Source organism: Corynebacterium comes (assembly GCF_009734405.1).
Lineage (GTDB): Bacteria > Actinomycetota > Actinomycetes > Mycobacteriales > Mycobacteriaceae > Corynebacterium > Corynebacterium comes.
In genome coordinates this window covers 2746133-2803275 of sequence record NZ_CP046453.1, presented here as the reverse complement: position 1 = coordinate 2803275, position 57143 = coordinate 2746133, and the positions used below count along the sequence as shown (strand labels likewise).

Below are 57143 nucleotides of genomic sequence, written 5' to 3'. Positions count from 1 at the left end.
GGTGGCGACCCACCGTGGTACCGGGACCGCGCAGGAGGAAACGGCAAACCCGCCGGTGGACGGGAAGAAAATCTCATCCGTGTCATTTCAGGGGCACCCGTTGGGCCATCATCGTCACGGTCGCGCGTCAATTTGTTCGAGGGTGGGATATTCGCGTAGTCTGTGATGGTCTGTCACACCGCCGGATGCATCCTGTCCAAGGATCCGCGCCGGCGGATGTGTTGTGAGAGCAGTGTCGGCACCGGATTTTCGGGCCGCGGCATTCAGCCGCGCGTCTGTGCGGAGCTGCACGCCACCACAGGCAGGGCCACGAGAGTGTGTCCCGTCCGTAGAGGCATCTCAAACCGTCAAGAAACTTAGCAGCGGCCGACCGGTCCCGTCCGGCCCGCCGCCTCACACAGAGGAGAACACCGTGACCAAGGGCAAGCGGACGTTCCAGCCGAACACCCGTCGTCGTGCACGCGTGCACGGCTTTCGTACCCGGATGCGCACCCGTGCGGGTCGCGCCATCGTCTCGGCCCGTCGTCGCAAGGGCCGCGACAAGCTGACCGCTTAAAGCGGTTGCATCGGTGCTACCGAAGCAGCACAAGTTCACGTCGCCGGCTGAATTCGGCCGGACGATCAAGCGTGGACGCCGTGCCGGCACACGCACCGTCGTGGTCCACCTTCTGGACCACAGCACCGGGCCCGACGCCGGGATCGCCCATCAGGGCGGTCCCCGCGTCGGGCTCATCGTCTCCAAGGCCGTCGGCAATGCGGTGATCCGTCACCGTACATCCCGGCGGCTTCGCCATGTCTGCGCGGGGCTCTTCGAGCTGATGCCCGACACCACCGATCTGGTGGTGCGGGCGCTGGCGTCGGCGGGCGCGGCGTCGACAAGCGATCTGGAACGCGACATCCGGAAGGCGCTGAGACGGCTGGGGGTCACAGATGCGTGAGCTCTCCCCCGTCGCCCGCGGCCTGGCGGCCGCGGTGACCTTCTACCAAAAGTACCTGTCGCCCCTTAAGATGGGGTCGACCTGCCGTTTCGAACCAACGTGCAGCGCCTACGCTCTCGACGCCGTCCGCGGCCACGGGGCGGCCAGAGGCGCTGTCATGGCGATGGCGCGGCTGAGCAAGTGCGGTCCATGGCATCCGGGCGGGTATGACCCTGTGCCGGGCGCGGACCTGACACCAACCGACACCAAGGAGTCCTGACACACAGTGCTCAACTTCATCTACTGGCCGATCTCGGCCGTCCTGTGGTTCTGGCACAAGGTATTCAGCTTTGTGCTCGATCCAGACCTCGGCATCACGTGGGTGCTGTCGATCATCTTCCTGACGTTCACGGTCAAGGCGATCATGTTCAAGCCGACCATGAATCAGCTGCGTTCCGGGCGGAAGATGCAGGACATGCAGCCGAAGATGGCTGAGATCCGCAACAAGTACAAGAACGACCAGACCAAGATGATGGAGGAGACGCGCAAGCTCCAGAAGGAGATGGGCGTCAACCCGGTCCTCGGCTGCCTGCCCATGCTGGTCCAGATCCCCGTCTTCATCGGTCTGTTCCACGTTCTGCGCTCCTTCAACCGCACCGGCGAGGGCGTCGGCCAGCTCGGCCTGTCGATCGAGGAGAACTACAACACTCCGAACTACATCTTCAGCGTCGACGATGTGCAGTCCTTCATGGACGCGACATTCTTCGGGGTTCCGCTGTCCGCATACATCTCCATGCCCTCGGACATGTACGCGGCCTTCCCCAACGTCGAGTTCTCCCGCATCGACACCATCCTGGTGGCCGTCCCGCTGGTCCTCATCATCGCGGTGGCCACGCACTTCAACGCCCGCATGTCCATCGACCGGCAGAAGGAGCGCATCGCCTCCGGCAAGCAGGCGGCCCCCACCGGAGACAATGCCGAGATGATGGCCATGCAGATGGGCATGATGAACAAGATGATGCTGTGGTTCATGCCCGCCACCATCCTGTTCACCGGCTTCCTGTGGCACATCGGCCTGCTGTTCTACATGGTGTCCAACAACATCTGGACCTTCTTCCAGCAGCGCTACCTCTTCCGCAAGATGGACCAGGAAGAGGCGGCCGAGGAGGAGGCCCGCAAGGCACTCAAGCGCACCACCGCCCCGGCACCGGGCGCACGTACCGTTCAGAAGAAGCGCAAGAAGAAGTAACCCCTTCCCTCGCGCAGTGCCCATCCAGCCACCGTGTTCCCGTCCCGGGAACCCGGTGGCTGTATCGTTGTGTGACATGAGCGAGACCCCTGAGCTGGCACCCGCCCCCGCTGCAGCATCCGCCGTCTTCGGCGAGCGTCTGTCCCTGGCCGAGGCCTACCACCGGTCGCTTGCCACCGACGGCTCCACCCGTGGCTTCATCGGCCCGCGGGAGGTTGAGCGCCTCTGGGACCGGCACATCCTCAACTGCGCCGTCATCGGTGAGGTCATGGATCCCGGAGCAGTCATCGCGGACGTCGGCTCCGGTGCGGGGCTGCCGGGCATCCCCCTGGCCATCGCTCGTCCCGATCTGGACATCACGCTCATCGAGCCGCTGCTCAAGCGCTCCGTCTACCTCGGCGAGGTCGTCGACCTGCTCGGGCTGGACAACGTCACCGTCATCCGTGGCCGAGCCGAGGACAAAGCCGTCCGACGGGCACTGGGCAAGGGCGTGGACATCGTCACCTCCCGTGCGGTGGCGCCGCTGGGTAAGCTCGCCGGCTGGTCTCTGCCACTGGTGAAGGTGGGAGGGGCCATGGTGGCGATGAAGGGATCCTCCGTCATCGAGGAGCTCGAGCGTGACGCCGCGGTCATCCGCCGCGCCGGTGGTGGCCGGGCGGAGATCCTCAGCGTGGGCACCACGCACCTCGCTGAGCCGACGACAGTTATCCGCATCCCGCGGGTGCACTAAGGTTGGACAAGCCAGTCAGTACAACATTTGAACGAGGAAGAGGTCAGGTCGCAGCAATGGTTGACCAACTGCCGAAGCCGGAAGTGCCGCGTCTGATCACGGTCGCCAACCAGAAGGGCGGCGTCGGCAAGACCACGAGTTCCGTCAACTTGGCCGCCGGTCTGGCGATGGCGGGGGCCAAGGTCCTCGTCATCGATCTTGACCCGCAGGGTAACGCCTCCACCGCGCTCGGTGCCGAACACCGCGCGGGGACCACCTCCAGCTACGAGCTGCTGATCGGTGAGGCCACGGCGGAGGAGGCGGTCCAGCCCTCCACCGCCAGCGAGAACCTGTTCTGTATCCCCGCCACCATCGATCTGGCCGGCGCGGAAATCGAACTGGTCAGCCTCGTGCGCCGCGAGTACCGCCTCTACGACGCGCTCCGCGGTTCCGGTTTCCTCGCCGACAACGACTTCGATTACGTGCTCATCGACTGCCCCCCGTCGCTGGGTCTGCTGACCATCAACGCTATGACGGCCGTCGACGAAGTGCTCATCCCCATCCAGTGTGAGTACTACGCCCTGGAGGGTGTCGGGCAGCTGCTGAACAACATCTCCATGATCCGCCAGCACCTGAACACCAACCTGCACATCTCGGCCATCCTGCTGACGATGTACGACGCGCGCACCAAGCTCTCCGAACAGGTGGCCACCGAGGTCCGCGCGCACTTCGGCGACGTCGTCCTGGGCTCGATCATCCCCCGCTCGGTGAAGGTCTCCGAGGCCCCCGGCTTCGGCCAGACCGTCCTGAGTTACGATCCCCTCTCCCGCGGCGCCGGCGCCTACCTCGAAGCGGTCACGGAGTTCGCCACCCGAGGAGACTTCCTGCCCGTCGAATCCACCGGTCCCATCGGCGTGAGTCCGGAGACCGCACAGCGGCTTGCCGCAGAATCGGAAAGGTAAGTGTCATGAACCAGGAAACGCGCAAGGGCGGCCTCGGACGCGGCCTGGCCGCACTGATCCCCGCCGGCCCCTCCACCAGCTCCCCCAAGCTCGGAGACGGTGCCGCAGACGTCATCCTGGGTGGTACCAAGGGGGCACGCGCCCGGGGTGCGCGTGGCGAGGAGAACAAGGCCGTCCCGGGAACCCCGGCACCCGGGCTGCCGCGCACGGACAAGACCCCGGTGGGCGTCGAGAAGCAGCCGCCTGAGGTGGGCGCAACGTACCGCGAGATCCCCATCGGGCAGATCGTCCCCAACCCGCAGCAGCCGAGGCAGGTCTTCGACGAGGAGGCGCTCGCCGAGCTCGTCCACTCCATCCGTGAATTCGGGCTCATGCAGCCGATCGTCGTGCGTCCCGCAGGCGAAGGCTACGAACTCATCATGGGTGAGCGCCGCTGGCGTGCCGCCGGACGGGCCGGACTGCAGAACATCCCCGCCATCGTCCGCGACACCGGCGACGGCGTCATGCTCCGCGACGCCCTCCTGGAGAACATCCACCGCGTCCAGCTCAACCCGTTGGAGGAGGCCGCCGCCTACCAGCAGCTCCTCGAGGAATTCGACGTCACCCAGGCTGAACTCGCCGAACGCATCGGCCGATCGCGTCCGGTGATCACCAACACCATCCGTCTGCTCGCGCTGCCGCTCCCCGTGCAGCGCCGTGTCGCCGCCGGAGTGCTGTCCGCAGGTCACGCACGGGCACTGCTGGGACTCAAGCTCGGAACAGAGGCGCAGGAGGAGCTGGCGGACCGCATCATCGCCGAGGGGCTGTCCGTCCGTGCGACCGAGGAAGCCGTCACCCTCCTCAACCGCGGGGATGGCGAACCCGAGCGCAAGCAGCCTGAGCCCACCCCGCAGCCCGAGGTGTTCACCCGCGCAGCCGACCGTCTCGGTGACGCCTGGGAAACCAAGGTCACCGTCACCATGGGCAAACGCAAGGGCCGCATGGTCGTCGAATTCGGCGATCCGGAGGACTTCCAGCGCATCCTCGCGCTCATCGAAGGCCGCGACTAGGACGCCGCGGCCGTGTTCGCAAGAGTCAGTCCCCTGAGACCGGAGACGATCGGTCGTATCCACCCGCAGGCCGGTCGCAGCATCTTCTGGGAACTCGATCCCGAAGCCGCCGCCGTCGTGCAGGCCTCGGGCGACCCGGACTTCGAGAAGGAGGCCTGGCTGACCACCACGCTCCTCGAATACGGCTGCTGTGGCTTCTCCCTCGAACGCAGCAACCGGGAACGCGCCGTCGCCACCGTCCTGTACTGCTCGCGTGACGACGCCCCCGGCGCCTGCCAACTGCCCACCGCCCCCGTCTCCGAGGACGCGGAGGTGTTGACCTCGCTGTTCATTGACCCCGGTTTCGCCGGCATCGGGCTCGAGTCGCTGCTTCTCGACGCCGCCATCATGTCCCTCGTGGAACGCGACGCCCGGGCCGTGGAGGCCTTCGGCTGGCGCACCGATTTCTTCGCCCGCGCCGACGTCGACGAGCTGCTGGAGGGGCCGGTCGGCGCCGTCCTGCGCTCCGCATCCGATATCGGACTGATGTCGGTTCCGGTGCTGGAATCCGCCGGGTTCCAGGTCATCGCCGACCATCCGGTGCTTCCCCGTCTGCGCCTCGAACTACCGCCTCAGCACGCTCTCTTCAGCGTCGCGGCGATGGAGCAGCTGGTTGAGCGGATGGCGATGTCCTGAGGCCTCAGCCCAGTTCCGCCTGCAGGAGCTCCGAGAATTTGTAGGTTCCGGTGGGCTGGTCGTCGCGGTCGAGAAGATACAGACGTTTTACCGCCACCACGACGGCTTCCGCGATGGCGTCCCGGACAGCCGGGTCGGTGAGCCGGGAGACGTCCTCCGGATTGGAGAGGTAACCGGCGACGAGTTCAACGGCCGGTGCCTGGGTGAGACGCAGCAGCTCCCAGGTGCGGGCATGGGTGCCGCAGTTCTGAAAATCGGTCCGGGCGACGATCTCCCGCTGGATGTAACCGGACAGGGTCTCCCCGGTCAGGGAACTGTTACCCGTTTCGGAGCCGAAGTAGAACGTGGCGATGCCGCAGGCCTTCTCGTTGGGGTACTTGTCCGCCTGAAGAGAAACCACGAGGTCGGCGCCGAAAGCGTTGGCGATCTCGGCCCGCGCGGTGACCGAGGGGTCATCCATACGGGGGCGGGACTTTATGGTCTCCATGCCTGCGGCGATCATGCGGCCCTCGATGCGGGAGGCCAGATCCCAGAGGATCTCCTCCTCGGAGATTTCCCCGTACAGACCCCGGACGGAACGGCCCTTGTTGGTGCCGCCGAGAGCGGGGTCGATGACAACACGCTTGCCGGCCAGTTTGGGTCCGGCGTTGCGGACCTTCTCGCGCTCGCGGATGGCCAGGGGGCTGCCGCCCGTGATACGTCGGCCTAGGAGCTTGAGGGCGCGGATCGTGTCCGGGCCGCACACCCCGTCGTCCTGCAGGCCGGAGTTGAGCTGGAAAGCGGCGACGGCCTCGTGGGTGGACTCACCGAAGTGGCCGTCGATGCGGTGGGCGTAGAAGCCGAGCTCCTGGAGCTGGTCCTGGAGCTGGGAGACGTCGTCGCCGATGAGTTCATTGTTGGGCTGGTACGACAGCACGCGGGCACCGAGCTGGTAGGAGGCGTGGCGGAGTTCCCGCAGAGTCATCTCATCGATGTTGCCGGACGGGACGATGCCGCGTGACTGCTGGAAGGCCTTGAGGACGTCGGCGAGGGCGGCTTCGAAAAGCTTGTCCTCTTCACTGTATTTATCGGAGAGGGCGGACTGGTAGCCGGGCATCATCCCCAGCCGCGCCAGTGTTGAACGCGCTTCCGCCACCCTCGGGCTGCGGTCGCCGACACGAAAGCTCTTGGTCACGACGCTCCTTCCAGGGTCAGATATCCAGATCCTATCCGAGCCGTAGAAAGTCGGCCGGTGCTGCCTGTCGGGTCCCAACGGTACCACCTACATCAGTGGTTCCAGCTTCGCCATGATGTGGGAACGCGGGCGAACCCCGACAAATTCATCGACTTTCTCCCCGTCCTTGAAGAACAGGACAGAAGGAATGGACATGATCTGGAACATTGCGCCCAAGGTGCGCTGTTCGTCGACGTTCACCGTGGCGACGGTTACCTGGTCGCCCAATTCGTCCGCGACCTCCTTGATTATGGGGCTGAGCTTCTTGCACGGCCCGCACCATTCGGCCCAGAAATCGACGATGACCGGCTTGTCCGACTCCACGACGACTTCGCGGAAATTCTCCTGGGTGACCTCGATGATGTTGTTCATGTGATTCTCCTTACGGGTTGTCTAGAGAGCGGCGAGGTGGTGTTCGGCATCGGTCGCGGCGCGGCATCCGGAGCCGGCTGCGGTGATGGCCTGCTGGTAGTGGTCGTCGACGAGATCTCCGCAGGCGAAGACGCCCGGGACGGAGGTGGCGGTGGAAGGCTCGTCGACCTTGACGTAGCCGCCGTCCTTCAGTTCGACCTGGCCGTTGAGGAACTCGGAGCGCGGGTCGTGTCCGATGGCGACGAACATGGCGGCGACGGGCAGCTCGGACAGCTCGTCGGTGACGGTGTCGCGGATCATGATGCCCGCGACCTTGTTCTGCTTGTCGCCGGTGCCCTCGATGACGTGGTCGACGACCTTATTCAGGGCGAACTCGATCTTCTCGTTGGAACGGGCCCGCTCGAGCATGATGGCGGAGGCGCTGAAACCCTCGCGGCGGTGAATGAGGGTGACCTTGTCGGCGAACTTGGTCAGGAAGATGGCCTCCTCCATGGCGGAGTCGCCGCCACCGACGACAGCGATCTCGGCACCCTTGAAGAAGAAGCCGTCACAGGTCGCACAGGTGGAGACTCCGCGGCCCATGAGCTTGTCCTCACCCGGGACACCGAGCAGGCGAGCGGCTGCGCCGGTGGCCAGGATGACGGTGCGGGCGGAGTAGACGTCATCACCGACGTGGATCTTCTTCACGTCGCCCTCGAGCTCAACGGAGTCGACCATTTCCATGCGCAGGTCGGCGCCGAAACGCTCGGCCTGGGCGCGCATCTCCATCATCAGCTCCGGCCCCATGATGCCGTCCTTGAAGCCCGGGAAGTTCTCCACGTCGGTGGTGTTCATCAGGGCACCGCCGTACTCGTAACCCTCGAAGATGAGGGGCTTGAGTTCCGCGCGAGCGGCGTAGACGGCGGCGGTGTAGCCGGCCGGGCCGGAACCGATGATGACGACGTCGTGGATGGTGTCCTGGGCGGTCATGAATTCTCCTGCGTTGTTCGGGTGGGATTCCACCCAGTCTAGTTCCCCTCTCAGGGGGCTCACCTGAGGGTCAACGCCCGACCACCGGCGAATATTCCTCCAGCAGATGCTCACGCAGCGCCTCCCGCGCCCGGGAGCGGCGGGACTTGATGGTTCCGGGCTGCACGCCCTCCTGCTCAGCGACGTGGTTGATGCTGTAACCCTCGACGTCGATGAGCCACAGCGCGGTCCGCTGATCGGGGCGCAGGCGCGCGAGGGACTCCTCGAGCTGCAGCATCTTGTCCCGCTCCCCTATCGGGTCGATGGCCAGGTGCGGATTGATGTCGTGGGGCAGGGAGTCATCGTCGAGGGTGGGCACCTCGAACTGCCGGCGGTGATTGCGGAAGTCCCAGCCCGAGTTCATCACCAAACGGTGCAGCCAGGTGCTCAGCGATGACTCATGGCGCCATGTGTGGAGGTTGCAGCTGGCCTTGAACAGCGCCTCCTGGAGGATGTCCTGTGCGTCATCCTCGTTGTGCCCGTACTTCCGGGCCACCCACAGAAGACGGGCCCTGTGCCGTTCAACGATCTCGGTGAAGGCGCGGAGATCCCCGCCGATGAAATTCTCGACAAGCAGACCGTCGGTGTGTGCCAATTTTCCCCCCAGAAAATTTCGCTGACACACACATTGGACCCGATCCCCTCTGGAGCCGCCCGGTGGCTGGACGCCATGCACACCGTGATGGGCAGAGGTTGGTGCTGCTGCCGCACCAGGACCGCATCCGGACGTGCGACAGCCGCCCGGTGGGGTGCTCACTCCCCACCGGACGGATCTGTCACAGCTGCGTTACCGGGAAGACCGGCATCAGCCGACCGAGACGAGTTCCTCCTTGGTGGTGGGCAGCGGAACGTTGTCGCGACGCTTGATGGTTGCCACAGAGATGATGCCGATGATGGACACCAGGATCACCCAGCCGGCCGGAGCGATCGAGCTGCCGGTGGTCTGGACCAGGTAGGTGGCCACCAGCGGAGCGGTACCACCGGCGACGATGGTGCCGATGTTGTAGCCGAGGGCGATGCCGGTGAACCGGACCTTCACCGGGAAAAGCTCGGCGGCCAGGGCCCAGGTGGGCACCTGTGAGGCGCCGCTGAAGATCATGAAGGCGCAGTAGAAGACCGCCACTACCAGGAAGCTGGAGGTCGTCGACATCACGTAGAAGGTGGGGATGGCCAGTAGCGCGAAGCCGATGTATCCACCAAGAAGCACCGCTCGGCGTCCGAAACGGTCCGAGAGTGAACCGATGAAAGGGTAGAACAGCGTCGCCGCTGCGATGGACACTGCCGCAACCCAGGAGACACCGGTGGCGTTGAAGCCTTCCATCTGCAGGTAGATGACGAAGTAGGTCAAACCGATGTAGACGGTGCCGTTCAGGGCGATGGACAGTCCCACCAGACGGAGGATCTGCCCCGGGTGGGCCTTGATCACCGCGATGATCGGGCTCTTCTCCACTTCCATGGACTTCTCCCCGAGCTTCTTGAAGTCCGAGGATTCCTCGATGTGCATGCGGCCCCAGAGTGCGATCGCGGCGAGCACCACCGAGAGCAGGAAGGGGATGCGCCATCCGAAGGCCACCATCTGCTCATCGGTCAGTGCCAGCTGCGTGAGTCCCACCGTGGCGGAGGCAACTGCGAAGCCGAGGGTGGCACCGATTGCGGTCGCTGAACCGTACTTGCCACGCTTGCCGGGAGGGGCGGTTTCAGCGATGTAGGTGGCGGAGCCACCGATCTCACCGCCGGCCGCGAAACCCTGAGCCAGACGCAGAAGAATGATGGCCATCGTGGCGAAGACGCCGATCTGGGCGAACGTCGGAAGCATGCCCATCAGCAGACATGCCATGGACATCAGACCGACGGAGCCGAGCAGCGCGACCTTGCGGCCGTACTTGTCACCCACGTGTCCGAAGAACCAGCCGCCGATGGGGCGCATCAGAAAGGACGAAGCGAAGACGCCGAGGGTGGCGATGGTGCTCACGGTCGGGTTGGCGGAGGGGAAGAACAGTGGACCAATGATCAGCGCGAGGAAGGCGTACACGCTGAGTTCGTAGTACTCGATCAGGGTGCCCACGCCACCGGCGAAGGTGGCTTTCCGGGCGAGAGTTTTGTTGTAGTGCGTACTGTCACCTGCTGATAGGGTGGGGTTTGCACCGTACTTCTGAGGGGCCAGGACCGCCGTTGCCGCGGCGTTGTCATGGCGAACCTCTCGGGAATTCTCGTGCATTGCGATTCCTTTCGCTTAAGGGACGTCCCTCGGGGCGGCACCTTGATAGTTGGGAAGAACTGTGCGGTTCTCGGGACCCTTGTTGCGCATCTGGGACTGGAATTCTTCATTTGCGTGAGCAAGGGCACCGATGGACCGTGAGAGAACGAACAGGCCACGCCCGAGCATCGGGCTGAAACCCAGTTCTGAGTAGATGACAGCGGTGGCGCCGTCGATGTTCATGGGGATGGGACGTGTGCGACCCGCACTGATTTGTTTCTCGATTTCCAGGGTCACCTCAAGAGCCTTACCTTCGATCTCCCCGGCATCCCGCGCCTGTTCGACCAGCCTCAGGAGCGGGTCACGGCGGGGATCCCTGGGGTGAAATCGATGTCCGAAGCCTGGAATGTGTTTCTTCCGGGCACGGAACTCCCGGAGTTTCTCGGACACCACCACCTCTACCGGGCGACCGTCAGCGATGATCTCCGACACCAGCTCCATGAGTTGCTGGCCAGCGCCGCCGTGCACGTCACCGAGCACGTTGATCGCTGAAGCCATCGCGTTGTTGATGTCCACTCCGCAGGTCATGGCCATCCGGGCGATCGCGATCGAAGGGGCCTGCGGGCCGTGATCCACAGCTGCGATCATCGCGCGCTCCAGCAGCTTCGCCTGGAGAGGGGTAGGTATCTCTCCCCGCGTCATCAGCCAGATCATGGAGCCCACGCTCACCCCCTCGGAGGCGATCAGTTGTTCGACCGAGTAGCCGTGGTACCGGATCACTCCCGGTGAGATATCCGAGATTTCGGTGTGCCACCAATCAGATTTCTGCATCAGACGACTTCCTTTCGCTGCAGCTCCGAAATTTCCTTCTCGGTGAACCCGAGCTGTGTCATTACCTGTGTGGTGTGTTCTCCAAGCCTCGGCGGGCGCACCTTCGGGATCACCGCTGTGCCGTTGATGTGCACCGGCGAACCCAGGAGACTGACTGTCCCCGCGGCCCCGATTGCGTTGTCCGGCACCTCGGCCACATCTCCGAGGTCCAGGGTGGCCACCAGTTTCCGGAAGGCGATCTGCTCCGAAGCCAGCGCCTCGGCAATATTCATGACCGGGGCCGCCGGCACGCCGGCCTCGGGAAGAACCGCCGACCAGTGCCGCTTCGACTGCTTGCTCAGCTCCGCATCCAGCTCCACCTTGAGTTCAGTGCGGTTGCTCTTGCGAGCTTCGCGCCCCGCGAAGCGGGGATCCTCGATCAGGTCTGTCCGGTCGATTGCCCGGCACAGTGCCTCGAACTGTTCCTGCTTGTTTGCCGCAATATTCAGGCCACCATCCGAAGTTTCGAAAGTGCCGGACGGGGCAGCGGTGCGGTTCTCGTTACCCATCGGCACCGGGAGTCGGCCACCGACCAGATAGTCGGAGGCCACCCAACCCATGGCGACAAGCGTTGCGTCGAGCATGGAGACGTCAAGGTGGACACCTTCTCCCGTGCGGGCGCGGTTGACCAGTGCGGAGGAAATTGCAAAGGCGGCGGCGAAACCGCCGATCGTGTCACTGATGGGTGCCCCGACCCGCAGGGGGGAGGTTTCATCATCACCGGTGACAGCCATCAGCCCTGACATTCCCTGGATGATCTGGTCATAGGCCGGGTGCTTCCGCAGCGGTCCCTCCTGCCCGAAGCCGGACACTGAGCAGTAGATGACACCGGGGTTAAGACGCTTCAGCTCCTCCCAGCCGAAGCCGAGCCGTTCCATCACACCGGGCCGGAAGTTCTCAAGGACAACGTCGTAGGACTCCACCAGTCTGGCGAAGACCTCCTTGCCCTCCTCTGACTTCAGATTCAGCGTCATCGAACGCTTCTCGCTGTTCTGAGCCAGGAAGGAGATGCCCATCAGCTGATCGCTCAGGCTGGTGGAGGCCCCGAGCTTCCTGGCGAGGTCTCCGAAGGGCAGCGCCTCGATCTTGAGGACATCCGCCCCCATCAGTGCAAGCTGGTAGCCGGCGAATGGGCCGGAGAGAACGTTGGTGAGGTCAAGAACCTTGATGCCATCCAATAGTTTCATTATTAAAGAAGTCCTCCTACTGGACCGATGCCGTTGGTGCTGAGTACATTGCTGGCCGCGATCATCCGACCGAGAGCCTTGTCGCGGACGCCGCTGCCGAAGCGGCTGATGGGTCCGGAAATTGACAGGGCCGCAATCACCCGACCCTCCTGGTTGCGAACTGGTACAGCGATGGAGGCTGCATCCGCCTCGCGTTCGCCTTGGGATTCGCTGTAACCGAGTTCTGCGGCCTGCGCGGCTCTTGTCCGCAGCTGGTCCACATCAAAGCTCTCCTCCTCTCCCAGCAGGGCGGCGTTCTTCAGGGAGTCGATCAGAGCGAGATTTCCGGAGAGCAGTGCAATTGCTGAGGCTCCTCGGGTCAGCGGAAGGGGTTCGCCGAGCCGGGCCACGTTGCGGATTGCGTGGGTGCCGTCGACTGAGGCGATGGCGGTGCGTGAGCGGCCCTGGAGAACGTAGAGGGTGGCGGTTTCTCCGAGGTCCCGGACCAGCGACTCCAGAACGTTCAAGGTCTGCTCATCCACATGCCACATTTCCTGGGCCAGCCGAGTCCATCGTAGGAACGCCGGACCGATTGAGTAGTAACCCTTGCTGTTGATGGCGAGCAATCCCCGGTTCACCAGGTCGGTGGCCAGGCGAAGAACAGTGGACTTCGGCAGCCCGGAGGCTTCAATCAGTTCCTTGAGGTCGCGGGTGGGGTTGAGGTGGTCGAACTGATCGATGAGGTCTGCGACTCGACTTACGGTGCGCATCGGAGCTTGGGTCATGGCTCCTCCTTCTGTGTCTGTACGCGGATTCCTGGTTCTTAACTGGAGGGACTTGGGAAAATGCCAGTGTTCTCCAGTTTCTGCCCCAGTCTATCCTGTTCCATCCTATGGTCCTTAAGGTCCACTCAGCGGATCAGTGTTGTGTGGATCACTATAGGGGCAACATTGTGAGTTGGCTAGGCTTTCGGGAAACTTTTCTGCCGAAGGGAACCTTTTCTCGCACCGGCCTGCCCGTGTTGCGGACAAGGGGCCCCACTGCGCCGGCAAGTCCAAAATTTCTACTGAGTGGACCTTGCGGTCCACTCAGTGGTCGGATAGTGTCGTTCGCATCACACCTCATGAAAGTTGTGACTGGCTCGAATGTCCCAGGCACATCCGACGACAACTCCGGGGGCGCACTGCGCAGGCAGCAGCCCAAGGCCGGGAAGGAAAGAGATGACGATCGCACAGAAAACCCAGAGAGCTGAGATTCTGGATCCGCCGTTGGCTGATTCGAACTCTGCGGTGAGCACCCTCCGGGTGCCGGTCCAGGCCCCACTTCACCTGTCCCCGGACTGGTTCCACACCCTCGAGGGTCCGGTGTTCGGTATTGACCGCACCAGACCCCTGGATCATGACCTCACCTCCCATGGCGTCTCAGATCCGATCGGGACCCGAATCAAGGTCTTCGGCAGGGTCACGGACAGCAACGGTCACCCGGTCCGTAACGCCCTGGTGGAGGTCTGGCAGGCCAATTCCGCCGGCGGTTACCGTGACTCCCAGGACCATTCCGGTTTCGCACTGGATCCCAACTTCTGGGGATCCGGCCGCTGCCTCACCGATGACCTGGGCAACTACCACTTCATCACCATCCAGCCCGGCGCCTACCCGGCGCAGTTCAAGGACGGCAACCGTGTGTGGCGGGCCGCTCACATCCACCTCAGCGTCTGGGGCCGTGAGATCGGCCACCGCCTGGTTACGCAGCTCTACTTCGAGGGCGACCCGTTGATCGCCTATGACCGGATGATCAATGCGATCCCCGACCGCCGTGGCCAGGACAGGTTGATCGCCAAGCTCGACATGGACGAATCCGTCTCCGAGACCCTGGGCCCGCCCCGACACTTCTCCACTCTGGACGGTTCCGGCGTAATGGTGCCTCCCCCGGTACGTACGGATCCCAACGCCCTGCTCCCCCGCAATCCCTCTCTGCTGGCCTACCGATTCGACATCGTTCTCCGTGGATCCAGCGCCACCCCCTTTGAGCCGAGGAGCGAAGCATGATCATCACTCCAGCCCAGACCTGCGGTCCGCTCTTCGGCTTCGCAATGACCCCCAGCGAAGTCGTCTCCTCCGCCCGGGAGGATGAGCCCGACGCGGTCGTCATCGAGGGAAAGATCTTCGATGGTAATGGTCAGGACCTCGGTTACGGGGCGTTCGTCGAACTCTGGTCTGCCGAGCAGTCCGCCAGGGTCCGCACCCTGGACGGAAAATTCCGGACCGTGATGCGTCGTCCCCGCCAGATGGAGGTCGGCGGTGCAGAGAAGCTGGCCCCGCACTTCGACATCCGCATTGTCATGCGTGGTCTGGCGATGCCTCTGGTGACCAAGATGTACTTCCCAGATCAGCTGGCCGCCAATGACCGGGATCCTCTCCTTAATCTGCTCCCCGAGGAAGAGCGAAACCGGATCATCGCCCAGCCGGGTGGCGACGAAAAGCACTTCCACTTCGATATCCACCTGCAGGGGCCGCGGGAAACCTTCTTCTTCACCGCCGACTTCTGACACTCCCCCAACAGACAAGAGGAAAGAAAATGACTGCCAAGCTCCTAGTCGAACAGCTCGACAAGGTGACCGTTCTCACCCTGAACCGTCCCGAGAAACTCAACGCAATGGACAGTGAAACCTATGAGCTGATGATCGCTGCCCTCCAGGATGCCGCCACCAGTGAAGAGACGGAGGTGATCGTCGTCCGTGGCAACGGTCGGGCATTCTGCACAGGCGCCGACGTCGGCGAGTTCGAGGAGCTGACCCCGGACCAGACCGAGCGGGTCGAATACCGGGCCGGATTGACCTATAACCTGCACAAGACCATCTCTGAACTGCACAAGCCGATCATCGCTGCCGTGCAGGGCTACGCGGTGGGTGGCGGCTGCGGTCTGGCCGCCGCCTGCGACATCACCATCGCCGGTCCGGACGTCAGGATGGGCTATCCGGAGATCAAGCACGGCCTCGTCGCAGCTGTGGTCATGGCGAACCTCAGCAAGCAGATCGGCCGCAAGGCGGGCCTGGAACTGGTCCTGACCGGAAAGCTTCTCGACGCCGAGGAGGCCGCCCGAATCGGCCTGATCACCCGGGTAGCTGACGGAGAGGACCCCTTCGTGGACGCCCTTGAACTCGCGGAGAGGATCACCCAGCGATCGGCCAAGGCCATCCAGGCCACCAAGAGCCTCTACATGGAGGTCGCAGATCAGCCGCTGGCAGAGGGGCTGCTCGCGGGCCGTCGCGCCAATGAGCGGATGCGTTCCTACCGCTCCGAGGCCCTCGGTTCCTACCGCTCCTCCGTCAAAGGCCTGGAGGTGTCGGCATGACCATCGCAACCAAGCTTGAAGCCACCACCTCCACCGAAATCCGGGTCACCGACCTGGACTTTCAGAAGCATGTGGGCAATACCGCGTTCTACGAGATCTTCGCGGACGCCCGATTCAAATACCTCTCTGATGTGATCCGCCCGATCGTCGGAGAGGACGCCCTGATCGCCCTCGTCCGTGTCGAAGTCGACTTCACCCGGCAGGTCCACTTCCCCGCCATCCTCGACACCGTCACCCGAGTGGCCAGGGTGGGCCGCTCCTCCATCGGTCTGAGCCAGGAGATGTTCAACGGAGAGCACCTCTCGGCGAAGTCCAGCGCCGTGCTGGTTCTCACCGACCGTGAAACCGGGAAGTCCATCCCCTGGCCCGACGACGTTGCCCGGACCCTCAACCAGGACTAGCCCCTGTCGGCCCGGGACCACCCGGCCCCGGGCAGGCAGTTCCCCTTCATCACCGCCACCAAAGGAAGCGACCATGAACTTCAACAACCAGCCCAACGCCCAACTGAACTCGCTCGGTCAGCTCGCCGGCGTCACCGTCATTGAGATGGGACAGAACCTCGCGGCACCTTACGCCTCCAGCATCCTCGCGGATCTCGGTGCCGAGGTCATCAAGGTCGAGAAGCCCGGTGGCGACGATGCCCGTACCTGGGGGCCGCCCTTCATCAACGACCTGGGCGTCAGCTTCCACCTGGTCAACCGCAACAAGAAGTCGGTCGAACTGGCACTGGATCAGCCGGAGGACTACGAGGCTTTCCTGCAGCTGATCCGCTCTGCGGACGTGTTCATCCACAATCTGCGCCCGGGTGTCGAGTACAAGCTGCGTGTCGACTCCGAAACCCTGCGCGAGGTCAACCCCGCCCTGATCTATTCCGGGATGTCCGCCTTCGGGCACGTAGGTCCGATGAAGTACCGCCCCGGCTACGAGCCTCTGCTCCAGGCCTTCTGTGGCATGGTCGCCATCAATGGCGACCCCTCTGGGCCACCATCCAGGGTCGGACCCTCGGTGGTGGATCTGGGAACGGGCATGTGGTCGGTGATCGGCGTGCTCACCGCCCTCTTCACCCGTCAGCTGACCGGTCAGGGTGCCACAGTCAACACGTCCCTGTTGGAAACGGCTGTGAACTGGTCCGCGCGGCACTCCGCCGACTTCGGGGCCTCCGGTGAGACCCCGCCGCGGGTGGGTACAGGCCACAACTCCTTGACCCCCTACGGCGCCTACAACGCCAGCGACGGACCCATCGTCATCACCGCCGGAAACGACCGGCTCTTCACCAAACTGGCCCATGCCATCGGCCGTTCGGAATGGCTGGAGGATCCGCGTTTCGCCACCAACAACGACCGCACGACCAACCGTGACGTTCTGAACCCTTTGCTCTCCGAGGTCATCGCCACAAGGAACATGCAGGAGTGGGACGACATCCTCCAGGCCGCGGGCGTTCCCTGCGCCCCGATCCACTCCATCGCCGATGTTGCGGAGAACCCGCAGGTCAGGGCAATGGGGATGTTCCTCGACAGTGAGCGGTCCGACATGCGGATGGTCCGCCTGCCGCTGTCCATCGATGGCGAGGTCTGCCGGACCAGCGAAGAGGCACCCGCTCTCGGTGCCCACCAGTACATCGCCGAAGCCGCCCTGGTCACCGCTCTCCACTCCGAAGGAGTTCTCTCATGACCACCACCCTCAACGCCACCACCGGTCCAGTCACCCGGATCGCCAAGTCAGACGCCTCCTCCATCACGATCGCCGGCCATGATCTCTGCCAGGACCTGATGGGCAAGCGATCCTTCACGGAAATGATCTATTTCTTCGCCACCGGCCGCTTCCCGGACATCGCCGAGCAGACTGTGCTGGACGGCTGTCTGGTCTCCCTGATGGAGCATGGCTGGACCCTGACCTCGATCATCACCCGGCTCACTGCGGCGTCGGTACCCGACGAATCCCAGGCGGCCCTGGCCGCCGGTCTTCTCTCCGTCGGTCCGAAGTACGCCGGCACCATGGAGGGCTGCGCCGCACTACTTCTCGACGCTGCGGCCAGCGATCAGCCGGTCGAGGAGTGGGCCGCCGCCACCGCCGCCGACCACCTCGACAATGGGAAGCCGCTGCCCGGTTTCGGCCACCGTGTGCACAAGCCGGTGGATCCGCGGGCGCAGCGCCTGCTGGAGATCGCCAGGGAGCAGAACATCGACGGTCCGCACCTACGACGCCTCCTCGCCCTGGAAGCGGCCGTCGAAAAGCATCGTGGCAGGCCGCTGCCGGTCAACGCGACCGGCCTCATCGGTGCCCTTTTCCTGGAGATCGACATCCCGTTGAGCGCCAGCCGCGCCCTGGCGACTGTCTCCCGCGCCGGTGGTCTGGTCTCCCATCTTGTCGAGGAGGAGCGGGACCCCATGGCCCAGACCATCTGGAAGCTGGTCCGCGAGAACATCCCCTATTCCGGGGAGGAACTGTGACGAAGACCGGTATCCTGGCACCCGAGCAGCTGGATGAGTTCAGCCCGGAAGAGGTGCTCACCTCCTACCCCCGGCATACCCTGACCGTGAACGCCCTCGTTGCCAGCCGTGCCGCAATGGCCCCCGGCCGCACCATGATCGTTGACCAGCAGCGGCAGTGGACCTGGGGGGAGTGCCTCGACGAGGCTGCCCTGCTCGCCGGCCACCTCCGGGAATCCGGGGTGCGGCGCGGCCACCGGGTGGCACTGATCGCCCCGAACAGCGGATGGCACGTGCTGGTCCTGCTGGCCTCTGCCCGCCTAGGTGCGATATTTGTGCCCATGAATCCCGACCTCACCGCGCCGGAACTGTCCTACATGATTGAGCTGGCTGATCCGACGGTCGTGCTGCACTCCGTGGATCGCGCCGAACTCGCCGCGGCCGCCAGCCCCGGGTCAGGCATCCTCCACCCCCTCGGAGAAGAACTGCTGGCGGCGACCCCGGTCACCGAAGACAGGAGTCTTCCCGACGACAGCTGCATCATCATCTTCACCTCGGGAACCACCGGATACCCCAAGGCGGTGCTGCACACCCAGAGGACGCTGCTGCTCGCCGGCGAAGGTTTCGTCGCCCGTGTCCGGCTCCAACCCACCGACCGCTGCCTGGTCATGCTCCCCCTCTTCCACATCAACGCCGTCTTCTACTCCCTGACCGGGGCGTTGAGCGCCGGCGCCACGCTGGTCATCGAGCCGAAATTCTCTGCTTCGCGGTTCTGGTCGCTCGTCGAGGAGCAGCAGATCACCCAGACCAACATGATCGAAGCCATCGGCGCAATCCTGCTCAAGCGCCCGGCCGAGGAATTCCACCCCGATCACACTCTGCGCAAGGTCTACGGCATCCGTGAATCCCTCTCCCACGCCTTCCGCGCACGTTTTGATGTGCCACATCTGGTGGGTGGCTACGGCATGACCGAGATCCCTGCTGTCCTGGCCACCGCCTACCATTCCGCACCGCCCACAGGCAGCATGGGCCGCCTGCAGTCCCACCCCGGTTCCGCGCAACCGCTGGCCGAATGCCGGATCGTCGAGGACGGGGAGGACGTTGCCGTCGGAGAGGTCGGTGAGCTGTGGGTCAGGACCCCCACCGTGATGCTCGGGTACTACCACGACGTCGAGCAGACGGACGCTGCTTTCGTCGGGCAATGGTTCCGAACCGGGGACCTGGTCCGCCGGGATGAGGACGACTGGTTCCACTTCGTCGCCCGCCGGAAGGACATCATTCGCCGGCGTGGGGAGAACATCTCCGGCGCGGAACTCGACCGGGAGTTCTCCGCACACCCGGATGTCATCCTGGCCGCCGCCATCGGTATCCCCTCCGACATGGGAGATGAGGAGGTGCTGCTGGTCGTGACTCCCGACCCGAACGCGAACCTCCGTGCGATCGACATCAGAGACCACGCCGCCGACACCCTCAGCCCCGTCAAAGCACCCCGCTACCTTGTCTTCCGTGATCAGCTGCCGCTCACCTCCACCGGGAAGGTGGCCAAGCACCTCCTCAAGCAGGACCAGACACTCATCGCGGACAGCATCGATCTCACCACCCTGAATTAGCAGATCCACACCGGTTGAAAGGACAAAAGCATGAGCACCGCCATCTTCTCGCCCACCGCCCACCTCCAGGAGTTCATTCAGGGAGATTTCTCCGGCTCGGAGATCGTCTGTCGCGCCCGTCAGCTTGTTCCGGTCCTCAAGGAACGCGCTGCAGAACAGTCGAAGCACACCAGACTGCTGCCCGAAACTGTCGAGGACCTCAAGGAGGCGGGACTCTTCCAGATGCTCCAGCCCAGCCGCCACGGTGGGCTGGAGACCACCCCGATCGAGTCCTTCGAGGCCACCACCATCCTCGCCGAGGGGGATGCCTCCGTCGGCTGGGTTCATGGTGTCACCAGTATCCACCACTTCCACCTGGGGCTTTTCGACGACCGCGCGCAGAAGGAGGTCTGGGGCAGGGACACCCGCACTCTTGTCAGCTCGCCCTACATGCCGCAGGTGGCGCGCCGGGTGGAGGGCGGTTATCTGATCTCCGGCACCTGGAAATTCGCCTCCGGCACAGATTACTGTGACTGGGCCCTGCTGGGCGCAAATATCGAGGGCGAGCCAACCCCGGCACCGGGCCCCGCCGGTAGTCATGTCTTCCTTATCCCGCGCATGGACTACGAGGTCATCGACAACTGGGACGTCTCCGGACTGCGCGCCACAGGCAGCAACGACATCATCCTGGAGGATGTGTTCGTCCCCGAGTACCGCACCCTGACCTGGAACGATGTATACCAGGGCGCCGCGCCGGGACTGGCTGTCAATGACGGGCTCCTCTACCGCCTGCCCTTCTTCCAGGTCTTCTCCCGCGCCACCCAGGCACCCACGGCGCTCGGCGCGCTGCAGGGCTTCACCGATGATCTGGTTGAGTTCATGGTCCGCCGCCGTAAGAACCCGAAGGATCCGGCCGCCACCCTGGCGATTGCCGAGGCGCGTTCCTTCATCACCGAGGCCAAGACCACCCTGTACTCCAACTACGCGGCATTGATCGCCGAGGCGGAGGGCGGACCTCGTATCTCCGCTGAGCGTCTGAATGAGTTCCGTTTCCAGTCAGCGATCATCCCTGCCCGTGCTGCCCGCTACGGCACCGAGCTGTACCGGATCGCCGGCGCTGCAGGCGTCTACAACACCGAGTCCTTCGGCCGCTACATGACGGACCTGCTGGCCTGCCAGACCCACGCCACCAACAATTTTCAGGCACGTGCCATTGACTGGGTCGGACCTCAACTGGGTCTGACTGAAGTTCCGCCGCCGATGGGCATCGTCCCCGCCACCCTGAATTGAGGCCATCATGACCAACGTTCATCATCTTGATCCCGCACTCTTCCGTGAGGCCCTGGGGCACCACCCCACCGGTGTCGCCGTCATTTCGAGCATCGATGCCGAGGGGCAGCCCATCGGATTGGTGGTCGGCACCTTCAACTCCGTCTCCCTCGACCCCCCTCTCGTCGGCTTTTTCCCCATGCGGGAGTCCCGCAGCTGGGCCGAGGTGCAGAAGGCCGGATTCTTCACCGTGAACATCTTCGCCCACGATCAGGAGGACGTCTGTCGGGCACTGACCCGTCGGCAGCCGGACAAATTCGCGGGCCTGAACTGGACTCCCTCCACCAATGGTTCCCCCGTCCTGGACGACGTCGTACTCAGCATCGACTGCACCCTGGCGGATGTGGCGCCCGCCGGAGACCACCACTTCGTCACTGGACTGGTGGAGGACGTCACCATCCACCGGCCGGTGCCGCCCCTGCTTTTCTTCCAGGGCGGCTACGGTGGTTTCGTTCCCCGTTCCTTCGTCGCCCCCAGCGACGCCATCATTGCCGAGGCAGTGCAGCTGGTGCAGAGCATCCGCACCGACATGGAGGAGTTGGCGACCGCCACTGATGGCGAGGTCGCGGCCTATGCCCTGGTCGAAGACCATGCCGTGGCCGTCGCAGTGGCCAAGGCTGAGAACCTGTCCGCCGCCACGGTCATCGGTTCGAAGATTCCGTTGACTCCCCCGTTCGGTGAGGTGTTCCTCACCAATGCACCGCAATCAGCCATCGATGACTGGTTCGCCAAGGCGGACCGCATGGGCGAGGATATCGCCGGGATCTCCCGCCAGCGGTTGACACATCTGCAGGCCAACGGCTGGACCGGTTCCCACACCGGCCCCTACCGTGACAGCCGACTCTTCCCTGCGCTGGTCAACTACGGCACAGAAGAAATCACCCCGGCACGTGACCGGGAACTGCGGAACCTGCTGACCGAGGCGGCATCTGATCTCCTGCCGCCCGATGCGCGGAACACCGGACGACACCCCGGCGCGAGCCTGGTGGCCCCGATTCTCAATTCCGACGGCAGATGCACCCTGATGCTGCGACTCTCCCACCTGCCGCGCCTCTCCGTCCCGGAGGTTGAGGACTGCGGCCGTAGCCTGCTCGAGATCGCATCCCGCGCCCATAGCGGCAGCAGGCACACCGATACCCGAGAGATGGAGAACGTCCGATGACCACGACACCCGCTCTGGAAGTGCGGACCCTGGCACCCGAACAGCAACTGGGGCAGTTCGTCACCGACTTCCAGGGTGAGGAGATACCGCCGGAGGTGCGGCAGGTGGTTCGCAGCGTGATCAGGACGATCTTCGGGACAATGGTCGCCGGTGCAGACCAGGACGGCATCGCGGAGCTGCGCAGTTATCTTCTGCGACAGGGTGGGGTCCCGGAAGCCAGGAGCATCATTTTCGGCGACCACCTGCCGGCCGTCAACGCCGCCCTCTTCAACGGGACCATGGCCCGGGCGCTTGATTACTGCGATCTCATGGTTCCCGGACTACACCTCGGTTCCTCGGTGATTCCGGCTGCGCTGGCTGCGGCGGAACTCAAGGGTCCGTGCACCGGGGCGGAGTTCGAGACTGCGGTGCTGGTTGGTCTTGAGGTCGGTGCCAGCCTGAATCTGACGGAGGAGCAGTTCGATGGATTCGACCCGACCGGTGTGGTCGGCGTCTTTGCGGCCACGGCCTCCGCAGCCCGACTGCTGGAGCTCAGCGAAGAGGAGACGATCAATGCCCTCGGTCTGGCCTTCAACCGTTCCGCAGGCAGTTTCCAGTCCAATACGGACGCCAGTCTCGCTGTGCGGCTGATCCAGGGTTTCGCGGCCTCCAACGCGATTCAGTGTGTTCAGCTGGCACAGCTCGGTTTCACGGGCCCGGAGAACTTCCTCGCTGGACGCTTCGGTTATGCGCATCTCTGGGGCCGCGATCAGGTCGAGGCCGAGGATCTGGTCGCCGGGCTGGGTACGGAATGGAAGATCATCAACGACTTCTTCAAGAAGTACCCGTGCTGCGGTCTCGCCCAGGGCCCCACGGATCTCGCCTTCCGGAGCATCCGGGCTCTTGACATCACAGCAGATGATATCGAGGCCATTGACCTCTACCTTCCGGAGTTCGCCTTCAACCTGATCGGACAGCGATTCGAGCCCGGCTCAAACCCGCGGGTCAATGCGCAGTTCAGTGCGCAGTACTGCATCGTCAACGCCATTGTCCGGGGGGAATCCAGACTGGCAGACTTCGAGCCGACCGCAGTGGCGGAGCTCGTGGACCATCCGCTGCATGAGCGGGTCAGGGTGCATCATGACCCGATGATCAGCGGGCATTCCGCCACTCGTTTCCTGCTGCGTACTTTCGCGGGCGAGATCTGGGCGGAGTTTCTGCCGATCGGTCCCGGCTACCCCGGCAATCCGCTCACTGAAGCTGAGCACGCCGGTGGTTTCCAGGACTGCCTCGACTACGCGCCCTACCCGCTGGAGCCGTCCCAACAGGAGACCCTGGAGGCCGCTATCCTGGATATTCGCTCCGTGGCAGACATCAATGAGGTGATCAACGCCCTCATGAGTCAGCACACACCTGAGTAGGTGCGGGTGTGAATTCTGGTGGAGGGACCGTACTCCTGAAAGCGGTCCCACCGGAGATGGCTGTGAGTTCCACACGCACAGCCATTCATTCCTGTTATTCGCAGTTGATACCGTCGTTGTCCCCGTCGCCGTACCAGTGGTACTCGGAGTTGACTCCAGCGACATAAGGTCCGTAACCGGCGGCCTTGGCTTTCGCGCAGCTGCTGAACCGGGGATCCAGGCCACCCGTCTCCGCCACCGGTGCCGGGGCAACGGCCGCAGGTTCGACCACCGGGTCCGTCACCACTGCCGGAGCAGGTTCCGGTGACTGAGTGGCCGTGGTGTCCACCTCGTAGACGGTGGCCGCCGTCTGATCGTCGGGAAGCACCTGGCCGGGGCAGGTGGCCAGCACCTTGCCCATGGCGTCCTTCTCCGCAGCGGTGATCCACAGGTCATAACGTGCCTTCACCGCGATCTGCCGGGCAACGTAGTCACAGCGGAAGGGCCGGTTGGCCGGTAGCCACGTCGCGGCGTCACCGTCGCCCTTCTGCATGTTGGCCGGCCCGTCGACGGCCAGCAGGTTCAACGGATCGTTGGCGAACTCGGTGCGGGTGGCCTCATCGAGTTGCTGGGCGCCTTTCTGCCAGGCATCCGACAGGGCGACGACGTGGTCGATCTGGACGGCTGTGGAGGTCTCCTGGCCCCGGAGGAAGTGGATCTCGGTGGCGGTGTAGGGGTCATCGAGCACACCGGTGAGCACCACGCAGTCGTGGGTTCCGGGCCGGAAGGTCTCGAAGGCGAGGTCGCGTGCGAGCATGTCGTTGCGGGTGTCACAGCCGTCGTGGTCGGTGTCCGCCCACGCGGGCCCGAACTGCTCCCGGTCGTATCCGGTCTTCGGGGCGCGGCCCTTGACCGCCAGGGACTCCAGCGCGGCGAACGCGCTCCCTGCCGCCCCGTCACCGGTTTCCAAGGTGGTGGTGTCGGCAGAGGACAGGGCGGTGGCATCCACTGCCGATGAGACGGCGGTCTCCGCCGCGCCTGAACCGGACGTTCCCTCATCAGGCGATGTGCACCCCACTGCGGCCAGGGCCACGGTCAGCACTGCTCCGGAAACTGTGATCAAACGCCGAAACATCATGGTGACTCCCCTGGGTAATAATGAAACTGATATCCAATGAAGTATTCCATGAGTGAGATATCGTCCTGCCACGGGTGCGGGAGTCACTTCCCGACGGCGTCGACAAGCAACATGGCAGACACCGGTGATCCCCTCCGGACCATAAATGGCCCGGAGGGGATCACCGGTGGTTCTCTACACGCGCAGCGACTCGCGGTTCAGGGGGGCCTCTCGGGGGGCCTGCGCCTGGTTCATGTGCCGGGCGAAGAACTCGGTCAGCTCATGGGTCGCGTGCAGTGGAAGAACATGGGCGACGTACTGGTCGGGGCGGACCACCACGATGGCGCCCTGACGGTCAATGTGGCGCATGTCGAAGATGTCCTCATCCGGCAGCACGCCGTAGGCCCGCTCCAGGTCACGAACCTTGTAGGGACCGACCTCGGGGCGGAACGCGGTGGGGACGTCGGGAATGTTGATCCCGGTGTGCGGCTGCTGGAAGATCACGTTCAGCTCGAAGTATGCATCGAGATCCTCACCTGCCGGGGTGTAGAGCTGTGTCGGGGACTCCGGAGACTCACTGAACCAGGTGGCCAGGTTGTTGAACTCGGAGGGCTCACCGACAGTTGGGGCGTCTGCGAAAATGTACAGCCGCCACTTGCCGTCCGCCTTGGCCTGATGTCCGATGTGCAGCGGATTGCCGTCGCACACCCGGGCCACCCTGGCGGACTTGAAGCGCTTGCCCACCGGGAAGCCTGCGGCCAACTGCTGGTGGGTGTCTTCACCGGTGATCATGGAAGGCGCGTAGCAGGTCATGAATCCGGCCGGGAACTCCGCGTTCTTGAGCACGAACTGCTCCACCTCGCCGGCGTCCTCGAAATCCTCCGGGCGTTTGGCCAGCAGTGAGGACCACTCGCGGTCAAAGGCGATGAGGTTCTCCGCCACAATCCTGCGTTCCTGGGAATAGGTCTGCAGCAGGGATTCCGGGCTTCGGCCGGTGAGTACGTGGCCCAGTTTCCAGCCAAGGTTGAAGCCGTCGGCCATTGACACGTTCATGCCCTGGGCTGCCTTGGCGCTGTGGGTGTGGCAGGCATCTCCGGCGATGAAGACGCGAGGGTTGCCCGCGCCGTCCGCCGGGGCATCATCGAAGCTGTCGGTGATGCGGTGGCCCACCTCGTAGATGCTGTTCCAGACCACGTTGGCCACCTCGAGGGTGTACGGGTGGAGGATGTCGTTCGCCTTGGTGATGATCTCCTCGAGAGGCGTTTTCCGGATCTCACGTGACTGCTCGGGCAGAACCTCACCCATGTCCACGTAGAGGCGGACCAGGTGACCGCCTTCACGTGGGATGACCAGGATGCTGCCACCGCTGTCTGACTGGATCACCGAGCGGAGTCTGATGTCCGGGAAATCCGTGCGCACGAGTACATCCATCACGCCCCAGGCGTGGTTGGCCTGCCTTCCCTCGAGCTTGCGGCCGATGGCGGTGCGGACGCTGCTGCGTGCGCCGTCGGTGCCGAGGACGTACCTGGTGCGGATGGTCCGCTCCTCCCCTGCCCGCGGGCCGGTGGTGTGGCGGATCTTCACCACCACCGGGTGATCACCTTCTCCGGTGTTCTCCAGGGCGAGGAACTCCACGCCGTAATTGGGCTGCATCCGGGTCGGTGAGAAGGCCATTGACTCAGCGAAGAAGTCTAGGATGCGTGACTGGCTGATGGTCACGTGGGGGAACTCGCTGATCTCCATGGGGTCGTCCGGGGTGAGCGCGGTGCGGATGATGTTCTCGGGCTTTTTCGGATCTGGTTTCCAGACTGACATCTCGGTGATGTGGTATGCCTCATCGCTCAGCTGGTTGGCGAAACCGAAGGCCTGGAAGGCCTCCATACTGCGGGCCTGGACACCGTCGGCGTGACCGAATTCCAGGCGTTCTGCGCGGCGTTCAATGAGTCGGGTGTGGACGGTGCCGTACCGGGCCAGCTGGGCCGCAGCGATCATGCCGGTGGGGCCGGCGCCGACGATGAGGACATCCATTTCATCGGGTAGCTCTTCCGACCAGTTCTCTCCGATCTCCGAGGCGGGCAGGAGGCGCGGGTCGGTGGATACATATCCGTGGTGATGGAACTGCATGTTTTCTCCTCCAAATTTCTGAAGATATGGCTGGGTTCGGTTTCCGGACGAAATCACGTGCGATGGGACAGCCGGCGAGGCGACCCGGGGACTTCAGATCTGCGCCACATTACTTGGAGTGCTCCAGGTCGCTATTGGAACTCCATCGTGATCCCTGCCACACGTACGCTACCACCACGTGGACTAAAAGATCCACCACATGAACCATTGACGTGAGAAACGTGATGTGTTTCACTAGGTGAGCCAAAGGGCCCACTCAGCGAAACTCTGTTAGGTGGTTGAGCGGCATGTCCCCCCGCCCTCAGCTGTTCCCTGGTACGCGACACACCCGTCGACCCCCTGAGCCTCAACCAGGATTTAGGGCGTCGAGACAGGACCATTTCTCTCCTGAATGCCGGTACGTCCAGATGATCCGAGTGACAGCATGGACAAAGCCGAACTCCCCAGAATCATCCCTGCCGCCCCGGCACCCGACACCCACTCCCCAACCCGGAGGAATGATGAACACCACAACGACAAACGACACGACACTGCGGGAGAAGATCGACCAGCGACCCATGAGGGCCCGCCAGTGGGTCATCATCGGTGTCGCAGTTCTGCTGATGATGACCGAAGGTTATGACGTCCAGGCGATGGCTTTCACCTCGAGTGCCGTCTTGGAGGACCTCGGACTCAACGGCTCCCAGCTCGGCATGCTGCTCAGCGCCGGTCTGATCGGCATGGCCATCGGCACCGCCGGAGTCGGCCCCTTTGCCGACCGCTACGGCCGTCGCCCCGTTCTGCTCGCGTCGATTGCGGTGAACGCACTCGGCCTGTTCCTGACCGCCACGGCTGATTCGACCAGCGAGATCCTCATCTGGCGACTGGTCACCGGCCTGGGTATCGGCGGCATCATGACCTCCGGAATTGTGCTCGTCTCCGAATACGCGAACGCGAAGTACCGTCCCCTGGCACTGAGCGTCTACTCCGCAGGCTTCCCCATCGGCGCCACCTTCGGCGGACTTGCCGCGGTCCCGGTCATCCAGAACTTCGGCTGGCAGGGTGTGTTCTACCTGGGTGGCTCCATCACCCTGGCAGTGCTCGTCGGAGTGGCGGTATTCATCCCAGAATCGCTGGATCATCTGGCGACGCGCTACCGCAACGGCAGCGAGAAAGCCCATGGCCAGGCCACCGAGATCGCACATCGTCTGAAGATCGAGGGCCCGATCGTGCTGGGCTCCGCAGAGAGCAAGACCAGGTCCCGCAGTGGTTACGGCGCCCTGTTCTCCCGAGAGAACGTCCGAGGCACACTGCTGCTCTGGGGCATGTACTTCCTGGTCATGTCCTCCTTCTACTTCGCCAGTTCCTGGACTCCGCGACTCCTCGTCGAAATCGGCCTGACCGCCGAGCAGGGTATCTGGGGTGGATTGGTGATCATGGCCGGCGGTCTCGTCGGAAACATCCTCTACGGCTTCTGCGCCGCCCGCTGGGATCCCCGTCGGGTGATGGTCGTTTTCGCCAGCCTCAGCGCGACCATGATGGTCGCTTTTGCCACCACCACCTCAACGCTCTTCCTGGCGCTGGGAATCGGTCTGCTGCTCGGTGTGTTCATCAACGGCTGCATGGCCGCGCTGTACACGATCGCCCCGATGTCCTACACATCTGACCTGCGTTCCACCGGAGTCGGTATGGCCATGGGCATCGGTCGATGCGGCAGCATCCTCGCACCCATCCTGGTCGGCGGGCTGCTCGACATCGGTTGGGCGCCGATCGCCATGTACATCATGTTCGCGGTGGTCCTGCTCATTGTCGCCGGAATTGCCCCCGCACTGCCCCGCCGCCAGGGAGTCAAGGAAAACCTCTCCTCGTCGGAAGGGCCGGGTGTGAGCACCCCGGAGAAGAGCTTTTCCTACGCCGCTGACTGACACCTGACACTCCCGGAACGGAAAGCGCCCCAGGCACATGCCTGGGGCGCTTCATTCATCCGGAGTCAGTTCACGCCGACCACCTGAACCTCGGCGACCTCGGCCTGCCCGGTGAACCACATCAGCACTCCTCCGCTCACCTGGAGGTCGAGGTCGAGGCTGTTGCGGCCCTCGTGGAGGGTGGCGTCGGCGAGCAGGGGCAACCCTGAGGGGTCCTGCTTCCGGACACCCTCCGGCACCCCGTAGACCTCCACCGCGACGTCGCCGACCGGGACGTCGATGACCAGGTGCTGCAGCTCGGCCGGGTCGGAGAGGGTGAGAACCACGCCGGCGGGAATCGACGGCGTCGACCAGACCGTTGCAGTGTCGCCGTCGTTGAGTTCCGGTGCGGAGGTGGCGGCGATCTCCTGGACGCGACCCAGCGGGCGCGGGGCGGTCTCGGTGGCGGAGCCCTGGATGGACTCGGAGTCGACCGGGGTCTCCTGCCTGCCGCCGCCGATGACGCTGACCAGGTAGGCGGTCAGTCCTGCGACGAGCACCACGGTACCGATGGAGACCACGCCGATGAGTGCGGCGGACTTCCGGGAGTAGGCCTTGGCGCCGAAGCCGGCCCGCTCGTCGGGCTGCGGTTCATCGTCGATCTCGACCACCAGGGTGTCCGGTTCCTCGTCGGCCACGCCGGCGAAGGCCCGCAGCCGGGTCGCCAGGGTCTTCATGTCGGTCTCCGCGATGAAGTCGTCCAGACCCGCGCTGGCGGACGCCAGGAGCTTCAGGGCGGAGGTGACGGAGGCCTGGTCACGTTCGGCGGTGGCGCCGGGGAGCACGGCCGGGAAGGCGAGGACCGCCTCGCCGTCGGTGGAGATGCGGATTCGCGCACGGTTGTCCAGCCCGAGGGGACGGGGGCCGGAGGCGGCGTCGGCGAGCGGTGCGATGGCGGCGGCGACCGCGTGCGGGTCGAGGTGGCCGTCGGCGGCCACCGCGCCCAGCGATGAACCCGGGACCCAGTCAGCGACCACGAGGCAGCCGTTGCGGTAGGCCAGCACCTCGATGTTCTCGGCGACCCCCGGCCGACCCGCGATGTTGCGTGTACGACGGGAGACCTCGGCGGCGGCTCCCGCGGCGGCGGCCGGGGAGGCCGGCGCCATCGGCGCGTTGCCGGAGGTGTCCACGAATGTCAGTGCCACCTCCCGGCCGGTGGCAAGTTCCTTCGCGTGCCAGAAGCGCGCGCCGGGCACCGAACCATGGTCGACGAGGAGGCGGAAGCGGCCGTCGGACACCGGGGCGCCCGGCACCAGGCGTGGCCCGCGGACGACGCCGGCCGACATCGGGGCGGGCGGCGGCGAGGAGTTGAAGGGGTCCATCGCCGAGAACTGGGCGGAAACCTCCTGCGGATCGGGCTCCTCGACCTTGATCTCCTTGCTGGCGTCCGGGCGGATGAAGCGGGAGATGCCCGGGATGCGGGCGAAGGCACGGCCCAGGTTCTGCACCTCCGGCAGCCCGGAGAAGCTCAGGGCGATGCCGGTGGCGATGAGGAAGATGACGCCGTCGACGCCCACGCGCACGAGCACGCCGAAGGAGCCCAGATCGTTGAGGAGGTCGGGGGCGAAGGCCCGGATGGTGAAGTCCACGAACAGCGCCACCGCCACGCCGATGAGCGAGGCCGCGCCCGCCCACATGGTTGTACGTATCTGGGAACGGGTGCCCAGATGGCCGAGCTTGCGGCGCAGCAGCAGTGCACCGATGACGGCGCCGGCGACGAAGCCGAAGCCGTTGGCGGCGCCCAGCAGGATGACCACGCGGGAGGGCGAGGTGGCCACCAGCGGAGCGAGCAGCGACAGGACGATTTTCGTGGCGGTGATGCCGGCGATGATGAAGGTCGGGGTCCAGGCTTCCTCACGCGCGTAGAAGACGCGCAGGTGCAGCAGCACCAGTGCGTACGGCAGGAGGGTGAAGGCGGAGAAGCTCAGCGTCAGGCCCAGCAGCGTTCCAGACTCGGTGTCGAAGTTGCGGTAGGAGAACAGCGCCACGCCGATCTCGGGGCCGAAAGCGGTGAAGAACACCACGATCGGGATCAGCGCGATGAAGGTGAGTTTGGTGCCCAGATTGAGGTCGTCGATCACCGCACGGTCGTCGCCGTCGGCTGCGTTGCGCGACAGTCGCGGCATGATGGCGGTGAGCAGGGTGACCCCGATGATGCCGTAGGGCACCTGCAGCAGCAGCCACGCCTGCTGATAGATCAGCGGTGCCGCCTTGTCCGAGAGGGAGGCGATCTGGGTGGTCACGGCGTAGCCGACCTGTGAGATCGCCACGTACACCACGATGGCCACGGCCATGCCACCGAACTGCCTGAGGCGGGCGTCCATGCCCCATAGTGGGCGCAGATTGATACCCGCCTTCTTCAGGTACGGCAGCATGATCACCGCCTGCACCACCACACCGAGTGTGGTGCCCAGGCCCAGCAGGAGGACGTGGGGGTCGGTGATGCCGGAGGGGGCCTCGTCGAGCAGGGAGCCCGGGAGGGTCATGTACAGGGTCAGGACGGCGATGGAGACGACGTTGTTCGCCACGGGCGCCCAGGCCCCGGGTTTGAATATGCCCCGGGTGTTCAGCACCGCCATGAACAGTGCGAATATGCCGTAGAAGAAGATCTGCGGCAGCAGCAGATAGGCGAAAGACGTCGACTGGACGATGTTGACCTGGCCGTCTGCGTTGAGCAGCATCCTGGTCAGCAGGGGCGCGCCGATCACCGCGAGCAACGTCACCACGATCAGCAGCGACGCCGAGAGGGTGAACAGCCGGCGGAAGAAGGCCTCACCCCGGTCGGGGTCCTCCTTCTCCGCGCGCACCAGCACCGGCACCACCAGGGAGGTGAGGACCGCGCCGAGCACGATCTCCGTGATCAGGTTCGGCAACGTGTTCGCGGTGTTGAAGGCGGAGCCGACGGCCGGACCCAGCGTCGCACCGATGAGGAGGTTGCGGAGGAAGCCGGTGATGCGCGAAATCAGCGTCGCAATCGCCATGGAACCACCGGCGCGCACCACGTCCGAGTCGGAGGCCACGCCGGAGTCGCCGGGGAGCAGGACGGGTGCGGCCGTCAGCCGTGAGCGGTCAGGTGCCCGGGCCGGCGCCGGGGCCCGCTGCTCCGGCACCGGGGCCGGAGGCGTCGGGGCGACGAAGCGGGCGCGCTGGCCGGATGAGAGGTTGTCGGTGGAGTTCACTCACAAAGCCGTTCTTGAGGTTCTAGGGGCGCTGTCGGTCACGTCGGCGGTGTCGGCCGACGCGGAAGAGCAGCATCAGGGACAACCCCACCACGAGGAGCAGGGCGATGCCGTAGGTGCCGACGATACCGGCCCGCGTCTGCACCGTGATGTCCACCGGGGTGGAAATCGGTGAACCGTCCCGGGTGGCCAACCACAGCGTCAGCTGCGTCTGGTCCCGCTCGGCGGGGAGGTCGGCGGTCATCTGCACCGTAATCGATCCGTACGCCGGAATATGCACCCGGCCGGGCACGTCGATCGTGGCACCCTCCGGCCCCGAGTACACCAGCTCGGCGTCCACGGGCAGCGGCAGGCCGTTCTCGGCGACGATGAGGAGCGGAGAGCTTTCCGACGCCCGCGTGTACACGTTGCCCGGGGGAATCAGGGCCACCGAACCCCGCAGGTCCTGCAGCGTCCGGCGGTTGGCGTCCAGCCGCCGGCCGGCCGCCGCCACCACATCCTCGTAGCTGCCCAGACTGCTTCTCGACGTCGCCGTCAGGCTCGTCAGCACATCCCGGCGCAGCGGGAGCGTGAAACCGTAGCGGGTGAGGTTGATGCCGGGGTCGTTGACCATCATGCGGGTGAGGTCATCCGTGTAGCGGGCCTGCTGACCAGCGCGCAGCACCTCGGTGTCGCTGACCACCGAAGGATCCGCGTAGGGCGAACCGAAGCGCGTGACGCCGAGCGTCGGCGGGGACAGCGGCTGCGAGTCGAGCTCCTCCGCCTGCTCCGTTCCCGGGGTCACGGCCTGGTCGAGGGGAAGCGGGGTCGCGGCGTCCTCGGCCAGGAGCTCGGCGGTGGTGGACAGGAGGATGGAGGCGGTGCGGGCGTCGAGAAGCGAAGCCGGGAGGACGAGCACGGGCTCCGGCGACTGTGCCCAGTCGCCCGGCAGCGTCTGCTCCGCGACGGCGAGCCGGACGGCCGAGCCGGCGGTCAGCGCCCGGGCCGTGATGGAGTCGAGCCGGTAGTCGAAACGCGAATCCGGGTTGGAGTAGCCCGTGGTCTGCGGGCTCGGGCCGGTGGACGACAGCAGCGCCCCCAGCGCACCCGGATAGGTCACCGCCGTAATGCCGGGCGCCAGGCGGGCGAAGCTGCCGGCACGTGGGACCCCCCACACCGTGTTGTCGGCGACGAGCACCTGCACCGGGGTCTGCGGGGGCGGCGCCCCCGTCATGTCGGGCAGCTCCGTGGATTCCAGGGCAGTGTCATCCGCGTCCGTGGGCTGTGGGACGCGGCTGGCCACCGAGGCCTCCCAGGCGGCCTGCATCCCCTGCTGCAGCACCATGGAGCTCGTCTGGTCCGCCCAACCCAGGGCCGTGGTGGTCTGCTCAGTGACGTAGCCGGAGGCGGGGATGACCACGTTGCCCGCGGGGGCCGCACCCAGTTCGGCCTGCAGCGTCGCCGGACCGCGTTGCACCAGCTCCCGGAACAGCCACTCGTCCTCCGTGGCGGCCACCGCATTGACGTCCGCGTTGGCCCACGGCAGCGCCACCGTGCACCCGGCGCCGGCCGTTGCGCTCAGCCGTGTCAGCCACTCCTGTGCGTCCGCCACTCCCCTGCCGGGCTCGCCCGAGTCGGATTCGTCATCCGAGCCCCAGCTGTCACGCAGTCGCTGGGACTTCTTCGTCAGGGAGGGGCGCTCATCCGCGACGGTGTAGCCCTCCGCCATGCGGGCGACCGTCTCCACCAGCGCGGGGTCGATGGCCAGGCACGTGCCCTGGCTCAGTTCCGCGGCGTTCGGACCGGTCGTGGTGGCGGTGGCGTAGGTGTGCAGGATGTCGGTGAGCCGCCCACCCGGGGCAAGCTGGTCCGCGAGCTGCTCCGACTGCAGGATCAGCGGCGGATCCTCGGGGGCCTGGCCCGTTTCGCCGGGAACGATGTCCACCGGCGCCGTCAACGGCACCACCAGGCTCACTCCGGGGGTCTGCGCGTCGGCTTCTTCTTCACCTTCAGAAGTGAGGAGCATCCGCTCCGTGCCCAGAGACAGGACGCCCGGTTCCCCCACCGCGCCCGCCAGCGAGAACATCAGGGGCGTCGTACCCGGCTCAAGGCCGAGTGAATCCAGTGTGAGCGTGACGTCACGACGCTCGCCCGGGCCGAGTTCGCCCTTCAGGTCCAGGGAGGTACCGAAGTACGGGTAGGCGTCCCGGCCGAGGGCGAGCACACGGCGGGCCTCCCCCACCGTGGGTGCGGCGTCGGCGCGCCGGGGAGTCACCGAGAGGTCCGACACCACGTCCCCGGAGTTGTTGTACACCGAGAGGACCGCCCGCCGTGAGTCAGCCTCGAGGACCTCCACACCGACGTCGGTGCGCTCGTCCGGGCGGGCGAAGGGGTTGGTCCACTGGTCGGCGACCGCGGGGTCCGTGGGGGACACGGGGGTGGGGAGGGCATAGGCGGGCGTCGAAAAGCACAGTAATGCCGCGACCACCAGGCCCCGGGCCCGGATCACCGCGGGGTCGTCCTTCCTGCGGTCTTCTCCTCCCGCGCCAGCTCAGGCAGAAGATCGTGCGCGGTGCGCGCGAGCTTGCGTTCATCTGCGTACGCCAGGTGCTCGATGAGTTCCGAGACGGGAATCCACGACACCTCGGTAACCTCCGGATCCTCGTCATTGAGGTCGCCGTCGACGAAGCGCAGCAGGTGGTGGTGGACCGTCTTGTGGATGCGTACGCCATCGGAGACGAACCAGTAGTCGATCACGCCCAGATCGGCGAAGGCCTCGCCGTGGACGCCGGTCTCCTCCCACACCTCGCGCTCGGCGGTGGCGCGGCGGTCCTCACCCGGTTCCACGTGACCCTTCGGCATCGACCACAGCAGCCGTCCCCGGCGGTCCAGACGGCCGATGAGCGCAACGTAGATGCGGCCCAGATCGACCTCGCCGGCGTCATTGACAGCCTCCGCCAGGCCCGAGACCACGAGTCCACCCGCGGACGTCTCATCCCGGGTGACCATGCGGTTCTGCTGCTGCGCACGCTGCGGATTACGCTGCGTGTTGCGCTGCGGGCGGCGCCGACCGCTCCGGCGAGGTTTCTGTTCCTTCTGCTCAGGGGGGGTCTGGGCCTGGTTCTGAGGGGCCGCACCCGACTGATTTCCGGAACCACGACGACGCGACCGGCGGCGTCGCCGGCGCTTTGGGCTCTGGGAATCATTCTCAGTCATCCCCCTGATCGTATCCCCTGCGGCGACCTTTCCGAATTCCCTGGGTACCGCGTGTCCCCGGTAGACTCCACAGGTGTGAATCCCGACGAATCTCTGACTCCCCTGGCACTCCTGGCGAAGGCCGATCAGGCGATCTCGTCTCTGGAGGATGTGCTCGCTGACCTCGTCGCCGAGTTCGCCGCCCGTGACCTGCCGCTCTACCTCGTCGGCGGTTCCGTCCGCGACGCCATCCTCGGCCGCCTGGGCAACGATCTGGACTTCACCACCCCGGCCCGCCCCGAGATGATCAAGGAGATCCTCGAATCCTGGGCCGGCACCGTGTGGGACACCGGCATCGACTTCGGCACCGTCTCCGCCCAACACCGAGGCCAGCAGATAGAGATCACCACCTTCCGCTCCGACACCTACGACGGCCAGAGCCGCAACCCCGAGGTCGTCTTCGGCGATACCCTCGAGGGCGACCTCGTCCGCCGTGACTTCCGCATCAACGCCATGGCCGTCGAGCTGCTCATCGATGACCGCGGTTCCCTCACCGGACGTTTCCATGACCCCGTCGGCGGTCTCGAGGACCTGGAGCACAAGCGACTGGACACCCCCGACACCCCGGAGATCTCCTTCCACGACGACCCGCTGCGCATGCTGCGGGCGGCCCGCTTCGTCTCCCACCTGGGGTTCGGGGTCGCCGACCGGGTGAAAGAGGCCATGAACGACATGTCGGAGCAGATCAACCGCATCACCGTCGAACGCATCCAGCTGGAGCTGAACAAGCTCATGGAGGGCGCCGCCCCGTGGACCGGAATGAACCTCCTGGTCAACACCGGCATTGCCGCACACGTCTTCCCCGAGATCCCCGCCATGCGTGACATGAAAGACGAGCACCACCAGCACAAGGACGTCTACGCCCACTCCATGCAGGTGCTGCGCCAGGCCATCGAGCAGGAAGAGGACGGTCCCGACCTCGTCCTGCGCTGGGCGGCACTGCTCCATGACTGCGGCAAGCCGCAGACCCGTGCCTTCAATGACGACGGCCGCGTCACCTTCCACCACCACGAAGTGGTCGGCGCCAAGCTCATCCGGCGTCGCCTGCGCGAGCTGAAATATTCGAAGCAGATGGTCGCTGACATCAGTCAGCTGGTGTACCTGCACATGCGTTTCTACGGTTTCGGTGAAGGCCAGTGGACAGACTCGGCCGTGCGCCGCTACGTCACCGACGCCGGGCCGCTGCTCCCCCGCCTGCACAAGCTCGTGCGCGCGGATTCCACCACCCGCAACCAGCGCAAGGCCGCCCGCCTCCAGCGCACCTACGACCACCTCGAGGATCGCATCGCCGAGATCGCCGAACGGGAGGACCTCGCCCGCGTGCGTCCCGACCTGGACGGCAACGAGATCATGGTTATCCTGGACATGCCCCCGGGGCCGGCCGTGGGCCGCGCCTGGACGTTCCTCAAGGAGCTGCGTCTTGAACGGGGCCCGCTCGAACGTGAGGAAGCAATTGCGGAACTGCGCACGTGGTGGGAAGCTGAACAGTCACAGGACAAGAGCTAACAGGAGGTAGTCGCCGTGTCGATGTCCGATTTCTACGCCGACCGTCTCTTCAACGCCCTCGAGCGCAACGATCCGGCCCCCGGCATGCTGCTCGTGGCGGCGCCCGGCATGTTTTCCGAAGAGTTCAACCGCTCGGTCGTCCTCATCATCGAGCACAACGAACAGCTGACCTTCGGCGTCAACCTGGCGTCGCGAAGCGATCTGGCGGTCTTCAACATCATGCCGGAGTGGTTGCCCGCCGTGGCCAAGCCGCAGGCGCTCTACATCGGTGGCCCGCTCAACCAGCAGTCGGTCGTCGGGCTGGCGATGACCAAGGCGGGCGTCGATATTGATGACACCGAGCACCTCAACCGACTGGCCAACCGCCTCGCCCACGTCGACCTGCGTGCCGAACCCGGCGACGTCGCGGAACTCGTCGAGGGCATGCGTCTGTTCGCCGGGTACGCCGAGTGGTCCCCGGGCCAGCTCGCCGGCGAGATCGAGCGTGGGGACTGGTACGTCACCCCGGCCCTGCCCACCGACGTCATCGTCCCCGGCCGTACCGACCTGTGGGGCCACGTCATGCGTCGTCAGCAGATGCCGCTTCCGCTGTTCTCCACCTTCCCGGCGGACCTGGCGGACAATTGATCGACGAGATCCGCGGGGGTGTCCGGGACAGCTGGGCGGTCGCGCTCGGACTCATTCCCCTGGGGCTGGCCTTCGGACTGCTCATGACACAGGTCGGCTTCGCCTGGTGGTGGACCCCGATCTTCTCGGTCCTCATCTACGCCGGATCCATGGAGTACCTGGCCGTCAGCCTCATCACCGCGGGCGTCGGCCCCGTCTCCGCTGCCGTCACCGGCCTCATGGTGAATTTCCGGCACATCTTCTACGGACTGACCTTTCCCCGGCATCTCGTATCGAGCGGTGCCGGGCGTGCTTACTCCACGTACGCGCTCACAGATGAGTCCTATGCCATCGCATCCGCACGCAGGCCCTCAAGCGGTATCCATGTGTTGACGATCCAGGTCTTCTGTCAGCTGATGTGGGTCATCCCCGGCATCGTGGGCGCGCTGGCGGGCCTCGTGGTCCCCTCCGGTATCCAGGGCATGGAATTCGCGCTTGTGGCCCTCTTCGTCGTTCTGGCGTGGGAGACCTTCCGCAACAATCGTGACCTCTCGCTGATCCTGCTCGCCGGCGGGCTGGCCGTCCTGGTGGGCCTGGTGGCGCCCGATCAGCTGCTGATGATCGCCCTGAGCGCCTACTTCCTCGCCCTCATCGGGCGCTACCTCTGCCCGGGCCTGGACAGGGCCCTCGAGTGGCGGGTGTGATGTACGGACTTCCCGAGGGTGTGACCCTCGCCGAGGTCATCGCCGTCCTCATGCCCATCGGCCTGATCACGTTCGCCTTGCGCTGGTTGCCGTTCACATTCGTGGACGCCCTCAAAGGCAACCAGTTCTTCGCTCTGCTCGGTCGCATGATGCCGGTGGGCGTGATGACGGTGCTGGTGGTCTACACCCTCTTCGGGCAGGCGGGAGCGCCCGGTGGCGTGCTCGCGGCCCTGTTCGGGGTGGCCGTGACGCTCGGGCTGCATGCATGGAGGCGGGACTCGGGACTGTCGATCCTGGGCGGGACCCTGGCCTACATGGGCCTGGTCAACTTCGTCTTCTAGAGTCCGGGGAAGGTCGCCATCGCCTCGGCCCACAGGCCCTCGAACTCTTCGGGAGTCAGGAAACTGTGCTCGATGTCGGGGAAGTCGGCGTAGGTGTCGGGGTGGGGCACCACCGGGTTCGGGGTGTTTGCCATGCCGGTCGACTTTTCCTGGGTGGCGGCACCCCGGATGACGTCTGAGGGGTCCAGTTCGATCATGCGGATCATGGCGCAGGTCTGGGGGTCCATCTCAGCGAGCTCGGCCACATGGATGATGGAGCCGGCGCCCGGGATGGACAGTTCAATGCGGACGTGGAAGTTCGGTTTCACGTGAAACATCGTGCGTCGCGCGGCGTCGAAAAGCAATCAGGAGCGAAGGATGACGGGCTGCCGCGGCGGCGCCTGGCGAGCGTAACGCGAGGCGAGCCAGGAGCACATCATCAACTGGACCTGGTGGAAGATCATCAGCGGGAGGATGAGCAGTCCGAGGCCGGCGCCGCCGAAGATGACCGATGCCATGGGAAGTCCCGTCGCCAGCGACTTCTTCGTGCCGCAGAACTGGATGGCTTTAATGTCCTTCTCGTTGAAGCCCAGGCGGCGCGCGGTGAAGCGGGTCAGGGACAGCATGATGGCGACCAGGACGATGGAGAACCCGATGAGGAAAATGATCTCTCCCACGGAAACCTGAGACCACACGCCCGCAACCATGCCGGCGGAGAACGCCGAGTAGACCACCATCGTGATGGAACCGCGGTCGACGATCTTCGTCGCCTTGCTGGCGGCGTAACTCTTGACCCACTTGCGCAGCAGTTGTCCCAGGATGAACGGCAGGAGCAGCAATACGGCGATGTCGATGAACACCTGAGCGTCGACATTGATGCGGTCGCCGGCCGACATCAGCAGCATCACCAGCAGCGGGGTGAGGAACACCCCCGCCAGGTTGGAGGTGCTCGCCGCCACGATGGCGCCAGCGTAGTTGCCCCGGGCGATGGAGGTGAAAGCGACGGAGGACTGGACGGTCGAGGGGACCAGGGTCATGAAGAGGATGCCCATGTACAGATCCTCGGAGATGACCATCGTCAGGGGCTTCAGCGCGAGGCCGATGAGGGGGAACACGAGAAACGTGAATGCCAGGATGAGCAGATGCAGGCGCCAGTGCATGAGGCCCTTAAGCGCCTCACTGGTGGACAGGCGCGCGCCGTAGAGGAAGAAGAGGAGGGCGATCGCGATGTTGGTCGCCGTGGCGAACCACTCCGCGACACTGCCACGAACGGGGGCGATGATTGCCACCACCACCGCAAGAATAATCAGGAGGATGAGCGGGTCAGTCCGCTTGAAGAGGGACAACATGCCTTGAAGTGTACGACCCGACCTAGAGTGGGGCACATGACGTCACTTTTCACTTCCCTTCGTTTAAGAGATCTGGAGATCCCCAACCGCGTGTGGCTGCCGCCGATGTGCCAGTACCACGCATTCGACGCAGACGGCACCCCCGAGGACTGGCACATGGTCCACTACGGCGCGCGCGCCGCGGGTGGCTTCGGCCTCATCATCGCGGAGTCCACCGGCGTGGTTCCCGAAGGGCGAATCTCCCCCCTGTGTACCGGCCTGTGGAACGACCGGCAGGAGGAAGCCTGGGCCCGCATCGTCCGTTTCGCCCACTCCCAGGGTTCGAAAATCGGCATCCAGCTCAACCATGCCGGGCGGAAGGCCTCGACCGTTCCGGCCCGCCCCGGCCAGAAGCCGGTCAATGACACCGACACCATCCCCGTCGGCCACGGTGGCTGGGTCGCGATCGCCCCCTCCGCGATCGCCAACGACGGCCTCGCGGTCCCCCGCGAAATGACTGCCGCGGAGATCGAGGCGATCCCCGGCCAGTTCGCCGCCTCCGCCGAGCGCGCCGTGCGGGCAGGATTCGACACCATTGAGATTCACGGCGCCCACGGCTACCTCCTGCACCAGTTCCTCACTCCCCTGGCCAACCACCGCACCGACGAATGGGGCGGCTCATTCGAGAATCGCACCCGACTGATTCTTCAGGTCGTCGACGCAGTGCGCAAGGTGATCCCCGAGGGGATGCCGATGATCGTTCGCCTCTCCGCCACGGACTGGATCGAGGGAGCATGGGATCTGGAACAGACGATTTCACTGGCGGGGCTGCTCAGAGAGGAAGGCGCCGACCTCATCGACGTCACCACCGGCGGAGCCGCGAAAGCCACGATTCCTGTCGGCCCCGGCTACCAGGTCCGCTTCGCGGCTGAGATACGCCGACGCGCCGGCATCCCCACCGCGGCCGTCGGCATGATCACCGATCCGGAGCAGGCCGAGCAAATCCTGGACGACTCGCTTGCCGACGCCGTCCTCATCGGCCGCGCCGCCCTCCGCGACGCCGCCTGGCCGCTGCGCGCGGCACACGAGCTCGGAATCGACCGGGAGAAGATCCCCTACCCGGGTTCCTACTGGCGCGCTAGGTTCTGACCCTCAGCTTTTCTCCCTCCTGCTCCACCGTTGCCGGAGTCAGTGAATCACGGGCGACTCCGGAAACCACGGAACCATCGGCGATGTTGAACACCGAGTTGTGTGCGGTGCATCGGACGGTGTCCCCCTCCACCTCGGTGATCGGGTTCCGCTGATGCGGGCATTCCTGGGAGTAGGCGACGTATGATCCTGCGCTGGGCTGTGCGATGATGAATCCGTTGAAGATCGCGGCGCTGCCCACCGGCACGTCCGTGGCGGCAACCTCCAGACCCGGTTCGCTGCCGCAGGCAGCCAGGAATGCGCCCGCGAACGTGGTGGCAGTTCCCAGCAGAAAAATGCGACGGTTGCAGACGGTGTCTTTCAAGGAATCAGATTCAGACATGATCCCATTATGCCTGCTCACTACTGGTTATGGAATCGTTGAAAAAACTACAATTGAGGTAGCCCAATATCATGCTTTGCCATGATTGAAAAATGCTTTGATTGAATATCTGATTCATTTTGGCACTCAATTATAGAATTTGCTTTGAAGGCGGAATTTCGGTTGTTTCTGATGGGGTGCGAGTGCCACCCAGTTTCGTCACTGTGATGATAAAGGATGGGCGAACTCAGTGCGCACTCCACCCCAATGCACTTTCGCTTCACCGCGATCCTGCACCCCTTGGTGATCTCCACACACAAGGGAACCAGCTACCGCATCGTCGACCGTGAGAGTGTCCTACCGCCGATCGCTGCCGAGCGTCAGCCACACCAGAAATCACACGACACTCGGCTGCATTCCGACCGTTAGAGGGCGGGGAACAGCGGGGCCGGCCTAAGAAGAATTCCTGAAAGCGCCTGACGCAAACTTGGAGCATCTTAACCGCCGCGGTGATCCCACGGTCAGCGAACCACACCCTCGAACGACCGTCGATGACGGTGTGGACGAAGCAATGGCCCATGGTCGAGGACCGGTGCTGTACGCCCTGTTTGCATCCGACAAAGCGCCACCCTGCACCGTCGGGGATACTGCCGAACTTGGTGACATCCCCAGGTATCAGGTCACCGGGTGGTGGTGTTCGTAGCGCGGGACAGCCGGTTGAGACGGCACGCGCGCCACACCTGTGTACAGCGCCGCAAGGGCCCCAGGCGCTTGCGCAGCCCCAGGGACACGATCCGCTTGGCCACCTTCTTCAGTGTCTTCAACGGGCTGGCGGGTGGTCGCGACGACCGGTCGGCCATGGATGCTCCAGTGTGACTGGGGTGGTCAGGGCACTTCCCATTCCACACGGAGTTCTTCGCTACGTCAACGGGTCACACAAACTCGACCAACGTCTCCGGTCAGTACAACTAGAACTTGTCTGTCATGGGCGCCGTTGTGACATGGAATTTCCCTCATTGAATTTCCCGTTGACGGGCACCCCACAGGCCGAGTCCCATGAGCGTGAACGCCGCCAGGCTCATCCATACGTGCACTCCCCACGACCCGTCTTCTGCGGTGACCACATACTCAAAAGGTGAAATATCGATGAGCCAGCGAGGGGCGTCTAGGACCGGGCCGAACAAAGTGAGCATCGCAGCGGCAACAACAGGTGCCCACGCGAAGTGGGTGGCGTGCGGGAGGCAACCAACCAGAGCGAGGGCCATGGCGGTGAGCATCAGCGTGGGGGCGAGCTGCGACCCGGCGGCGAAGATGAGAGTTTCATGGTCCGTTGCAGTCGTGGATTCCTGACTCCATAGTCCGATCCAGCCACCCACGAGGATCGCCCCGGTTCCGCTCAAGGTAGCAACCGAAGCAACCAGTCCTGCCATCCCGAGCGGTACCCAACGCCGGATGCCGGTTGATCGTTGGAGATCTACAGTTCTGTCCAGCTCACCGGATCGGTAGGTGACGATCGTTTGAATTCCCATCGTCGCCACAAGAATGCCGCAGATCTTCGCTGTATAGGCGATGAACTCTGTTTTCATGTTGCCAGTGCCGAACATCTCCTTAAACACCTGGCCGACATTCGCCTCCGCCTCCATCCACGCGCTCAATGATCCGGTGAGTGCGATGAAGAACGCTGCGAGCCCCGTGATGACAAGGATCCAGGTGATCACCGTTCCCCGGTTGAGCACTACGTAGAGGTGAAGGGGGCCACGGATGTGGCGACCCCCAGCTCGACCCAATTCTGGCACCCTGACCAGAGGCTGACCGTACTCGCGGTAGCGCTCAGCCATCAGCACTGCAGCTGCCCCTGCGATTGATATGCCGACAAGGACCGACAGGGCCCCCCAGTCATCCGAGACGTAGGGGCGGACCACGGTCTTCCATCCCAGCGGCGACAACCAGTTGAGCCAACCGGCATTCTGTGAGTCTGCGACGGCTCTGGTGATGAATGAGACCGCAACGGTGAGCAGGCCGACTCGCGTTATTGAGGACGGGTTCCGCACACAGAGCAGACACAACTGCGCGAACAGAGCGGAGCCGATCATGGTCAAGGCGATCACGGCCCCAGAAGTTACCGCCCCTTCGGCTGGTAGCTCATCGACATAGAGCCCTGAAAGCAACAGGACGAAAGTGCTTCCCATGCCCACCACAAAGGAGGCTAAGGACGTCGTGAGCAGAGCGGCCGCAGCAGGGGTCGTTCGGCCGATTCCGGTGGAGAGTCGAAGTTCCATCTGCCCGTGGCTCTCCTCTTTGCGATGCAAACCGACCATCAGCAGGACCGCCATCACTGAGCCGAGAATGATCATCATCGACCCCGCCTCCCACATGACAATCTGGCCCAGTGACGCAGGCGACTCAAGTGGTCCCCACATCGCTGTCATCCCGGAGTTCTGCTGCATGCCGGCAAGGAAGGAAGCGCGGTCCCGGGGTGTCGGATAGTAGCTCTCATATGCAGGCGGAAAAACGGCGAGGAATGTCCACAGTGCCAGCATCCAGATGATGAGAAACGTTGCACGCAGTCGAAGGTTGAGGCGGATCATGGCTTCACCGGCTTTTCGACCTCTCCGTAATGCGCGAGGAACATCTCCTCGATGCTCGCCGGGGTGGAGGTAATGTCCTCTCCCCCGGCGTCGAGAACGGCCCGCAGGACATCGGGGACATTCTCGCGTGCTGTTGTGACGCGGAGGCGACCGTCGTGGAAGGAGACGTTGGGGAATGCTCTGAGTGCCGGTGTTTCACGTGAAACCTTTGCAGTGATCTCGTGGGCAGAGAGATGTTTCAACTCCAGCAGGCTGCCGCTCTCCACGGTTTTGCCGTCACGGATAATGGTCATATAGTCACAGAGCTTCTCCACTTCGCTCAAGATGTGGCTGGATAGTAGGACGGCAGCTCCGCGGTCACGCTCCTGTCTGACCTGCTCGACAAACTCCCGCTCCATGAGCGGGTCCAGGCCCGCAGTGGGTTCATCTAGAATGAGGACTTCCGCCCCCATGGAGAGTGCCGCGACAAGGGTGACTTTGCGCCGGTTTCCGGTGGAGTACTCCCGGCACTTCTTGTCGGGATCGAGATTGAATGCCTGGATAAGTTCCTCCTCCCGCTTCTTGTTGACTTTAGGGCCGCGCAGCGATTCCAGAGTTCGGAACACTTCCCTTCCGGTGAGGCTGGGCCACAGGGCGATGTCGCCGGGGATGTACCCCACCCGCTTGAGGATGGAAGGCGTGCGCCGCGGGTCCTTCCCCAAGACAGTCGCGGTGCCGGAGCTGGCATGGAGGACGCCGAGCAGAATGCGGATGGCCGTGGATTTGCCGGATCCGTTGGGTCCGAGGAATCCATGAATGGTGCCAGGTTTCACCGTCAGGTTCAGGCCGTCCAGGGCATTGAAATCTCCGAAGGTCTTCACCAGATCGCGGACCTCGATGACAGAGCTCACGGCCTTCACTCCCCGATCGTTTCACGTGAAACATCTATGACGCTCGGATCGCCACATAATGGGGTCGACAGGGACCACGCTAAGAGGTGTTCCATGGGGCCAGACACTCCTTTTCCGATGGCTGAGCGGTGGTCACGCCTCATGGTGCCCGGAGATGCACCCGCGACTTCACAGAGCTGCACAATTCTCATGCCCCCAGCATGCACTGTCAGAGTCAGAACGGTGGTGGATCGTCGCCCTGATCAGCCTCGGTGATCAGGGGTACGAATTCGGCGCTTCTTTTGGCCTGTGATTCGACACGGATTCGATCTCGGCGTTTCTCTCTTCTTTGGCTGACGGTCTGCAGCCAGTGTCGTTCCTTGGGTGAGAGTGGACCGCTGGGTTCGGAGGAGGCCCAATGGCCGTCCTCAAACAGCCAGAATTTCTCCCGCGTGTGGGGGTCGATGATGTAGCGGACCCGGCCATCCGTCTTGATGTTGTGGTGGTGCTGGCAAATGGCCGCCAGGTTGGCGGCAGTGGTGAGGCCACCCTCCTCGAAGTCGACACGGTGGTCCATCTGTGCCCGGAACCCGTGGCAGTGACAGTCGGGATAACCGCATCCGCCGTCCAGTCCGATGACCACCGCCCGGATATCCTCCGGGGTGGCATAGGAGTTGGCCACCTTGCCATAGAGGTGATCCATGTCCTGGATTTCGGTGGCCTTCTCCGCCAGCAGGTCGGTCGCTTCCGGACTGATCCAACCGATTCCGGAAATCCAGCCAGGGGCATCTTCCACATCGTGGGCGCGGTACATGTTGAGTACCACCGTTGTCTTGCCCTCGCCGCGGATGAGCTCCTTGAAGGCTTCCGTCAGGCTGATGTCCCGGGCTGCTGCATGCTTGCGCACCCGCTCGTCGATCTCAAGGGCTGACACCGAGTCCGTGACGACGTCGACGTACCCCTGGCTGCCGTCGATCCCGACGGAGAACCCCTCCCCTGCCGGGGCGGGCGTGTCATTGGCGGAGATGGTGTCGTCCAGGGTCAGGATGATGGCGTTGAGCTTCCTGCGGATCGCCCCGGCGGTGGGCAGGTTCTGATTCGGCCGCGTGGGCGTGAGGTAGGTGGTGAGTTCCTCGTCGATGATGCGCAGATGTTCGGTGACGTCTGCGTCCACCTTGCAGAGCACTGCGTCGATGGCCTTCAGTCTGGGTAGATCGAGATGGAAGAGGCGCTCCTGGAGGGCTTTGAGCCTCGGTAGTTCACGCAAACGGTGGTGGGCGAACAGAGCGCTCTGGATGTAACGATCGCCGTATCCCGTGGAGCTACGGAGCGACGCCAGGACAAGCTCGATATCCGCCATTTCATCGGGAAGAACTGACTGCCACATCTCGTGGTCGGCGCGGCGAATCCGTGCACCGTTAATCGCCACCCGGTCCGTTGTTGAGCACACCGAGTAGAAGTTGGTCGGATGAAGTAGTTCCCTGAGTACCCGGTCCACGACCGACTCCGGAGCCCCCATGACTCGCCCTCCCCTTAGGCTGTACGTTCGATACCAACGTTAGAACATGTGTCCGGAAGGTGCAAGGGGTAAACAGAAAAGGCACCCGCCCACCAAGGTGGACGGGTGCCGGGTCCGGGAAAGCTATCCGCGCTGTGTGGCAGCCTTCATCGCTGAAACAAACTCGGTCAGTTCAGACTTCAGGGCAGGCATATCGGTGATGCGTCCCGGGTTCGGGTGCACGCCTTCGACGTACCTGTCGATCAGCTTGGTGATGGCGGATCCGGAGATCGCACCTGCAGCGCCGGCCGCGATCGCCTCGGCAACGTGCTGCGGTGTGGAGATGCCGAAGCCCAGAAGGATAGGGGCGCCACCGAAACGTTTGACGTTCTCGACGACCTCCTTGAGGCCCGTAGTCTCGGATTCGCGTTCCGTGCCGGTCACCCCGTGACGGGAAACGGCATAGATGTAGCCCGTGGAGTGGGCGGCAACGCCTGCGAGGGTCTTCTCGGCGGCCTGGGCCGGGGCGATGAAGATGGGGTCGATGCCGGCGGCTCGGGCGGCGGCGGCGAAGGGCTCGCCTTCGCGCACGGGGACGTCGGGAAGCAGGATGGAGTCCGCCCCTGCCTCGGCGAATTCGCGGTAGAAGGTGTCGATGCCGCGGGTGAAGGGCACGTTGCCGTAGATGAGCATGCCGATCGGCAGATCCGGGAATTCCGCGCGGATGGTGCGGATCTGTTCGAGTGCGCCATTCACCGTTGCGCCACCGTCGAGGGCGCGGATGTGGGACTTCTGGATCGTGGGGCCGTCAGCGACCGGATCGGAGAAGGGGACGCCGAGCTCCAGGGCGTCGGCACCCGCGGCGACGACGGTTCGGACGATCTCCAGGGCGTCGGCTGACGTGGGGTCGCCGAGCATGAGGAAGGGGACGAATGCGCCCTCGTTCTTCTCGGCGAGTGCGGAGAATAATTTGTGGTAGCGGGTCATGACTACTGAGCCTCCTTGGCCAGGACGAGCGAAGGGTTCTCTTCAAGGGCGCGGCGGACGTGGTCGACGTCCTTGTCACCGCGACCCGACAGGGACACGAGGATGGTGATGTTCTCGCCCTTGTCCTCCGCCAGCTTCGCGCGCTTGAGCGCGTAAGCCATGGCGTGGGAGGACTCCAGGGCGGGGATGATGCCCTCGTACAGGGAGAGGAGCTGGAAAGCCTCGAGGGCTTCGGCGTCGGTGATGCCGACGTAGGTGGCCCGGCCGGTGTCGTGGAGGTAGGCGTGCTGCGGACCGACGCCCGGGTAGTCCAGGCCGGCGGAGATGGAATAGGACTCCTCCACCTGACCGTCGGAGTTGCGCATGAGGTAACTGCGGGCACCGTGAAGGATGCCGATCTGGCCATTGTTGATCGTGGCACCGTGCTTGCCGGAGTCCAGGCCCAGCCCGCCAGGTTCGGCCCCGACGAGTTCGACGCTCTCTTCGTCGATGAAGTCGGCGAACATGCCGATGGCGTTGGAACCGCCACCGACGCACGCGACTACGAGGTCCGGCAGACCACCGGTGCGCTCGAGCATCTGAGCCTTGGCCTCCTCGGAGATGACGCGGTGAAACTCACGCACGATCGTCGGGAAGGGGTGGGGCCCGGCGGCGGTACCGAGGAGGTAGTGGGAATCGTGGAAGGTGGCGGTCCAGTCACGCAGTGCCTCGTTGACGGCGTCCTTCAGGGTGCCGGAGCCGGCGTCGACGGGGATGACTTTCGCGCCCATGAGCTTCATGCGGAACACGTTGGGTTGCTGACGCTCGACGTCCTTGGCGCCCATGTAGATGACGCACTCGAGGTCGAGCAGTGAGCAGGCCAGTGCCGTCGCGGTACCGTGCTGGCCGGCGCCGGTCTCGGCGATGATGCGGGTCTTGCCCATGCGCTTGGCCAGCAGGGCCTGGCCGATGACCTGGTTGGTCTTGTGCGCGCCGCCGTGGACGAGGTCTTCACGCTTGAGGAAGATCCGTGCGTGTCCTCTCCCCTGGCCCGGGAGCGGGAGGTTGGAGCATTCGGTGAGCGGAGTCGGACGGCCGAGGTAATCGCGGAGGTAGGTGGCCAACTCCTCACGGAAGGAGGGGTCGTTCTGTGCGTCGACGAAGGCTTGCTCGAGCTGGTCGAGGGCCGGGATGAGCGACTCGGGGACGAACTGTCCGCCGAATTCGCCGAAGTAGGCCGGCAGGATGGTCGCGCCGCCGTCGCGCTCGGAATTGGTGGTGTTCATGTCTTTCAATCCTATGGGTAGCTGAAGCTGCGAATGGTGGCGAATGCGTGCCGCAGGGCGCCGGCGTCCTTCCTGCCCGCCCACTCCCCTGCCCCGACGGGGTACTCCACGCCGGAGTTGAGGTCGAGGCCGAGGCATCCGACGGTGAGGGCGTCGCTGAGGTTTGTGGGCGAGAGCCCTCCGGCGAGCAGGCTGTGCTGCTTCACTTCAGCGGGGATGGACGTCCAGTCGAAGGTGGTGCCGGTGCCGCCCTCGCCGGAGTCGAGGACGAGCTTGTCGACGTCGCCGACGATCGCCTTCGCCCACTCTCCGTCGGCGGAGGTCATGGAGACGGCGCGCCAGATCTCGACGCCTTCCGGCACCTCGGCCCGGACTGCACGCACGAGTTCGAGTTCGGCGTCGACCGACCCCTGGTAAGGCGCGTGGATCTGCACGGCCACGACTCCGTCGAGACAGAGCGTGCGGTAGTCCGAGGTGCGGCGAGAAACTGCGACGTATTTCAGGCCACCCTCGGAGGCGATGATCTGCTCGGCGGTTTCACGTGAAACATTGCGCCGCGAGGGCTCGTCGAAGATGAGTCCGCCGTAGACCGCGCCTGCCGCAGCTGCGGCTTGGGCGGCTGTCGGGGAGGTCAGGCCGCAGACCTTGTTCGGGCCGTACACGAGCTCGCGCGCGGCCAGGTCGACGTCCGGCTGGGAGGTCAGCTGCGAGCCGACGAGGAAGCCGTTGGAGTGGCCACCGAGCTGGCGGACGGTCTCGCTGTTGCGGATGCCGGATTCGGAGACGACGACCGCGTCCTCGGGTAACAGGGCCGCGAGACGTGCAGAGCGTTCCAGGTCGATGGAGAGGTCGTGGAGGTTCCGGTGATTGATTCCGAAGATTTTCGCTCCCAGATGTAGAGCGCGCTCCACCTCCTCCTCGTCGATCACCTCGGTGAGGATATCCAGGCCGTAGCGGGCGGCGACGTCGGCAAGCTCGGTGTACTCCTCGTCGGAAAGCACGGAGAGCATGAGCAGGATCGCGTCGGCGCCGAAGTAGCGGGCGGCGTGGATCTGGATCTCGTCGATGATGAAGTCCTTGCACAGCACCGGCAGGTGGGTCGAGGACGCGACGGTGGCCAGGTGGTCATAGTCGCCGCCGAAGCGATCCGGTTCGCAGAGGACGGAGATGCCGCTGGCGTAGCGGGAGTAGACGTGGGCGATCGCGCCCGGCTCATAGTGCTCCCGGATCATGCCGAGTGAGGGCGATGCGGACTTGCACTCCATGATGAAACGGTTGCCGCCGCGGCCGTCGGCACGCAGGTTCTCATGGAGTGAACGGGTCGACTTCGTCAGCGTGGAGAGGTCCACGTGTGCGATGCGGGCACGGATCTCCTCAAGATGGCCGCGACGGCCTTCGACGATGCCCTCGAGAACGGTCGGAAGATTGTTATGCGCCATAGTCGGTCCCTTCGTGCTTGGCGAGCCATTCCCGGACAGTGCCGTCCGAGATGAGCTTCTGCGCGAGCTCGGTGCCCTCGCGCAGCGAGTCGACGCGTGAGTTCAGGTAGAACATCGCGCCTGCGTTCACGGCCACGGCGTTGCGGTGCGCGGCCGGGCCCGTGCCGTCGAAGATGGCGCGCATGTGGACGGCGTTCTCCTCGCCGTCGCCTCCTACGAGATCGGCGAGTTCGCACTTCTCGACGCCCAGTTCCTCCGGCGTCACCTGATAGAAGATGATGTCGCCGTCCTCCTTGAGTTCCCATATGTCGGTGGGTCCGTGGACGGCGATCTCGTCGGTGCCGGAGCCGTGGACGACCAGTGCCCGGGAGCGGCCGAGTTCGCGGAAGACCTCGGCGATCATCTGGCCCTGCGCCGGGTTGGCCACGCCCATGATCTGGAACTCGGGGCGTACCGGGGAGAGCAGCGGGCCGAGCACATTGAAGATGGTGGGAATCCGCAGGGCCTTGCGCACCGGCTGCGCGTGGGCGATGGCAGGGTTGTAGGCCGGGGCGAAGAGGAAGGTGAAGTTGGCGGCCTCGAACTGACGCTGGGCACGCTCCGGGTCGAGATCCAGCGGGATGTTCAGGGCCTCGAGCACGTCCGCGGAACCGGACTTGGAGGACACGGAGCGATTGCCGTGCTTGACCACTTTGAGGCCACCGGCGGCGGCGACCAGCGATGCCCCGGTGGTGATGTTGATGGTGTTGGCGCCGTCGCCACCCGTGCCGGCGGTGTCGAGCACGCCCTTGCCGGAGACCGGGAAGGGGCGACCCGCGTTGAGGAAGGCCTTGGCTGCGCCGGCGATGTCGGCGAAGGCTTCGCCGCGGGTGCGGATGGTGGCCAGGAGGGCCGCGATATGGACGTCGTCGTATTCGCCGATGGTCATCGGGGTGAAGACCTCCACGGCCTCCTCGACGGTCGGGGTCTTCTTGTCCAGGTACTTGATGAGCACCTGGAGGGTATCGGGGTGGGTCATCGGCGGGAATCCTCTTTCCGGGAAATGGGGAGAAGTTGTTCGACGCAGCGCGCCAGGATGATCGGACCCGTCGGGCTGAGAACGCTCTCCGGGTGGAACTGCAGGCCGATCGCCATACCGTTCTCGGTCTCGGCCGCCATGACGACGTCACCGATCTCGGTCTCCGTCGTCGCCAGCGACCGCAGCCCTGCGGGAGCCGCAAGGCAGCCGAGGGAGTGGTAGCGGGCGACGGGTACGAGGCGGGCGACGACGCCGGGCAGACCGGCGTCGAGGGCCAGTCCGGCGAAGACGGGATGCTCGACTCCGGCGTCGGTGAGCGTCATCGGGACGGAGACGCCGTGGACGGGGCCGCAGGGTTCCACCGTACCGCCGTGGTGTTCGAGCAGTGCCTGGAAGCCGAGGCAGATGCCCAGCAGCGGGATCTCGCCGAGCACGCGGCCGAGGATCTGCATCATGTTGCCCGCGTCCGCCGGGTAGCCGGGGCCGGGCGAGAGGCAGATCAGGTCGGGTTCCGCTGCGAGCACGTCCTCGACGGCGACGGTGTTACGGAAGACGGTGCAGCGGTATCCGGCCTCGGCGAAAGCGTCGACGAGGTTGTAGACGAAGCTGTCGTGGTTGTCGATGAGAACGATGTGCGTCATCGGATGACCTCCAGGGTGGAATCCGCGGCGAGCGCGATGGCGTTGAGCACGGCGTAGGCCTTGTGCAGGGTTTCGTCGGCCTCGGCCTGCGGGTTGGAGTCGCGGACCACGCCGGCGCCGGCCTGGACGGAGGCGACGCCGTCCTGGACGAAGGCGGAGCGGATGACGATGCAGTTGTCCATGTCGCCGTTGCCCCGGAGGTACCCGATGGCACCGCCGTAGGAACCCCGGCGTCGCTTCTCGACGCCGCGCAGCAGCTCCATCGCCCGGATCTTCGGCGCGCCGGACAGCGTGCCCATGTTCATGCAGGCGCGGTAGGCGTCGAGGGCGTCCAGTTCGGGGTCGAGCGTGGCGGTGACGCGGGAGACGAGGTGCATGACGCGGGAGTAGCGGTCCACCTGCAGCAGGTCGGCGACCCGGCGGGTGGCGGGCACGGCGACGCGGGCGAGGTCGTTGCGGGCGAGGTCGACGAGCATGGTGTGCTCGGCGATCTCCTTGGCGTCGGTACGCAGTTCCAGCTCCATGCGGATGTCCAGCTCGTCGTTGATGGAGCCGTCCGGGTTCATGCCGCGGGGGCGGGTGCCGGCGATGGGGTAGAGCTGCACTTCGCGGGTGGTGGAGTCGAACTTCAGGTTGGACTCGGGTGAGGCGCCGAAGAGCTCGTAGGGGCGACCGTTGGTGCCGATGCCCCGCTGGTAGAACATGTACGGGCTGGGGTTGGTTTCGCGCAGCTGGCGGTAGGCGGCGAAGGCGTCGGGGCAGGGCGCGGTGAAGGTGCGTGCCGGGACAACCTGGTAGATGTCGCCGTCGTAGATGTTCTGCTTGAGGGCGACCACCTGCTCGCGGAACTCCGCGTCGGGGATGTCGGCGGTGACCTTCAGGACGTCCTCGGGGTGGTGCTCCGGCTCGTAGCTGTGCTCGGCGGCGTCGATAAGTGCGGCGAGTTCTTCGAGCCGGGCAGAGAGATCCGCCTCATCGAGGGAGACTCCGGTGAGGTGTGCGGTCTGTGATCCGTGGTTGATGGTGAGCACGATCTCGGCCAGCACGAACTGGTAGTCCGGGTAGGTGTTGGTCCCCTCCCCCACCGCGGGCAGCTCCTCGAAGGTCTCCAGGAAGTCGAAGGCGATGCCGCCGGCGAGCATGGGCAGCGTGTGTGTGGGGTCCTCGTAACCTGCGTCCCGGGTCAGGGCGCGTAGCGGCTCGACGGGGCTGACGGCCGTGAGGCGTTCGCGTTCCTCGACGGCGTCGGTCCGCGGGAACTTGAAGGTGCCGCGGCCGTAGTCGGCCAGCTGTGCGTTGAGCTTCTCGACGATCATCTCACCCGAGGCCGTCAGCGGCGTCGCGGTCACCGAGTGGCCGGTACAGGTCAGTCGTACCGAGGAGGTGAGGACCGCGACGGAGGAGATGCCTGACCGGGTGGTGATGTCGGCCGACTCCAGAAGGACGGAATCCTGGGTGGTGGTGCCGCCGAGATGGGCGAAGAGTCCGGAGGCGTCCGCGTGATAGCGGACTTCGCGGGTGAGCACCACGGGCGGGGAACTACTCGTCATCGGGTCATTCTACTTTCCTGGGGTGTTGGTTTCCCGCTGCCGGCCAGGTGGTGTACCCGAGAAAGATACAAGGCCCGCAGCGCTTCCTGGGGAAGCCGGCGGGCCTGAGATTGAGTGCAACACGTGTGGCTCGCCGATTAAGCGCGCCACCACCACTGGGTGCTTCGAGTTGAAGTCGAGTTGTTCACGTCACAGACGTTAATCTCCCTTCCGCCCCGACGCAACTCCTCCCGATGGGGTATTCAGAGAGCATGACCCCGCGCGCCTCAACCACCACCCTGCTCGCCGGTTCAACTCTCGCGGCCGTCGCGGTTCCACAGGTGATGGCGATCGCCAGACTCGTCGGTGTGGAACCCGGTCTCGGCCTGACGGGCTTCATCATCGGCGCCGTGGTCTTCGGGGCGGTGGGCGCCCACCGCATCATCAACGTCGGGCCTGACTCCAGCATCGCTCCCCTGCTCGCCGCCGGTGTCCTCGTGGTGGGCTCGGCGGATGGTTCACTGCCGCTGCTGTCACTGATGGTGGCTGTTCTGCTCATCGGCGTCGCCCTGATCCGGGGCAGCTGGATCACCCAGTTCCTCTCCCGCGCCGTCACCGTCGGGCTGCTCGCCGGCATCGGCCTGCGCATCGTGATCAGCCAGATGGAGACGGTGCTCGCCGGGCCGGTCGTCGCTGGGCTGAGCGCGGGTGTGCTGGTGATCATCCTGGTGACCCAGGCGATCAGTCCCCGGCTGCCCGGCGCGCTTCTGGCACTGATCCTGGCCGCTGCGGTCACGGGTCTGTTCAAGCTTGATGTGGCCGTCCTGGCGGAAGTGGATACGGTGTTCACCTTCGTCTCCCCGTTGACCCTCCCCTGGGGGCTGGCGGTCCAACTCCTGCCCACTGCCCTGGTCATTGCGCTGTTGATCACCGTGCAGACGGGTGCGACCGAGGCCGCCACCCGTCAGGGCCGACCCGATCTCGACCGTGACATCGGGGCCATCGGTGTGGCGTCCGCGGTGTCGGCGCTCTTCGGTTGCTTTGCCCTGAACGCCTCTCCCGCCCGCACCCGGGTCATCCAGGCCGCCCGCGGCACGAACCAGTTCGTGTCACTGGTGGCGGCGGGCCTCGTGGCGCTGGTGCTGTTCTTCGGTGGGGGCCTGGTGCCTCTGCTCCCGGAGGCCGCGGTGTCGGCGGTCCTGGTGCACATCGCCTTCACTCTCATCCGCGTGAAGGAGCTGCGCCGTATCTTCGCCTACAGCCGTGCCGAGTTCGGTGTCGCGCTGCTGACGGTCGTGCTCGTTGTCACGCTCGGCATCGCCGAGGGGGTGGCGGTAGCGGTGCTGCTCACTCTGCTGGACCGCACACGTCGGGCCGCCCGGCCGCTGGCTTACCGCAAGGGGCTGATCCCTGAGTCGAACCACTGGGTTCCCGTGGACGTCGGCATCGAGACCCATCAGGTCCCGGGCGTGCTGGTCTGGTCGGTGGAGGCGCCGATCTGGTACGCGGACGCCGATTACGTCGTGTCCGGCCTGCATGAGGAGATCGAGGACTCCGGCCCCTACAAGGTGGTGGTTCTCGACGCCGCCGCCATCACCGACCTCGACTACACCGGCGTGCAGGCGCTGTCCTCGCTTGTCGACGCCCTAGCCAAGGACGGCATCGATCTCCTCGTCGCCCGCGCCAATCTGCCGACCATTGAAGGCCTGGAGCGGGCGCGACTGCAGGTGCCGATGTTCGCGACGGTGGCCGACGCCGTGAAGGAGGGGGCACGTATCGCGGATCTGGGTGACGAGTTCCGGGCCGCCCGGGGCAAGAAGAAGGATCTCGCCGCACTGGAGGACGCCGGCCTCGACCGGTCAGCGGTGCTCCGTCAGTGGCAGGAGGATCACCGGGAGGACTGATCTACTGCTGGTCCGCCTGGGAGGCGGCGCGGCGCAGGGCGTCGACGTCCACCTCGGGGGAAGGGGCGCCACAGTTGCAGTTCTCCCCGCAGCCGCCTTCGGCGTGCTCCTCGGCGTCGAGAAGCGAGGCCATCCGGGCGCCGGCGCTGGCGCCGCCACCGAGCGCGGCGACGGCAAGCAGCACCGAGACGACCGGCAGGACCCACATCCAGCCGCTCGCGATGAAGGAGATCAGCGCGCCGAAGAGCAGCGCCACTCCGCCGAAGGTCCAGACCGGACCGGCGACGGCATGCGCGGTTTCCCACGCCGCCTTCGACTTACGGACCTCCGGCACCCGGAGGCCGAAGATCGGGTTACCCGGGAGCTTCTTCGCCCACGAGAGGGTGCCGAACAGTAGCAGGGCTACGGCGAGGACAAGCAGGATCACACCGATGACGGTCATGGGGAATCATTGTAGTCCGTGGATGCTGGGGTAAATTTCGGGGTATGAACCTCAAGCGACTCTCGCAATATCTGTTGTTCAGGGTGCTGGTCGCAGTCATCCTCGGCATCATCGGCAGTTTCTTCTTCCCGGAGTGGCTGGCCCGGGTGTTCGCCACCTTCAACAGCCTGTTCGGCAACTTCCTCGGCTTCTTCGTTCCGGTCCTCATCTTCGCGCTCATCACCCCCGCCATCGCCGGCCTGGGGCGCGGCGCCGGTAAGTGGCTCGGCATCACCACGGGCATCGCCTACGCCTCAACCATCCTGGCGGGCCTGCTCGCCTACGCGGTGGCGATCAGTGCGTACCCGTCGCTGCTCGGCGAGGAGTCCGTGAACACCGGCATCTCCGACATCGACGAGGGCGCGATCACCCCCTACTTCCAGATCGAGATGCCCCCGCCCTTCGAGGTGATGACCGCCCTGCTGCTCGCGTTCTGCGTCGGCCTGGCCATGACCGCCGTGAAGTCGGAGACTCTCCTCAAGGCTTCGCAGGACCTGGAACGGGTGATCATGAAGGTCATCGGTTCCTTCGTCATCCCCCTGCTGCCCGTGTTCATCTTCGGCATGTTCCTGACAATGGGAATGAACGGCAACCTCACCGACACCCTCAAGGTGTTCGGCAAGGTGATCATCCTCGCCATCGCGATGACCTTCGTGTTCCTGGCCTTCCAGTTCGGCGTCGCCGGCGCAGTGGCCAAAATCAATCCCTTTGTCGCGTTCAAGAACATGCTGCCGGCGTACGCCACCGCGCTGGGTACCTCATCCTCCGCCGCGACCATCCCCGTCACCTACGCCGCGACGTTGAAGAACAAGGTCGACCAGAACGTCGCCGGGTTCGTCATCCCGTTGTGCGCGACGATCCACCTGGCGGGCTCGATGGTGAAGATCACCCTCTTCGCCTTCGCCATCGTCCACATGTCCGATCTCGAGGTCTCCCCCGCCCTGGCCGTCGGCTTCATCCTCATGCTCGGCGTCACCATGGTTGCCGCGCCGGGTGTGCCTGGCGGAGCGATCATGGCGGCCGTCGGTCTGCTGTCGTCCATGCTGGGCTTCACCGATGAGCAGGTGGCCCTGATGATCGCGGCCTACATTGCCATCGACTCCTTCGGCACCGCCGCGAACGTCACCGGTGATGGTGCGATCGCGCTGATCGTCAACCGCTTCGCCAAGGGACGGATGAGCAGGGTCCGCGAGGTGGAGCGCACCGAGCCGGTCTAGTGTTCTTCGCGGCGGGAGCAGTCGGTGGGGCCGTCCCAGCTGGGGTAGAGATCCATGGCGTCACTGCCGACCGGGATCCGCAGCAGTTTCACGGAGGTGAAGAACAACGGTGTGCTGGCCGTGTTCGGGATCATCTGCAGGGTGACGGCGGCGTCGTGGAAGCGTTTCACCTTCTCGGGGTCATGGTTCCACACCCGGTGCAGCTCGCCGTCCATCTCGAAGGTGAGCCAGTGCTCATCGTGGGCCAGGGCGCAGACCTTCTTGATCTCCCCGGGCTTCTTCATGGTGAGCCCCGCCTGGATCCAGTGGACGGCATGGCCGGGGCTGTAACCGGTGCATTCGTGTGTCATGGGAGTCATCTCCTCGTGCTCGTATCTTCCCCGCCGCGTGTTCGCGCGGGGCCGATCTTCCCTCGGGGGCACCGTCCTACGAGTGGCGGTTGCCAGTCAGCCGGCCGGGGGCCGTGTGGCTGAGCTTCTTGATCGTGAACCGAGAATAGCAGACCCTAGA

52 protein-coding genes, 2 pseudogenes and 1 riboswitch are annotated in these 57143 nt (G+C 64.9%); of the genes and pseudogenes, 26 read left to right on the top strand and 28 right to left on the bottom strand.

The features are described from left to right. The first annotated feature begins 412 nt into the window (after positions 1-412). The 8 genes from rpmH to CETAM_RS13255 all read left to right on the top strand — a co-directional run bounded on the left by rpmH (position 413) and on the right by CETAM_RS13255 (position 5561). Positions 413-556 (top strand): 50S ribosomal protein L34, encoded by a 144-nt coding sequence (gene rpmH / locus CETAM_RS13290; RefSeq protein ID WP_156229288.1) that lies wholly within the window; start codon positions 413-415, stop codon positions 554-556. Between the two features lie 13 nt (positions 557-569). After that, on the top strand, positions 570-938 hold the full coding sequence (gene rnpA, locus CETAM_RS13285) for a ribonuclease P protein component (protein WP_156229287.1): 369 nt from the start codon (positions 570-572) through the stop codon (positions 936-938). Next, positions 931-1197, top strand: a complete 267-nt coding sequence (gene yidD, locus CETAM_RS13280; RefSeq protein WP_156229286.1) for a membrane protein insertion efficiency factor YidD — start codon at positions 931-933, stop codon at positions 1195-1197. The genes rnpA and yidD overlap by 8 nt, the downstream gene beginning before the upstream one ends. A 6-nt stretch (positions 1198-1203) precedes the next feature. Beyond that, positions 1204-2166 (top strand): membrane protein insertase YidC, encoded by a 963-nt coding sequence (yidC, locus tag CETAM_RS13275; protein WP_156229285.1) that lies wholly within the window; start codon positions 1204-1206, stop codon positions 2164-2166. Between the two features lie 76 nt (positions 2167-2242). Further along, entirely contained in the window at positions 2243-2896 is a 654-nt protein-coding gene (gene rsmG, locus CETAM_RS13270; RefSeq protein ID WP_156229284.1) for a 16S rRNA (guanine(527)-N(7))-methyltransferase RsmG, read from the top strand. A gap of 56 nt (positions 2897-2952) precedes the next feature. Then, positions 2953-3837, top strand: coding sequence for a ParA family protein (locus CETAM_RS13265; protein ID WP_156229283.1), 885 nt, complete (start codon positions 2953-2955; stop codon positions 3835-3837). A 5-nt stretch (positions 3838-3842) separates the two neighbouring features. Next, on the top strand, positions 3843-4886 hold the full coding sequence (locus tag CETAM_RS13260) for a ParB/RepB/Spo0J family partition protein (protein WP_156229282.1): 1044 nt from the start codon (positions 3843-3845) through the stop codon (positions 4884-4886). Positions 4887-4898: 12 nt separating this feature from the next. Further along, a complete protein-coding gene (locus tag CETAM_RS13255) occupies positions 4899-5561 on the top strand; it encodes a hypothetical protein (protein ID WP_156229281.1) in 663 nt (220 codons plus the stop codon). A gap of 4 nt (positions 5562-5565) precedes the next feature. On the opposite strand, the gene CETAM_RS13250 is transcribed toward CETAM_RS13255, so the two are convergent. From CETAM_RS13250 to CETAM_RS13215, 8 genes are all read right to left on the bottom strand, one after another. After that, positions 5566-6735, bottom strand: coding sequence for an N-acetylmuramoyl-L-alanine amidase (locus tag CETAM_RS13250; RefSeq protein ID WP_156229280.1), 1170 nt, complete (start codon positions 6733-6735; stop codon positions 5566-5568). An 87-nt stretch (positions 6736-6822) separates the two neighbouring features. Continuing rightward, positions 6823-7146, bottom strand: a complete 324-nt coding sequence (trxA, locus tag CETAM_RS13245) for a thioredoxin (RefSeq protein ID WP_156229279.1) — start codon at positions 7144-7146, stop codon at positions 6823-6825. Positions 7147-7167: 21 nt separating this feature from the next. Continuing rightward, a complete protein-coding gene (gene trxB / locus CETAM_RS13240) occupies positions 7168-8115 on the bottom strand; it encodes a thioredoxin-disulfide reductase (protein ID WP_156229278.1) in 948 nt (315 codons plus the stop codon). A 70-nt stretch (positions 8116-8185) separates the two neighbouring features. After that, positions 8186-8749: an RNA polymerase sigma factor gene (locus CETAM_RS13235; protein WP_156229277.1), complete on the bottom strand. Its 564-nt coding sequence runs from the start codon at positions 8747-8749 to the stop codon at positions 8186-8188. A 210-nt stretch (positions 8750-8959) separates the two neighbouring features. Next, positions 8960-10372, bottom strand: a complete 1413-nt coding sequence (locus CETAM_RS13230) for an MFS transporter (RefSeq protein WP_156229276.1) — start codon at positions 10370-10372, stop codon at positions 8960-8962. A 15-nt stretch (positions 10373-10387) separates the two neighbouring features. Further along, positions 10388-11182 (bottom strand): citryl-CoA lyase, encoded by a 795-nt coding sequence (locus tag CETAM_RS13225; protein WP_156229275.1) that lies wholly within the window; start codon positions 11180-11182, stop codon positions 10388-10390. Further along, complete coding sequence (locus tag CETAM_RS13220; protein ID WP_156229274.1) at positions 11182-12408, bottom strand: CaiB/BaiF CoA transferase family protein; 1227 nt, start codon at positions 12406-12408, stop codon at positions 11182-11184. The genes CETAM_RS13225 and CETAM_RS13220 overlap by 1 nt, the downstream gene beginning before the upstream one ends. Before the next feature lie 2 nt (positions 12409-12410). Then, positions 12411-13172: an IclR family transcriptional regulator gene (locus tag CETAM_RS13215; RefSeq protein ID WP_156229273.1), complete on the bottom strand. Its 762-nt coding sequence runs from the start codon at positions 13170-13172 to the stop codon at positions 12411-12413. Between the two features lie 435 nt (positions 13173-13607). Between CETAM_RS13215 and CETAM_RS13210 the strand changes: the two genes are divergently transcribed. The 10 genes from CETAM_RS13210 (at position 13608) to CETAM_RS13165 (ending at position 23647) form a co-directional block, all read left to right on the top strand. Further along, complete coding sequence (locus CETAM_RS13210; protein WP_197085758.1) at positions 13608-14432, top strand: dioxygenase family protein; 825 nt, start codon at positions 13608-13610, stop codon at positions 14430-14432. Beyond that, on the top strand, positions 14429-14932 hold the full coding sequence (locus CETAM_RS13205) for a peptidase associated/transthyretin-like domain-containing protein (protein WP_156229271.1): 504 nt from the start codon (positions 14429-14431) through the stop codon (positions 14930-14932). Before CETAM_RS13210 ends, CETAM_RS13205 begins: the two co-directional genes overlap by 4 nt. Positions 14933-14961: 29 nt before the next feature. Beyond that, the gene (locus tag CETAM_RS13200) at positions 14962-15738 is read left to right on the top strand and encodes an enoyl-CoA hydratase/isomerase family protein (protein ID WP_197085757.1); all 777 of its coding nucleotides are present in this window, start codon (positions 14962-14964) and stop codon (positions 15736-15738) included. Further along, positions 15735-16139 (top strand): acyl-CoA thioesterase, encoded by a 405-nt coding sequence (locus CETAM_RS13195; RefSeq protein ID WP_156229270.1) that lies wholly within the window; start codon positions 15735-15737, stop codon positions 16137-16139. The genes CETAM_RS13200 and CETAM_RS13195 overlap by 4 nt, the downstream gene beginning before the upstream one ends. A 73-nt stretch (positions 16140-16212) precedes the next feature. Next, complete coding sequence (locus tag CETAM_RS13190) at positions 16213-17409, top strand: CaiB/BaiF CoA transferase family protein (protein ID WP_156229269.1); 1197 nt, start codon at positions 16213-16215, stop codon at positions 17407-17409. Then, entirely contained in the window at positions 17406-18188 is a 783-nt protein-coding gene (locus tag CETAM_RS13185) for a citryl-CoA lyase (RefSeq protein ID WP_156229268.1), read from the top strand. The genes CETAM_RS13190 and CETAM_RS13185 overlap by 4 nt, the downstream gene beginning before the upstream one ends. Continuing rightward, positions 18185-19777: a class I adenylate-forming enzyme family protein gene (locus CETAM_RS13180; RefSeq protein WP_156229267.1), complete on the top strand. Its 1593-nt coding sequence runs from the start codon at positions 18185-18187 to the stop codon at positions 19775-19777. The genes CETAM_RS13185 and CETAM_RS13180 overlap by 4 nt, the downstream gene beginning before the upstream one ends. Positions 19778-19807: 30 nt before the next feature. Next, positions 19808-21046, top strand: a complete 1239-nt coding sequence (locus CETAM_RS13175) for an acyl-CoA dehydrogenase family protein (RefSeq protein WP_156229266.1) — start codon at positions 19808-19810, stop codon at positions 21044-21046. A 7-nt stretch (positions 21047-21053) separates the two neighbouring features. After that, positions 21054-22247 (top strand): flavin reductase family protein, encoded by a 1194-nt coding sequence (locus CETAM_RS13170; protein ID WP_156229265.1) that lies wholly within the window; start codon positions 21054-21056, stop codon positions 22245-22247. Further along, complete coding sequence (locus CETAM_RS13165; protein WP_156229264.1) at positions 22244-23647, top strand: MmgE/PrpD family protein; 1404 nt, start codon at positions 22244-22246, stop codon at positions 23645-23647. The genes CETAM_RS13170 and CETAM_RS13165 overlap by 4 nt, the downstream gene beginning before the upstream one ends. A 94-nt stretch (positions 23648-23741) precedes the next feature. Here the strand turns inward: CETAM_RS13165 and CETAM_RS13160 are convergent, their stop codons facing one another. Continuing rightward, entirely contained in the window at positions 23742-24764 is a 1023-nt protein-coding gene (locus CETAM_RS13160; RefSeq protein WP_407923937.1) for a GmrSD restriction endonuclease domain-containing protein, read from the bottom strand. 174 nt (positions 24765-24938) lie between these two features. Further along, positions 24939-26867 carry an FAD-dependent monooxygenase gene (locus CETAM_RS13155; protein ID WP_156229263.1) on the bottom strand — a complete coding sequence of 643 codons (1929 nt, stop codon included), beginning with the start codon at positions 26865-26867 and terminating at the stop codon, positions 24939-24941. A gap of 497 nt (positions 26868-27364) precedes the next feature. Here CETAM_RS13155 and CETAM_RS13150 point away from each other — a divergent pair, with 497 nt between their 5' ends. Next, positions 27365-28771 (top strand): MFS transporter, encoded by a 1407-nt coding sequence (locus CETAM_RS13150; protein WP_231587518.1) that lies wholly within the window; start codon positions 27365-27367, stop codon positions 28769-28771. A gap of 65 nt (positions 28772-28836) precedes the next feature. Here the strand turns inward: CETAM_RS13150 and CETAM_RS13145 are convergent, their stop codons facing one another. The 3 genes and pseudogenes from CETAM_RS13145 to CETAM_RS13135 all read right to left on the bottom strand — a co-directional run. Beyond that, on the bottom strand, positions 28837-31989 hold the full coding sequence (locus CETAM_RS13145) for a murein biosynthesis integral membrane protein MurJ (RefSeq protein WP_231587517.1): 3153 nt from the start codon (positions 31987-31989) through the stop codon (positions 28837-28839). 22 nt (positions 31990-32011) lie between these two features. Continuing rightward, complete coding sequence (locus CETAM_RS13140; RefSeq protein ID WP_156229261.1) at positions 32012-34402, bottom strand: hypothetical protein; 2391 nt, start codon at positions 34400-34402, stop codon at positions 32012-32014. Between the two features lie 71 nt (positions 34403-34473). Then, a pseudogene (locus tag CETAM_RS13135) lies at positions 34474-34974 on the bottom strand (NUDIX hydrolase); the annotation flags it as partial. Positions 34975-35235: 261 nt separating this feature from the next. Here CETAM_RS13135 and CETAM_RS13130 point away from each other — a divergent pair. Genes CETAM_RS13130 through CETAM_RS13115 form a run of 4 tightly spaced genes read left to right on the top strand, consistent with a single transcriptional unit; the run spans position 35236 to position 38380 of the window. After that, positions 35236-36729, top strand: a complete 1494-nt coding sequence (locus tag CETAM_RS13130) for a CCA tRNA nucleotidyltransferase (RefSeq protein ID WP_156229260.1) — start codon at positions 35236-35238, stop codon at positions 36727-36729. A 21-nt stretch (positions 36730-36750) separates the two neighbouring features. Further along, positions 36751-37356: a YqgE/AlgH family protein gene (locus CETAM_RS13125; RefSeq protein WP_156229527.1), complete on the top strand. Its 606-nt coding sequence runs from the start codon at positions 36751-36753 to the stop codon at positions 37354-37356. Further along, on the top strand, positions 37353-38039 hold the full coding sequence (locus CETAM_RS13120) for an AzlC family ABC transporter permease (protein WP_156229259.1): 687 nt from the start codon (positions 37353-37355) through the stop codon (positions 38037-38039). The genes CETAM_RS13125 and CETAM_RS13120 overlap by 4 nt, the downstream gene beginning before the upstream one ends. Next, positions 38039-38380 (top strand): branched-chain amino acid transporter permease, encoded by a 342-nt coding sequence (locus CETAM_RS13115; protein ID WP_156229258.1) that lies wholly within the window; start codon positions 38039-38041, stop codon positions 38378-38380. The genes CETAM_RS13120 and CETAM_RS13115 overlap by 1 nt, the downstream gene beginning before the upstream one ends. On the opposite strand, the gene CETAM_RS13110 is transcribed toward CETAM_RS13115, so the two are convergent. After that, positions 38377-38697: a hypothetical protein gene (locus CETAM_RS13110; RefSeq protein WP_156229526.1), complete on the bottom strand. Its 321-nt coding sequence runs from the start codon at positions 38695-38697 to the stop codon at positions 38377-38379. The two genes, CETAM_RS13115 and CETAM_RS13110, sit on opposite strands and share 4 nt — an antisense overlap. Before the next feature lie 27 nt (positions 38698-38724). Beyond that, a complete protein-coding gene (locus CETAM_RS13105) occupies positions 38725-39708 on the bottom strand; it encodes a bile acid:sodium symporter family protein (protein WP_156229257.1) in 984 nt (327 codons plus the stop codon). Positions 39709-39744: 36 nt separating this feature from the next. Between CETAM_RS13105 and CETAM_RS13100 the strand changes: the two genes are divergently transcribed. After that, positions 39745-40836 carry an NADH:flavin oxidoreductase/NADH oxidase gene (locus CETAM_RS13100; RefSeq protein WP_156229256.1) on the top strand — a complete coding sequence of 364 codons (1092 nt, stop codon included), beginning with the start codon at positions 39745-39747 and terminating at the stop codon, positions 40834-40836. Here CETAM_RS13100 and CETAM_RS13095 read toward each other — a convergent pair. From CETAM_RS13095 to CETAM_RS13050, 11 genes and pseudogenes are all read right to left on the bottom strand, one after another. Beyond that, complete coding sequence (locus CETAM_RS13095; protein ID WP_156229255.1) at positions 40826-41218, bottom strand: Rieske (2Fe-2S) protein; 393 nt, start codon at positions 41216-41218, stop codon at positions 40826-40828. The genes CETAM_RS13100 and CETAM_RS13095 overlap by 11 nt on opposite strands. A gap of 499 nt (positions 41219-41717) precedes the next feature. After that, positions 41718-42066: pseudogene (locus tag CETAM_RS13875) on the bottom strand (IS481 family transposase); the annotation flags it as partial. A gap of 144 nt (positions 42067-42210) precedes the next feature. After that, positions 42211-43785, bottom strand: a complete 1575-nt coding sequence (locus CETAM_RS13090) for a hypothetical protein (protein ID WP_156229254.1) — start codon at positions 43783-43785, stop codon at positions 42211-42213. Beyond that, complete coding sequence (locus tag CETAM_RS13085) at positions 43782-44675, bottom strand: ABC transporter ATP-binding protein (RefSeq protein ID WP_407923936.1); 894 nt, start codon at positions 44673-44675, stop codon at positions 43782-43784. The genes CETAM_RS13090 and CETAM_RS13085 overlap by 4 nt, the downstream gene beginning before the upstream one ends. A 214-nt stretch (positions 44676-44889) precedes the next feature. Further along, on the bottom strand, positions 44890-46173 hold the full coding sequence (locus CETAM_RS13080; RefSeq protein ID WP_156229252.1) for an HNH endonuclease signature motif containing protein: 1284 nt from the start codon (positions 46171-46173) through the stop codon (positions 44890-44892). A 123-nt stretch (positions 46174-46296) separates the two neighbouring features. Then, complete coding sequence (trpA, locus tag CETAM_RS13075; protein ID WP_156229251.1) at positions 46297-47139, bottom strand: tryptophan synthase subunit alpha; 843 nt, start codon at positions 47137-47139, stop codon at positions 46297-46299. Between the two features lie 2 nt (positions 47140-47141). Beyond that, positions 47142-48404, bottom strand: a complete 1263-nt coding sequence (gene trpB, locus CETAM_RS13070; RefSeq protein ID WP_156229250.1) for a tryptophan synthase subunit beta — start codon at positions 48402-48404, stop codon at positions 47142-47144. 11 nt (positions 48405-48415) lie between these two features. Next, positions 48416-49843 (bottom strand): bifunctional indole-3-glycerol-phosphate synthase TrpC/phosphoribosylanthranilate isomerase TrpF, encoded by a 1428-nt coding sequence (gene trpCF, locus CETAM_RS13065; RefSeq protein ID WP_156229249.1) that lies wholly within the window; start codon positions 49841-49843, stop codon positions 48416-48418. Next, a complete protein-coding gene (trpD, locus tag CETAM_RS13060; protein WP_156229248.1) occupies positions 49833-50861 on the bottom strand; it encodes an anthranilate phosphoribosyltransferase in 1029 nt (342 codons plus the stop codon). Before trpD ends, trpCF begins: the two co-directional genes overlap by 11 nt. Further along, the gene (locus CETAM_RS13055) at positions 50858-51502 is read right to left on the bottom strand and encodes an anthranilate synthase component II (protein ID WP_156229247.1); all 645 of its coding nucleotides are present in this window, start codon (positions 51500-51502) and stop codon (positions 50858-50860) included. The genes trpD and CETAM_RS13055 overlap by 4 nt, the downstream gene beginning before the upstream one ends. After that, positions 51499-53052, bottom strand: coding sequence for an anthranilate synthase component 1 (locus CETAM_RS13050; RefSeq protein ID WP_156229246.1), 1554 nt, complete (start codon positions 53050-53052; stop codon positions 51499-51501). The genes CETAM_RS13055 and CETAM_RS13050 overlap by 4 nt, the downstream gene beginning before the upstream one ends. Before the next feature lie 251 nt (positions 53053-53303). Between CETAM_RS13050 and CETAM_RS13045 the strand changes: the two genes are divergently transcribed. Beyond that, positions 53304-54935: a SulP family inorganic anion transporter gene (locus tag CETAM_RS13045; protein ID WP_197085755.1), complete on the top strand. Its 1632-nt coding sequence runs from the start codon at positions 53304-53306 to the stop codon at positions 54933-54935. A 1-nt stretch (position 54936) separates the two neighbouring features. On the opposite strand, the gene CETAM_RS13040 is transcribed toward CETAM_RS13045, so the two are convergent. Beyond that, entirely contained in the window at positions 54937-55377 is a 441-nt protein-coding gene (locus tag CETAM_RS13040; protein WP_156229244.1) for an SdpI family protein, read from the bottom strand. 44 nt (positions 55378-55421) lie between these two features. Here CETAM_RS13040 and CETAM_RS13035 point away from each other — a divergent pair, with 44 nt between their 5' ends. Next, the gene (locus CETAM_RS13035) at positions 55422-56633 is read left to right on the top strand and encodes a dicarboxylate/amino acid:cation symporter (RefSeq protein WP_156229243.1); all 1212 of its coding nucleotides are present in this window, start codon (positions 55422-55424) and stop codon (positions 56631-56633) included. Here CETAM_RS13035 and CETAM_RS13030 read toward each other — a convergent pair. Further along, positions 56630-56983, bottom strand: coding sequence for a hypothetical protein (locus CETAM_RS13030; RefSeq protein ID WP_156229242.1), 354 nt, complete (start codon positions 56981-56983; stop codon positions 56630-56632). The two genes, CETAM_RS13035 and CETAM_RS13030, sit on opposite strands and share 4 nt — an antisense overlap. 17 nt (positions 56984-57000) lie before the next feature. Beyond that, positions 57001-57117: riboswitch (SAM riboswitch) on the bottom strand. Between the last annotated feature and the right edge of the window lie 26 nt (positions 57118-57143).

Bases quoted from the DNA above. Each gene is read 5' to 3' on its own strand.
- yidD (WP_156229286.1), top strand. From the start codon at position 931: ATGCGTGAGCTCTCCCCCGTCGCCCGCGGCCTGGCGGCCGCGGTGACC.
- rsmG (WP_156229284.1), top strand. From the start codon at position 2,243: ATGAGCGAGACCCCTGAGCTGGCACCCGCCCCCGCTGCAGCATCCGCC.
- CETAM_RS13265 (WP_156229283.1), top strand. From the start codon at position 2,953: ATGGTTGACCAACTGCCGAAGCCGGAAGTGCCGCGTCTGATCACGGTC.
- CETAM_RS13260 (WP_156229282.1), top strand. From the start codon at position 3,843: ATGAACCAGGAAACGCGCAAGGGCGGCCTCGGACGCGGCCTGGCCGCA.
- trxA (WP_156229279.1), bottom strand. From the start codon at position 7,146: ATGAACAACATCATCGAGGTCACCCAGGAGAATTTCCGCGAAGTCGTC.
- trxB (WP_156229278.1), bottom strand. From the start codon at position 8,115: ATGACCGCCCAGGACACCATCCACGACGTCGTCATCATCGGTTCCGGC.
- CETAM_RS13230 (WP_156229276.1), bottom strand. From the start codon at position 10,372: ATGCACGAGAATTCCCGAGAGGTTCGCCATGACAACGCCGCGGCAACG.
- CETAM_RS13225 (WP_156229275.1), bottom strand. From the start codon at position 11,182: ATGCAGAAATCTGATTGGTGGCACACCGAAATCTCGGATATCTCACCG.
- CETAM_RS13220 (WP_156229274.1), bottom strand. From the start codon at position 12,408: ATGAAACTATTGGATGGCATCAAGGTTCTTGACCTCACCAACGTTCTC.
- CETAM_RS13215 (WP_156229273.1), bottom strand. From the start codon at position 13,172: ATGACCCAAGCTCCGATGCGCACCGTAAGTCGAGTCGCAGACCTCATC.
- CETAM_RS13210 (WP_197085758.1), top strand. From the start codon at position 13,608: ATGACGATCGCACAGAAAACCCAGAGAGCTGAGATTCTGGATCCGCCG.
- CETAM_RS13205 (WP_156229271.1), top strand. From the start codon at position 14,429: ATGATCATCACTCCAGCCCAGACCTGCGGTCCGCTCTTCGGCTTCGCA.
- CETAM_RS13200 (WP_197085757.1), top strand. From the start codon at position 14,962: ATGACTGCCAAGCTCCTAGTCGAACAGCTCGACAAGGTGACCGTTCTC.
- CETAM_RS13195 (WP_156229270.1), top strand. From the start codon at position 15,735: ATGACCATCGCAACCAAGCTTGAAGCCACCACCTCCACCGAAATCCGG.
- CETAM_RS13190 (WP_156229269.1), top strand. From the start codon at position 16,213: ATGAACTTCAACAACCAGCCCAACGCCCAACTGAACTCGCTCGGTCAG.
- CETAM_RS13185 (WP_156229268.1), top strand. From the start codon at position 17,406: ATGACCACCACCCTCAACGCCACCACCGGTCCAGTCACCCGGATCGCC.
- CETAM_RS13175 (WP_156229266.1), top strand. From the start codon at position 19,808: ATGAGCACCGCCATCTTCTCGCCCACCGCCCACCTCCAGGAGTTCATT.
- CETAM_RS13170 (WP_156229265.1), top strand. From the start codon at position 21,054: ATGACCAACGTTCATCATCTTGATCCCGCACTCTTCCGTGAGGCCCTG.
- CETAM_RS13165 (WP_156229264.1), top strand. From the start codon at position 22,244: ATGACCACGACACCCGCTCTGGAAGTGCGGACCCTGGCACCCGAACAG.
- CETAM_RS13160 (WP_407923937.1), bottom strand. From the start codon at position 24,764: ATGATGTTTCGGCGTTTGATCACAGTTTCCGGAGCAGTGCTGACCGTG.
- CETAM_RS13155 (WP_156229263.1), bottom strand. From the start codon at position 26,867: ATGCAGTTCCATCACCACGGATATGTATCCACCGACCCGCGCCTCCTG.
- CETAM_RS13150 (WP_231587518.1), top strand. From the start codon at position 27,365: ATGATGAACACCACAACGACAAACGACACGACACTGCGGGAGAAGATC.
- CETAM_RS13125 (WP_156229527.1), top strand. From the start codon at position 36,751: ATGTCCGATTTCTACGCCGACCGTCTCTTCAACGCCCTCGAGCGCAAC.
- CETAM_RS13115 (WP_156229258.1), top strand. From the start codon at position 38,039: ATGTACGGACTTCCCGAGGGTGTGACCCTCGCCGAGGTCATCGCCGTC.
- CETAM_RS13110 (WP_156229526.1), bottom strand. From the start codon at position 38,697: ATGTTTCACGTGAAACCGAACTTCCACGTCCGCATTGAACTGTCCATC.
- CETAM_RS13105 (WP_156229257.1), bottom strand. From the start codon at position 39,708: ATGTTGTCCCTCTTCAAGCGGACTGACCCGCTCATCCTCCTGATTATT.
- CETAM_RS13100 (WP_156229256.1), top strand. From the start codon at position 39,745: ATGACGTCACTTTTCACTTCCCTTCGTTTAAGAGATCTGGAGATCCCC.
- CETAM_RS13095 (WP_156229255.1), bottom strand. From the start codon at position 41,218: ATGTCTGAATCTGATTCCTTGAAAGACACCGTCTGCAACCGTCGCATT.
- CETAM_RS13090 (WP_156229254.1), bottom strand. From the start codon at position 43,785: ATGATCCGCCTCAACCTTCGACTGCGTGCAACGTTTCTCATCATCTGG.
- CETAM_RS13080 (WP_156229252.1), bottom strand. From the start codon at position 46,173: ATGGGGGCTCCGGAGTCGGTCGTGGACCGGGTACTCAGGGAACTACTT.
- trpA (WP_156229251.1), bottom strand. From the start codon at position 47,139: ATGACCCGCTACCACAAATTATTCTCCGCACTCGCCGAGAAGAACGAG.
- trpB (WP_156229250.1), bottom strand. From the start codon at position 48,404: ATGAACACCACCAATTCCGAGCGCGACGGCGGCGCGACCATCCTGCCG.
- trpCF (WP_156229249.1), bottom strand. From the start codon at position 49,843: ATGGCGCATAACAATCTTCCGACCGTTCTCGAGGGCATCGTCGAAGGC.
- trpD (WP_156229248.1), bottom strand. From the start codon at position 50,861: ATGACCCACCCCGATACCCTCCAGGTGCTCATCAAGTACCTGGACAAG.
- CETAM_RS13055 (WP_156229247.1), bottom strand. From the start codon at position 51,502: ATGACGCACATCGTTCTCATCGACAACCACGACAGCTTCGTCTACAAC.
- CETAM_RS13050 (WP_156229246.1), bottom strand. From the start codon at position 53,052: ATGACGAGTAGTTCCCCGCCCGTGGTGCTCACCCGCGAAGTCCGCTAT.
- CETAM_RS13045 (WP_197085755.1), top strand. From the start codon at position 53,304: ATGACCCCGCGCGCCTCAACCACCACCCTGCTCGCCGGTTCAACTCTC.
- CETAM_RS13040 (WP_156229244.1), bottom strand. From the start codon at position 55,377: ATGACCGTCATCGGTGTGATCCTGCTTGTCCTCGCCGTAGCCCTGCTA.
- CETAM_RS13035 (WP_156229243.1), top strand. From the start codon at position 55,422: ATGAACCTCAAGCGACTCTCGCAATATCTGTTGTTCAGGGTGCTGGTC.
- CETAM_RS13030 (WP_156229242.1), bottom strand. From the start codon at position 56,983: ATGACACACGAATGCACCGGTTACAGCCCCGGCCATGCCGTCCACTGG.